The organism is Limosilactobacillus balticus, from assembly GCF_014145615.1.
Lineage (GTDB): Bacteria > Bacillota > Bacilli > Lactobacillales > Lactobacillaceae > Limosilactobacillus > Limosilactobacillus balticus.
Genome location: NZ_JACIVH010000062.1, coordinates 57,672 through 115,342 on the forward strand (window position 1 = coordinate 57,672; position 57,671 = coordinate 115,342).

At 38.7% G+C, this 57,671-nt stretch carries 56 protein-coding genes and 1 riboswitch (1 of these 57 only partly in view); of the genes, 24 read left to right on the forward strand and 32 right to left on the reverse strand.

The features are described 5' to 3' along the window. Positions 1-116 precede the first annotated feature (116 nt). A complete protein-coding gene (locus tag H5S10_RS03995) occupies positions 117-986 on the forward strand; it encodes a DMT family transporter (RefSeq protein ID WP_182588806.1) in 870 nt (289 codons plus the stop codon). 124 nt (positions 987-1,110) lie between these two features. Here H5S10_RS03995 and H5S10_RS04000 read toward each other — a convergent pair whose 3' ends face one another. The 3 genes from H5S10_RS04000 to helD all read right to left on the reverse strand — a co-directional run bounded on the left by H5S10_RS04000 (position 1,111) and on the right by helD (position 6,308). Next, complete coding sequence (locus tag H5S10_RS04000; RefSeq protein WP_182588808.1) at positions 1,111-2,469, reverse strand: FAD-dependent oxidoreductase; 1,359 nt, start codon at positions 2,467-2,469, stop codon at positions 1,111-1,113. 95 nt (positions 2,470-2,564) lie between these two features. Next, entirely contained in the window at positions 2,565-3,908 is a 1,344-nt protein-coding gene (locus H5S10_RS04005; protein ID WP_182588809.1) for an FAD-dependent oxidoreductase, read from the reverse strand. Between the two features lie 93 nt (positions 3,909-4,001). Next, a complete protein-coding gene (gene helD / locus H5S10_RS04010; protein WP_267905331.1) occupies positions 4,002-6,308 on the reverse strand; it encodes an RNA polymerase recycling motor HelD in 2,307 nt (768 codons plus the stop codon). A 218-nt stretch (positions 6,309-6,526) separates the two neighbouring features. Between helD and H5S10_RS04015 the strand changes: the two genes are divergently transcribed. The 3 genes from H5S10_RS04015 to hflX all read left to right on the forward strand — a co-directional run bounded on the left by H5S10_RS04015 (position 6,527) and on the right by hflX (position 9,210). Then, positions 6,527-7,177: a DedA family protein gene (locus H5S10_RS04015; protein ID WP_182588811.1), complete on the forward strand. Its 651-nt coding sequence runs from the start codon at positions 6,527-6,529 to the stop codon at positions 7,175-7,177. Positions 7,178-7,249: 72 nt separating this feature from the next. Then, positions 7,250-7,903, forward strand: coding sequence for a histidine phosphatase family protein (locus tag H5S10_RS04020; RefSeq protein ID WP_003664816.1), 654 nt, complete (start codon positions 7,250-7,252; stop codon positions 7,901-7,903). Between the two features lie 29 nt (positions 7,904-7,932). Further along, positions 7,933-9,210: a GTPase HflX gene (gene hflX, locus H5S10_RS04025; protein ID WP_182587032.1), complete on the forward strand. Its 1,278-nt coding sequence runs from the start codon at positions 7,933-7,935 to the stop codon at positions 9,208-9,210. Between the two features lie 46 nt (positions 9,211-9,256). On the opposite strand, the gene H5S10_RS04030 is transcribed toward hflX, so the two are convergent. The 5 genes from H5S10_RS04030 to H5S10_RS04050 all read right to left on the reverse strand — a co-directional run bounded on the left by H5S10_RS04030 (position 9,257) and on the right by H5S10_RS04050 (position 14,489). Next, entirely contained in the window at positions 9,257-9,508 is a 252-nt protein-coding gene (locus tag H5S10_RS04030) for a GlsB/YeaQ/YmgE family stress response membrane protein (protein ID WP_003664819.1), read from the reverse strand. Between the two features lie 2 nt (positions 9,509-9,510). Beyond that, on the reverse strand, positions 9,511-9,708 hold the full coding sequence (locus H5S10_RS04035; RefSeq protein ID WP_003675030.1) for a CsbD family protein: 198 nt from the start codon (positions 9,706-9,708) through the stop codon (positions 9,511-9,513). A gap of 218 nt (positions 9,709-9,926) precedes the next feature. Continuing rightward, the gene (locus H5S10_RS04040) at positions 9,927-10,919 is read right to left on the reverse strand and encodes a D-2-hydroxyacid dehydrogenase (RefSeq protein ID WP_182588812.1); all 993 of its coding nucleotides are present in this window, start codon (positions 10,917-10,919) and stop codon (positions 9,927-9,929) included. Between the two features lie 129 nt (positions 10,920-11,048). Beyond that, a complete protein-coding gene (locus tag H5S10_RS04045; protein WP_182588814.1) occupies positions 11,049-13,916 on the reverse strand; it encodes a YhgE/Pip domain-containing protein in 2,868 nt (955 codons plus the stop codon). Positions 13,917-13,952: 36 nt separating this feature from the next. Continuing rightward, on the reverse strand, positions 13,953-14,489 hold the full coding sequence (locus tag H5S10_RS04050; RefSeq protein WP_182587035.1) for a TetR/AcrR family transcriptional regulator: 537 nt from the start codon (positions 14,487-14,489) through the stop codon (positions 13,953-13,955). 317 nt (positions 14,490-14,806) lie between these two features. Between H5S10_RS04050 and H5S10_RS04055 the strand changes: the two genes are divergently transcribed. Beyond that, positions 14,807-15,058 carry a PspC domain-containing protein gene (locus H5S10_RS04055; RefSeq protein ID WP_182587036.1) on the forward strand — a complete coding sequence of 84 codons (252 nt, stop codon included), beginning with the start codon at positions 14,807-14,809 and terminating at the stop codon, positions 15,056-15,058. A 56-nt stretch (positions 15,059-15,114) separates the two neighbouring features. Here the strand turns inward: H5S10_RS04055 and H5S10_RS04060 are convergent, their stop codons facing one another. Genes H5S10_RS04060 through H5S10_RS04080 form a run of 5 tightly spaced genes read right to left on the reverse strand, consistent with a single transcriptional unit; the run spans position 15,115 to position 17,983 of the window. After that, the gene (locus tag H5S10_RS04060) at positions 15,115-15,954 is read right to left on the reverse strand and encodes a DUF6681 family protein (RefSeq protein WP_182588816.1); all 840 of its coding nucleotides are present in this window, start codon (positions 15,952-15,954) and stop codon (positions 15,115-15,117) included. Positions 15,955-15,972: 18 nt separating this feature from the next. Continuing rightward, a complete protein-coding gene (locus H5S10_RS04065; protein WP_182588818.1) occupies positions 15,973-16,455 on the reverse strand; it encodes a hypothetical protein in 483 nt (160 codons plus the stop codon). A 59-nt stretch (positions 16,456-16,514) separates the two neighbouring features. Continuing rightward, the gene (locus tag H5S10_RS04070; RefSeq protein WP_182588821.1) at positions 16,515-16,952 is read right to left on the reverse strand and encodes a Fur family transcriptional regulator; all 438 of its coding nucleotides are present in this window, start codon (positions 16,950-16,952) and stop codon (positions 16,515-16,517) included. Positions 16,953-16,993: 41 nt separating this feature from the next. Next, positions 16,994-17,566 carry a guanylate kinase gene (locus H5S10_RS04075; RefSeq protein ID WP_182587040.1) on the reverse strand — a complete coding sequence of 191 codons (573 nt, stop codon included), beginning with the start codon at positions 17,564-17,566 and terminating at the stop codon, positions 16,994-16,996. Between the two features lie 6 nt (positions 17,567-17,572). Continuing rightward, positions 17,573-17,983, reverse strand: a complete 411-nt coding sequence (locus H5S10_RS04080; protein ID WP_182588823.1) for a bis(5'-nucleosyl)-tetraphosphatase — start codon at positions 17,981-17,983, stop codon at positions 17,573-17,575. Positions 17,984-18,111: 128 nt separating this feature from the next. On the opposite strand from H5S10_RS04080, the gene H5S10_RS04085 reads away from it, so the two are divergent. Then, entirely contained in the window at positions 18,112-19,503 is a 1,392-nt protein-coding gene (locus H5S10_RS04085; protein WP_182588825.1) for an APC family permease, read from the forward strand. A 175-nt stretch (positions 19,504-19,678) separates the two neighbouring features. Beyond that, positions 19,679-20,983 (forward strand): MFS transporter, encoded by a 1,305-nt coding sequence (locus H5S10_RS04090; RefSeq protein ID WP_182587043.1) that lies wholly within the window; start codon positions 19,679-19,681, stop codon positions 20,981-20,983. A gap of 72 nt (positions 20,984-21,055) precedes the next feature. Here H5S10_RS04090 and H5S10_RS04095 read toward each other — a convergent pair whose 3' ends face one another. From H5S10_RS04095 to H5S10_RS04115, 5 genes are all read right to left on the reverse strand, one after another. Further along, the gene (locus tag H5S10_RS04095; protein ID WP_182588827.1) at positions 21,056-22,351 is read right to left on the reverse strand and encodes a hypothetical protein; all 1,296 of its coding nucleotides are present in this window, start codon (positions 22,349-22,351) and stop codon (positions 21,056-21,058) included. Between the two features lie 119 nt (positions 22,352-22,470). Then, on the reverse strand, positions 22,471-23,544 hold the full coding sequence (locus H5S10_RS04100) for an ABC transporter substrate-binding protein (RefSeq protein ID WP_182587045.1): 1,074 nt from the start codon (positions 23,542-23,544) through the stop codon (positions 22,471-22,473). Continuing rightward, a complete protein-coding gene (locus tag H5S10_RS04105; RefSeq protein ID WP_182587046.1) occupies positions 23,541-24,359 on the reverse strand; it encodes an ABC transporter permease in 819 nt (272 codons plus the stop codon). Before H5S10_RS04105 ends, H5S10_RS04100 begins: the two co-directional genes overlap by 4 nt. Then, complete coding sequence (locus H5S10_RS04110; protein WP_182588828.1) at positions 24,359-25,165, reverse strand: ABC transporter permease; 807 nt, start codon at positions 25,163-25,165, stop codon at positions 24,359-24,361. Before H5S10_RS04110 ends, H5S10_RS04105 begins: the two co-directional genes overlap by 1 nt. Beyond that, a complete protein-coding gene (locus H5S10_RS04115) occupies positions 25,165-26,256 on the reverse strand; it encodes an ABC transporter ATP-binding protein (RefSeq protein ID WP_182588829.1) in 1,092 nt (363 codons plus the stop codon). The genes H5S10_RS04110 and H5S10_RS04115 overlap by 1 nt, the downstream gene beginning before the upstream one ends. A gap of 139 nt (positions 26,257-26,395) precedes the next feature. On the opposite strand from H5S10_RS04115, the gene H5S10_RS04120 reads away from it, so the two are divergent. The 4 genes from H5S10_RS04120 (at position 26,396) to H5S10_RS04135 (ending at position 33,480) form a co-directional block, all read left to right on the forward strand. Next, positions 26,396-28,798: a Xaa-Pro dipeptidyl-peptidase gene (locus H5S10_RS04120; protein WP_182588830.1), complete on the forward strand. Its 2,403-nt coding sequence runs from the start codon at positions 26,396-26,398 to the stop codon at positions 28,796-28,798. Positions 28,799-28,898: 100 nt separating this feature from the next. Further along, positions 28,899-29,810: a proline-specific peptidase family protein gene (locus H5S10_RS04125; protein WP_182588831.1), complete on the forward strand. Its 912-nt coding sequence runs from the start codon at positions 28,899-28,901 to the stop codon at positions 29,808-29,810. Positions 29,811-30,204: 394 nt separating this feature from the next. Beyond that, positions 30,205-32,868, forward strand: a complete 2,664-nt coding sequence (locus tag H5S10_RS04130; protein ID WP_182588832.1) for an HAD-IC family P-type ATPase — start codon at positions 30,205-30,207, stop codon at positions 32,866-32,868. A gap of 144 nt (positions 32,869-33,012) precedes the next feature. Continuing rightward, the gene (locus tag H5S10_RS04135; protein ID WP_182588834.1) at positions 33,013-33,480 is read left to right on the forward strand and encodes a Dps family protein; all 468 of its coding nucleotides are present in this window, start codon (positions 33,013-33,015) and stop codon (positions 33,478-33,480) included. Positions 33,481-33,537: 57 nt separating this feature from the next. On the opposite strand, the gene H5S10_RS04140 is transcribed toward H5S10_RS04135, so the two are convergent. Continuing rightward, complete coding sequence (locus H5S10_RS04140) at positions 33,538-34,947, reverse strand: APC family permease (protein WP_182588835.1); 1,410 nt, start codon at positions 34,945-34,947, stop codon at positions 33,538-33,540. Positions 34,948-35,078: 131 nt separating this feature from the next. Between H5S10_RS04140 and H5S10_RS04145 the strand changes: the two genes are divergently transcribed. Beyond that, on the forward strand, positions 35,079-35,735 hold the full coding sequence (locus H5S10_RS04145; protein WP_182588837.1) for an HAD family hydrolase: 657 nt from the start codon (positions 35,079-35,081) through the stop codon (positions 35,733-35,735). A gap of 330 nt (positions 35,736-36,065) precedes the next feature. Here the strand turns inward: H5S10_RS04145 and H5S10_RS04150 are convergent, their stop codons facing one another. Then, the gene (locus H5S10_RS04150; protein WP_182588839.1) at positions 36,066-37,064 is read right to left on the reverse strand and encodes an NAD(P)/FAD-dependent oxidoreductase; all 999 of its coding nucleotides are present in this window, start codon (positions 37,062-37,064) and stop codon (positions 36,066-36,068) included. 164 nt (positions 37,065-37,228) lie between these two features. Between H5S10_RS04150 and H5S10_RS04155 the strand changes: the two genes are divergently transcribed. Then, complete coding sequence (locus tag H5S10_RS04155; RefSeq protein WP_003664874.1) at positions 37,229-38,191, forward strand: nucleoside hydrolase; 963 nt, start codon at positions 37,229-37,231, stop codon at positions 38,189-38,191. Positions 38,192-38,338: 147 nt separating this feature from the next. After that, positions 38,339-39,094: a glucose 1-dehydrogenase gene (locus H5S10_RS04160; RefSeq protein WP_182588840.1), complete on the forward strand. Its 756-nt coding sequence runs from the start codon at positions 38,339-38,341 to the stop codon at positions 39,092-39,094. 61 nt (positions 39,095-39,155) lie between these two features. Here the strand turns inward: H5S10_RS04160 and H5S10_RS04165 are convergent, their stop codons facing one another. Continuing rightward, on the reverse strand, positions 39,156-39,941 hold the full coding sequence (locus H5S10_RS04165; protein WP_182588842.1) for a sulfite exporter TauE/SafE family protein: 786 nt from the start codon (positions 39,939-39,941) through the stop codon (positions 39,156-39,158). 108 nt (positions 39,942-40,049) lie between these two features. Continuing rightward, positions 40,050-40,139, forward strand: a riboswitch (TPP riboswitch). Positions 40,140-40,206: 67 nt separating this feature from the next. Here H5S10_RS04165 and H5S10_RS04170 point away from each other — a divergent pair. The 5 genes from H5S10_RS04170 (at position 40,207) to H5S10_RS04190 (ending at position 45,237) form a co-directional block, all read left to right on the forward strand. Beyond that, a complete protein-coding gene (locus H5S10_RS04170; RefSeq protein WP_182588844.1) occupies positions 40,207-40,767 on the forward strand; it encodes an ECF transporter S component in 561 nt (186 codons plus the stop codon). 4 nt (positions 40,768-40,771) lie between these two features. Then, positions 40,772-42,154 carry an ATP-binding cassette domain-containing protein gene (locus tag H5S10_RS04175; protein ID WP_182588845.1) on the forward strand — a complete coding sequence of 461 codons (1,383 nt, stop codon included), beginning with the start codon at positions 40,772-40,774 and terminating at the stop codon, positions 42,152-42,154. Further along, positions 42,144-42,797, forward strand: coding sequence for an energy-coupling factor transporter transmembrane component T family protein (locus H5S10_RS04180; RefSeq protein ID WP_182588846.1), 654 nt, complete (start codon positions 42,144-42,146; stop codon positions 42,795-42,797). Before H5S10_RS04175 ends, H5S10_RS04180 begins: the two co-directional genes overlap by 11 nt. Positions 42,798-42,837: 40 nt before the next feature. Beyond that, a complete protein-coding gene (locus H5S10_RS04185) occupies positions 42,838-43,179 on the forward strand; it encodes a DUF4870 domain-containing protein (protein ID WP_182587059.1) in 342 nt (113 codons plus the stop codon). Positions 43,180-43,275: 96 nt separating this feature from the next. Next, entirely contained in the window at positions 43,276-45,237 is a 1,962-nt protein-coding gene (locus tag H5S10_RS04190) for a cation:proton antiporter (protein ID WP_182588847.1), read from the forward strand. A 37-nt stretch (positions 45,238-45,274) separates the two neighbouring features. Here the strand turns inward: H5S10_RS04190 and H5S10_RS04195 are convergent, their stop codons facing one another. Both H5S10_RS04195 and H5S10_RS04200 read right to left on the reverse strand, forming a co-directional pair. Beyond that, complete coding sequence (locus H5S10_RS04195; RefSeq protein ID WP_182588848.1) at positions 45,275-45,631, reverse strand: DUF1304 domain-containing protein; 357 nt, start codon at positions 45,629-45,631, stop codon at positions 45,275-45,277. A gap of 13 nt (positions 45,632-45,644) precedes the next feature. Beyond that, positions 45,645-46,625 (reverse strand): alpha/beta hydrolase, encoded by a 981-nt coding sequence (locus tag H5S10_RS04200; RefSeq protein ID WP_182588849.1) that lies wholly within the window; start codon positions 46,623-46,625, stop codon positions 45,645-45,647. 121 nt (positions 46,626-46,746) lie between these two features. On the opposite strand from H5S10_RS04200, the gene H5S10_RS04205 reads away from it, so the two are divergent. Both H5S10_RS04205 and H5S10_RS04210 read left to right on the forward strand, forming a co-directional pair. Then, entirely contained in the window at positions 46,747-47,160 is a 414-nt protein-coding gene (locus H5S10_RS04205; RefSeq protein WP_003664887.1) for a helix-turn-helix domain-containing protein, read from the forward strand. Positions 47,161-47,170: 10 nt separating this feature from the next. After that, positions 47,171-48,028, forward strand: a complete 858-nt coding sequence (locus H5S10_RS04210) for an SAM-dependent methyltransferase (RefSeq protein WP_182588850.1) — start codon at positions 47,171-47,173, stop codon at positions 48,026-48,028. Between the two features lie 42 nt (positions 48,029-48,070). Here the strand turns inward: H5S10_RS04210 and H5S10_RS04215 are convergent, their stop codons facing one another. The 7 genes from H5S10_RS04215 to H5S10_RS04235 all read right to left on the reverse strand — a co-directional run bounded on the left by H5S10_RS04215 (position 48,071) and on the right by H5S10_RS04235 (position 53,604). Beyond that, a complete protein-coding gene (locus H5S10_RS04215; RefSeq protein WP_182588851.1) occupies positions 48,071-49,069 on the reverse strand; it encodes an NAD(P)-dependent oxidoreductase in 999 nt (332 codons plus the stop codon). 24 nt (positions 49,070-49,093) lie between these two features. Next, positions 49,094-50,167, reverse strand: coding sequence for an AEC family transporter (locus H5S10_RS04220; protein WP_035169067.1), 1,074 nt, complete (start codon positions 50,165-50,167; stop codon positions 49,094-49,096). A gap of 274 nt (positions 50,168-50,441) precedes the next feature. After that, on the reverse strand, positions 50,442-51,071 hold the full coding sequence (locus tag H5S10_RS04225) for a GntR family transcriptional regulator (RefSeq protein WP_035169066.1): 630 nt from the start codon (positions 51,069-51,071) through the stop codon (positions 50,442-50,444). Positions 51,072-51,192: 121 nt separating this feature from the next. Further along, the gene (locus tag H5S10_RS10415) at positions 51,193-51,327 is read right to left on the reverse strand and encodes a hypothetical protein (protein WP_267905332.1); all 135 of its coding nucleotides are present in this window, start codon (positions 51,325-51,327) and stop codon (positions 51,193-51,195) included. Positions 51,328-51,357: 30 nt separating this feature from the next. Further along, entirely contained in the window at positions 51,358-51,483 is a 126-nt protein-coding gene (locus H5S10_RS10420) for a hypothetical protein (protein ID WP_267905333.1), read from the reverse strand. 170 nt (positions 51,484-51,653) lie between these two features. Further along, positions 51,654-52,148: an alcohol dehydrogenase catalytic domain-containing protein gene (locus H5S10_RS10275; protein ID WP_231795479.1), complete on the reverse strand. Its 495-nt coding sequence runs from the start codon at positions 52,146-52,148 to the stop codon at positions 51,654-51,656. Between the two features lie 43 nt (positions 52,149-52,191). Beyond that, positions 52,192-53,604: a PTS galactitol transporter subunit IIC gene (locus H5S10_RS04235; protein ID WP_182588852.1), complete on the reverse strand. Its 1,413-nt coding sequence runs from the start codon at positions 53,602-53,604 to the stop codon at positions 52,192-52,194. A 154-nt stretch (positions 53,605-53,758) separates the two neighbouring features. On the opposite strand from H5S10_RS04235, the gene H5S10_RS04240 reads away from it, so the two are divergent. From H5S10_RS04240 to H5S10_RS04250, 3 genes are all read left to right on the forward strand, one after another. After that, the gene (locus H5S10_RS04240; protein WP_182588853.1) at positions 53,759-54,928 is read left to right on the forward strand and encodes an MFS transporter; all 1,170 of its coding nucleotides are present in this window, start codon (positions 53,759-53,761) and stop codon (positions 54,926-54,928) included. 174 nt (positions 54,929-55,102) lie between these two features. After that, positions 55,103-55,984: an XRE family transcriptional regulator gene (locus H5S10_RS04245; RefSeq protein WP_182587066.1), complete on the forward strand. Its 882-nt coding sequence runs from the start codon at positions 55,103-55,105 to the stop codon at positions 55,982-55,984. Between the two features lie 10 nt (positions 55,985-55,994). Then, a complete protein-coding gene (locus H5S10_RS04250) occupies positions 55,995-56,705 on the forward strand; it encodes a lantibiotic ABC transporter permease (RefSeq protein WP_182588854.1) in 711 nt (236 codons plus the stop codon). Positions 56,706-56,938: 233 nt separating this feature from the next. On the opposite strand, the gene H5S10_RS04255 is transcribed toward H5S10_RS04250, so the two are convergent. Both H5S10_RS04255 and H5S10_RS04260 read right to left on the reverse strand, forming a co-directional pair. Further along, positions 56,939-57,397, reverse strand: a complete 459-nt coding sequence (locus H5S10_RS04255) for a hypothetical protein (protein WP_182587068.1) — start codon at positions 57,395-57,397, stop codon at positions 56,939-56,941. Further along, positions 57,394-57,671: the 3' portion of a hypothetical protein gene (locus tag H5S10_RS04260; protein WP_182588855.1), read on the reverse strand. 130 nt of this gene lie beyond the right edge of the window; only the last 278 of its 408 coding nucleotides appear in the window; its start codon lies off the right edge, out of view; its stop codon occupies positions 57,394-57,396. The genes H5S10_RS04255 and H5S10_RS04260 overlap by 4 nt, the downstream gene beginning before the upstream one ends.

Sequence of the window (57,671 nt, forward strand, 5' to 3'; positions counted from 1 at the left end):
TTCCGTCACTTTTCTGTCGTAGTTAGTCTTTTGAAAATTAATCTTAAATGTTATGATTGAGTGTCGTTAATTAACAGAAGGGACTGAGCACCATTTCAAAGAAAAAAGCGAATTTAATGTTATTGCTGGTTGCTATCCTATGGGGAAGCAGCTACGTATTTGCCAAACTAACGATTCAAGCCGGAATGCATTCTGGCGTCATCAATGCTTGCCGGGGAACAATGTGTGTAATTGCTGGTTATATTATTTTTCATAAACAGATCAACCAAATGACCTGGCAAGATTTTAAGCTAGGTGTCCTTATGGGAACAATTAATTTTCTGGGTTATTTTTTACAGACTGATGCCCTCCGTTATACCACACCAGCTAAAAATGCCTTCTTGACGACCTTATATGTCGCAATTGCCCCTTTGATCTTGTGGCTATTTTGGCATGAGCGTCCGCAACGAAAGACATATTTTGCGGTTGCCCTCGCTATTATCGGAATGGCTGTCATCACTAATGTTGCTAATACCGGTCTGCAATTAAATTTTGGCGACTTTCTTACTGTTGTTTCTGCTATTTTTTGGGCCTTACAACTAATCTTCTTTGGAAAGTACGCACCGAAAGTTTCCAGTCCCTGGGTGGTAATTTTCATGATTGGTTTATGTCAAGGTACGTTCGGTTGGATTACTACGGGACTATTTGAACGTGCCAACCTTACTCAAATTCATTGGGTCCAAGCTTTGATTCCCCTTGCCATTTTAGCTATTGTCGTAACTTTCTTAGCACAAGGGATGCAAATTACCGCTCAACAATATACCGATGCTACATCCGCTGGATTATTATTGATGCTAGAATCATTTTTTGCCAGCACCATGTCAGTTATCATGGGCTATGACCCCCTTACACCACAGCTAATTTGGGGTGGTTTGATCTTACTTTTAGCCAATGCAATTATGCAAGTTAATTTCCAAGACGTGCCATTTTTAAGAAAACAGCATTAATATAGAGAGAGTGGGAAATAACCGCCTTGTGACGACGCGAAGCTAGTTCCACGTTATCTTTCTATTGTTTATAAAAGTAGTTGAGGCTGAGAGAAAACAAAAGTTTTCTCCCAGCCTCCTATTTTTATTTATTTACTTTCTTATCTTCCTTGGCAACCGCTGCTTGAGCCAGCAAGTTGACATAGTTAAATGGTCGATCAAAGTTTGGTTGGAACAGTGTATCAACGTAAGCAAGAAAATCAATTGAATTGCGATTTTGAATACATACAGATACAAGATTAGCAGACTGAGAAACATCATGCTTACTCATAAATTGTGCCCCAAGAATCCGCCGCGTTCCTTTTTCCCATACCAGGGTCATAAAGACTGGCGTAGTAGTTGGCATAAATTCTGGACGGTAATTATCCTCGATTGTAACTGAATCAGCATCAATACCCATCTCTTTTGCTCGCCGTAATGTTAAACCAGTACATACCATTGTATTGCCAAACAAGTGGAGACCTGTTGTGGACTGTGTTCCCATGTACTTCATGGTATTACCAAAAACATTAACACCGGCAATCGTTCCTTGGCGAACAGCATTAGTAGCTAATGGAACATAACGGTCAGTATTAGTAGGATTAAAGTGGACGGAAGTTACATCCCCACCGGCATAGATATCAGGATTAGATGTTTGCATGTATTCATTGGTCTTAATTGTCCCATCAGGGTGAAGGTCAATTTTTCCCCGAACCAGGTCACTATTTGGTCGGAAGCCAACACAAAGGACAGCCATGTCAGCATCGTAAACTTTACCTTGGTTGGTAAGAACTTTAACACCGTCATTACCATCATCTTCAAATCCAGTAACCCGTTGTTGTAATTCCAGATGGGCATTATGGTCTTTGAAAATGCGACCAATTCGATCAGAATACTGTTTATCAAAATATTTAAGCAACATTTGATCTGAGCTATCGATTAATGTCACTTCGCGTCCCTGACGAAGATATGCTTCTACTAATTCAACACCGATATATCCTCCACCAACGACAACAATCTTTTTCGAGTCCTTGGCAACATTGAAAAGTTTTTTTGCATGGTAATAAGTTTTACATAAGTATAAATTCTTATTTTCCAATCCGGAAACTGGTGGAATAACTGGCCATGATCCAGTGGTAACAATCAATTTATCATAATAATCTGCAGTCAATTCACCAGTTTCCTGATTCTCGACTTCAAGGGTCTTTGTGTCAGGGTCAACGCTTAAGACATTATGCTTTGTTTTAACAGTGGCTCCCATCTCTGCTAATTGCTGAGGACTTGAGTAAAACATTGCATCTGGATCGCCAACTTCACCACTCAGGTAAACCGCAATTCCACAAGAAAGGAAGGAAATATTATCATTCCGTTCATAAATTACTACCTCAGTCTCTGGATGTGCATTTAAAATCTGGGTTGCTGCTATCGTGCCCGCGTGCGTACAGCCAACAATAACTACTTTCATATCTACACCTCATTTTATTTACTTACTATTTATAAGGGTAAGCTTTTTTACTCCCATAATCAATCTATTAATTATCTACCTATTATTTTAACAGATTATTCAGTCCCTGCTTTAGCCATTGCCGCTTGTCCCAAAATATTAACATAATTAAAGGGGCGGTCAAAGTTAGGCTGGAACATCGTATCGTACATTCCAAGAAACTCAATTGTATTTTGATTCTGAATACATAATGAAATCAAGCTTAAAGTTTCTGAAATATCATGCTTACTCATCATCTGTGCTCCCAAAATCTGTTGGGTATCCTTATCCCAAATCAATGACATCAGAACCGGAGTAGTAGTTGGCATAAATTCTGGACGATAATTATCCTCAATTGTCACTACATCAGCATTAAAGCCAGCTTCCTTAGCCCTTTCAAAGGTCAATCCTAAAGAAGCCATATATGTTCCGTCAAGATTCAAACTCATACTAAGCTGTGTTCCCGAATCTTTCATCTGTTCTCCAGTGATATTATGGGCAACAATTGCGGCTTGGCGAACAGCTTCAGTCGGCTGAGGTTTATAAATGTCCTTACCAGTTGGATTATAGTGAATCGTCGTTGACCCACCAATTGCATATATATTAGGATCAGATGTTTGAAGAAACTCATTGACATTAATTATCCCATTTTCATCCAGTTTCACTACACCCTCAAAAATAGATGTATCTGGCTTTTGATCTGCCATAACAATCGCCCGACTAACACTGTATGAACCACTATCAGTAGCAACCGTGATCCCAATCCCATTATCATCTAATTCGGTAACATGTTCATCCGTAACAACTTTAATATTAGCAGCCGTTAAAATTGTAAGGGCTCGTTTAGAATATTCTTCTTCAAAATTGTGGTGCAAAATTGGCTCACCATTCGTAAAAAGAGTTACTTCTTTCCCTTTTTGCCGATATGCATCGACTAAGCCTAAACTAAGCGGATCATTACCAATCACGGCAATTTGTTGGTCAATAGCAGACAGCAAAAGAGCAGCTTTTGCATCTTGTTGGTCCTTGATTAATGTTACATTACTGCTATCAATTCCCTTTAAAGCAGGTGCTTCATTTCTTGAGTCGGTAGCAATAATCAGCTTATCGTAATACTCTTCGGAAGTAGTATCATCTAGCATTCCCATAACTTTGATCGTTTTTTGCACCGGATCTACACCCATTACAAGGAAACCCATCTTGATATCAGCACCCTTAATTGATAATTGATCCGAGCTTAATTCAGTTCGTAGACGAGGTTGTTCCGCATCTTGGTCATCATAGTCATTGATATCATACGTTATTGAGGGAACGACAGCATTGCGGTCATAAATCGTAACCTCTGTCTCCGGATGACTTCTTAAAATTTGCGACGCGGCTGTCATCCCCGCAAAGGTACAACCGATAATAATAACCCTCATATGAACTACTCCTCATCGAACTTATTCTTCACTTTTTTATACACAATTAAATTATAAATCTAATATGATAAAGTGCAATATTACTCTTGCCATTTATTTGTCAACATTAACTTTTTCATATTCATCTGTCGGGACTTGGTCTAGCAAACTAGTTGTTTCCCCAATCGATACTAAGCTTAACTCATGCATTGCCCGGGAACAAATTGTATATAGCAATTGTCGCTCATCATTACCGTGGTATTGCTGATCATTCGCATTCCAGACAATAACAGCATCAAATTCCAATCCTTTTGCTAGATATGATGGTACAACAATTGGTCCTTTTACTAACCGTTGATTTTCTGTCCGAATAAGGGTGGTCTTAATGTTGTTCGCATTTAACTTTTGATACAATTCTTCACTATCTTTGAGGTCTTTACCAATAATCGCGACGGCATCATGATCATTTTGATACTTACCAAGAATATCAATAACTGTCGCTACCCCTTTTTGCTCATTCTTAGCTTGATAAACATGGGGCTTATTGCCTTCACGCTCAAAGGCCTCAATCGCTTCACCATCAATTAAAATGTGTTTAGTAAAGTCGGTAATTTGTTTTGTGGAACGGTAAGACTTAGTTAATTGGACAACCTTCGTCTTTTCAGGATCAAACATCGTGCCTAATTGTTTTAATAATGACCGGCTATTCTCATGAGTGAAGATTGCCTGGTTAAGGTCCCCTAACAATGTGAATTTAGCACGAGGAAAACGATATTTAAGGTAAGCTAGCTGGTAAGCATCATAATCTTGGACTTCATCAACAAAAACGTAACGGATATCACGTTGACCATGCTTTCCAGTAATTAAATCATATAGGTACAGATAAATAGTGATTCCGTTGGCACTGATATTACCCTTCTTTAGTTCTTCTTTTACTCCATCAACATAATCTTTCCACTGTTCTGCAGAAATACCATATTCAGCAATATTAACCAGTTTAGGAGTTACCCGGAGAAGGTGTAAAAATTGTCCATTGATATTAAGCCATTGGTTATGATCGATGGCCTTTTTTATTGGCATAAATGCCCGCATAACAATTTGACGTGCAAGAAACTTATATTCTTTATCTTCATCTTCAAATTCACGTGGTTGGTTATTAAATAGGTTATCGATTTCTTCTTTACTTAAGCTTTGGATTTCATCTTCAACCCATTTATTGCGCATTTCAGTACTTACACGGTGATTAAGGTATTTAATTAACTCTTCCTTGGTTCCATCTAATCTATTTCCCAGGTTATAGTTGTTATTAAATGAATAGTAAATTTCCTTAATCTTCTCTTTGCTTAAAAAGACTTTACCATTAAACATGAGGTTGCGGAAACGCATATTAGCATGACCAAGATGATTGGCATAACGCTCTGTTGCCTTGAAATATTGCAAGCTAGTTAATAGTTGTTGCGCATTCTTAGCTGTTTTATCTTGGTGACTTTCAAATCGTTGTTCTAAGTTCTGAACATGAAGCCTTGGCACTCGCCGATTAGCGAACTGGAAATAAGTCATCTGGACCATGTTATGCTCACCCAATTCCGGCAAGACTTGATCAATGTAGTCATTAAATAATTGGTTAGGTGAAAATAACACAACTTGCGAAGATGTCAAATTGCCGCGATAACGGTAAAGAAGCCAGGCCACTCGTTGAAGAACTGCCGCTGTCTTACCTGATCCAGCAGCCCCCTGAACAAACAACAACTCATTTTTCGTATCACGAATAATTTCATTTTGTTTCCGTTGAATTGTCGTTACAATGCTCTTCATCTTGGTACTGGAATGGTTACCAAGAGCATCAAGAAGCATCTGGTCACCTACTTGTTCGTCGGTATCAAAGATGGTTACAATTACTCCATCTTTAATTTGGAATTGGCGCTTAAGAGTAAGATCAACCTCTTGCTCACCTACTGGAGTCTGATATTTAACTTTCCCAAGCTTTCCTTCATAGTAAACAGACGAAATCGGTGCTCGCCAGTCATAAACCAGAAAGTGATCTGGCTTATCGGTAAAGGAAGCTAGTCCGATGTATACACTTTCAGATTCGTCAGCCCCTTTTTCACGAAAATCAATGCGGGCAAAGTAAGGTTTCTTTTCAAGTCGCTGTAAAGTCGCTAGCCGGTCTGCCGCATGTTGCCAACTATTTTGACGTTCATCTAACATCTGTTGTTGAGCACGAAAAGACATGGCCGTATCCATCATGCCTGAATAAGTAGTAGTGTTTAAGTGGATATCATCAATTTGCTTATTGATGCCCTTAATATCATGTTGAGCCGTTTTAATCTTTTTTTCTGCTTTTTGTTCGGCCTGTTTTACTTTATCGATCACATTATCAAGGTACTTTTGTTCTAATTCTTTTTCAGTTTTTGTAGACATTTCATACTCCCTACCTTTCATCTTCAGGTCGACGTATTTAATAAATTATCTTAAAATTATCCAATTATTATATCATTTTCGCTAATTAGTCTGTTAACTTTCCGCCTTCTATTTTTTAATTCTTAAATGTCGTTTAATTTTAATCCTAAGATCATCAAAACCACTAATAATAACGCTACAATATATTGAAACCATGATACAGGAGGAGGAAAACTACAATGAGCCATCTTTTTTATCTCCTAACTCATATTGCGGAAACAATCATTCCCATGTTTGAGTGGATGGGTGCTTGGAGTTACGTTCTCCTTTTTATCCTAATTTTTATGGAAACTGGATTAGTGATTTTTCCCTGGCTTCCCGGTGAATCACTCATCTTTTTAACTTGCTCTTTTATTGCCTTTAACCCGGTCTTAAAAATAGGAATCGTGATCCCTGTCTTTTTCTTTGCGGCCCTAATCGGTGATACAGTTAATTATTATATCGGTCATTCCCTTTCTCATTGGCAATGGCTCAAAAAACGAATGATCGGTCCCCGTTTTGAGAAAGCACAAGAATTTTTAACCCATCATGGGATCAAAGCTGTTGCACTAGGACGATTTGTACCACTCATCCGAACATTCGTCCCCCTAATTGCCGGAACAATGCAGTTTCCATTTCATCGCTTCACAATTGGTAATATTATTGGCGTGACATTATGGGTAGCAATTGGTGCTGGATGTGGATATTACTTTGGAACAATTCCATTTGTCCGTCAGCACTTCTCACTTATTATCTTAGCATTTGTTGCGGGCTCACTGTTAGGAGTTGGCCTGTTAGCACTTATCAAAGCGATTCGTCAACGAATTATTAAGCGAAACCGAATGCTATAATTGCTTTTTCTTCAGCAAAATCATGTTAAAATATAATAAGTATTTTATTTCGCTTAAAGGAGTGCTGTAACTATGGCAATCAACGTTTATTTTGTACGCCACGGACAAACCTATCTTAATCTCTACAATCGGATGCAAGGTTGGGCTGATGGTCCGCTAACGCCAAAGGGGGAAGAAGACGCCAAACGAGTAGGACGGGCGCTTGCTCCTATTCAATTTGATTATGTATTTTGCAGCGACCTCGCACGAACAGTTTCAACTACCCGTTTCTTGCTTGCTGAACATCCTGGCAATAATCCCAAGCCAATCCCAGAGCCAGCATTTCGTGAAGAATTCTTTGGCTACTTTGAAGGAGAAGATGGCCAACATTTCGCTGACTTTCTTGGTGGGCCAGAGGGTTATCATAGTTTTGCAGAAATGGTTGCCGGTTGGGGACCAGACAAATTAAAAGATAAGATTGCAGCAGCGGATAATTATGGTACTGCTGAAGACCACGTTGCTTTCTGGAAACGGGTTGATAAAGGCTTTGATCGCTTGCGGGCATTGCCAGATGGAGCAGAAGTACTAGTAGTTTCACATGGAGCCACTATTCGCTCAATCGTCCAACGGTATTCTGACGCTTACGATCCAGGTGATTCACCACGTAACGGCAGCATCACTAAACTCACTTTAGATAAAAATAATACTACTGTTGATTTTTACAACAAACTTGAATTACCAGAATAATATCCATAAAGGGGGAACACTATTCTTCAATGGAGACTAACATACAAACTTTAGAACCAGTAATTATTACTGGATTAAATACTGGTCAAGAAGACTTTGACTACTCAATGGTTGAACTCGCTGAACTAGCACAAGCAAATCACATGGAGGTTATCGATCGGATTGATCAAGTCATCGATCGTCCTAATCCCGCTACCTACTTTGGAAAGGGTAAAGTAGAAGAAATTCGCGATGTGGCTGATGCTAATCATGTTCCTACTATTATTACTAATGATGAGTTATCACCAAGCCAATTACGTAATCTTGAAGAAGGAACTGGATGTCGTATTCTAGACCGAACCGCTCTTATTTTAGAGATTTTTGCAACTCGTGCTCAATCTAAAGAAGCAAAACTCCAGGTGCAAATCGCTGAACTTCAATATCGCTTACCACGGTTGCAAACTAGTGCAAGTGAGCGCCTAGACCAGCAAACTGGTGGAGGAAGCGGCTTTACTAACCGGGGGGCCGGGGAAACTAAACTTGAAATGGATCGTCGAACTATCCAACATCAAATTTCCCACCTTCGTCACGAATTAGCAGCCATTGATAAATCTGAACAGACAAAGCGAAAGCAGCGAGCAAAAAGCGCCATTCCAACAGCAGCCCTCGTTGGCTATACCAATGCTGGTAAGTCAACTATCATGAATGGTCTTGTGAGAAGATACGGCGCTGCTGAAGAAAAAACCGTTTTTGAAAAGAATATGTTATTCGCGACCCTTGATACAAGTGTCCGACAACTAACGCTTCCAGATCAAAAACGCTTCTTATTAAGTGATACGGTTGGATTCGTTAGCAAGTTGCCTACTCATCTTGTTGAATCATTTAAATCCACGCTTGCAGAAGCCGCTAATGCCGACTTGTTAATCCAAGTTATTGATTATTCCGATCCACATTACAAGGAAATGATGGAAACAACTAACGAGACTTTAAAACAAATTGGAATTACTGATATCCCAATGATCAATGTGTTTAATAAAGCAGATAAAACTGAAATAGAATTTCCTATTCTCGAAGGTGACGATCAAGTTGTTATTTCAGCAAAGCAGGATGCTTCATTAGATCTTCTCGTTGACGTTATTAAGAAACATCTCTTTAAAGACTATGTTAAAACAACGCTTTTAATTCCATTTACTGATGGGCACGTCGTTTCTTACCTCAATGAACACACTAACATTTTAGATACTACTTATGAAAGTGATGGAACATTATTAACGGTTGAAATGTCAGTTCAAGATTATCATCGGTTTGGAAAGTATGAAAAGAACTAACATAAAAAGCAGCGATCAATTTTTGGCCGCTGCTTTTTATGTTAGTCTATCTCTCCGCTTTTACTCCGAAAATCAAGGAGACAATCATCACTAAGATTACTGCTCCAATAATAGATGGAATAATTGCCATTCCTGCTACTTGTGGTCCCCATGCACCTAACACTGCTTCACCGATTGACGAGCCAACCAGTCCAGCTACGATATTACTGATAACTCCCATCGATCCACCGCGACGGGTTAATGCACCAGCAGCAAGACCGATTAATCCACCAACAATTAAAACCCAAATCCAATGCATAATTATCCCTCCTTTTTATCTTCCAACGTCTCTTTAAGATCAGTTGCTTTATCCTTAGCTTTTCCTTTAGCTTTCTGCAACTTTCCCTCGGTTTCGCGGGTCTTGTCGTTGGTTATTTTACCTTCAACCTCTTTTAATTTACCCACTACTTTATCTTTAATTCCATGTTTATCGCTAGCCAATATCATCAGTCCTTTCATCTATTCTTGGCTACTAGTGGCTGACAACATTTTATTAATTTCGCTCCTTTCTATAATGACTAGTGCTTTCAACAGTTTTAAGTTTAACAGTCCTCTAATAAGAAAGCGATATCTTAATAGATTAATTACGTTTTCTTTAATAATTTTATTTATGTCTTAATTAAAAAGAAACTCTACCTTCATAAATTGGTAGAGTTTCTTTTTATTCTTGAACTTAATTACATTCTTATTTCATTTCGTGAATGCTTGCCTTCTAAAATCGTAACAGCATCATTCAAACTAATCTCGACCATATTGCGAATAGATGTTTCGGTTAGGAACGCAACGTGGGGTGTAACAAGAACATTTGGCATTGCAGCTAATTTCTTGTAATCATCTGGGATTTGATCTGACGAAACTTGCTTCCCAAAGAAAGAAGTTTCGTCAGCTAATGTATCTAGGCCAGCACCTGCAATTTCTTTATTTTCCAAGGCAGAAATTAAGTCCGCGGTATTTACCAATTTTCCACGAGCCATATTAATCAAGTAAGCACTATCCTTCATCATCTTAAATTGTGGTGCTGCAATCATGTTTTCGGTACTTGGTAATAACGGCGTATGTAAGGATAAAATATCCGCATTCTTAACAACAGTATCGAAATCGGTATATTCAACGTATGGTTCATATTCGACATTGTAAGACGGGTCATATGAAAGAACTTTTGCCCCCAGTGCCTTATAAATCTGAGCAGTGGCCCCACCAATGTTACCAAGGCCGATAATTCCCACGGTTAAATTGTAAATTTCATTACTAATTAAATCATCGCTCCACCGAAAGTCACCATGACTCATACGTTGTTCGAATTCACCAATCCGTCGTAACAAGTACATCGCCTGTGTGACACCCATTTCTGCAATTGCCCGTGGTGAATAGATAGGAACATTCGTTACAATGATGCCATTTGCTTTACATGCATCTAAATCAAAAATATCAACGCCAACCATTCGAGCAGCTAATTGCTTAATTCCCATGGCGGCTAATTGCTCATATAGTTTTTTATCCCCCAATTTTGCTGTCTGTTGAAGAGATACCCCATCATATCCTTCTGCAAGCTTAACTGTATCAGCATTTAATGGTTCAGTAACCATCTTGACGTCATTACCTGTCTTCTTCGTCCATGCCTCAACATAAGGTTTTTCAGCGTCACGAACGCTATACATAATTAATTTCATCAGTTTTCCCATTCCTTTCCTAAAAACTGCTTACATTAATAGCTTAGCACTCCTTCACTTAATCATCAGTATTTTAGCAGTCAAAAAAAGCAAAGCGAATTAATTTCACTCTGCTTCTATTGTCTTTAATTATTGTTCACCGTTATCTCCTTGGTTTGGGCGACGTTGTTGAAGGTGCATACCGTCATAATCGCCTTCTGGTCCAAGCAGTTCTTGGTTATTATCCAATTCTGAGCGACCAGCATAGTGATGATGTTGTAACCAAATCATACCGACTAATAACAATGCATAGAAGACAATTGCGATTACGATAAGAACAGTGTTACAGAACATCGTGTAATGTGCTCCCAAACCACCAGAAATTGAATCACGGAGCCCTAAGATTGAGTAAGTCATTGGTAAGTACCAGTGAATTACGTTATAGAACTTCATTGTAATTTCCATTGGGAAGGTACCACCAGATCCTCCTAATTGAAGCATCAAGAGAACCATGGCAAAGAATCGACCTGGGTTATCAAAGAGCATTGAAAGAAACATAACAATTGCCATTGAGGCTAACCCGAAGCATATCGTCGTCACAAAGAATGAAACTGGGTGAATAACTGTAAGTCCACACGCCATCATAATTGCGTCTTCTGCGATCGCCATTGCGGTTACCACAAGTGAGCCAACTGTTACCTTACTTGCCCACCAAGCGATTGGTGCCTTACCAAATTCAGCAACCCGGCGAATTGGGTAAACAAAGTTAAATACAAGTGCCCCAACATAGATTGCTAATGATAGAACATATGGGGCTAAGGCATGACCATAGTTTGGTACATAGCTGTAATCAGTGTGCTTAAGAGTAGTTGGTTCTGCAAACATCTTGGCAGTCCGTGGTGAAGTCTTAATACCATTGATTTGCTTTGCACCACCTTCAAGAGATGTGGCCAGTTGAGAAGCACCAGCATTCAACCGCGCAATTCCTGAAATAAGAGCAGGAGAATTATCTTGAAGTTGTTGAGTTCCGGCAGCTAATTGGTTTACACCAGCAACAAGCGCAGGAACTTGACCGTTTAGTTGACCAAGTGCACCAGCTAATTGAGCTGCACCAGAGTTTAAGGCCCCACTATTAGCATTAAGTTGGGCAATGCCGTTACCTAATTGACCAACACCGGCTGTATATTGACCGATTCCACTAGCCAATTGACCGGCACCGGCTCCAGCTTGGGCTACCCCAGCTGTGTATTGACCGATTCCGCTAGCTAATTGATTGGCACCGGCTCCAGCTTGCGCGACACCAGCTGTATACTGACCGATTCCTGAATTAAGCGTACCAGCACCGGCAGCAGCACTATCAACACCATTAGTGTATTGATTTACACCACTATTAAGCGTACTTGCTCCAGTAGAAATCTGGCTTGTTGCTTGTTTAAGTTGATCGACAGCACCTGGCATTGCAGCTAAGGTCCCTTTATAGCCATTTAAGGTTGCTAATAATGAGTTAGCTTGACGAATAGTTCCATCTGCATTATCTAACACAGCAGACATTTGTGAAAGCTGACCTAATTGTTGCTGCATGCCACTCAAGCTTCCTTGAAGATTACTTAATTGACCAAGAGTTCCACTTAACCCTTGAATAGTAGCAACATTAGCACCGGCTTTTTGCACAATTTGTTGAGCAGCCTGCTTGGATTGTTCACTAGCTTTATCATCGCTAAGAATTTGTTGTGCCAATCCAGCAATTTGACCATCATTAGTGGCAACGCCTTTAAGCTTATCACCAGCACCAGCAGCACCAGATAACGCTCCGGAAGCTTGTTGAAGACTAGCAGCACTACTTTGAACACCAGCAAGAGCATTCTTGGCAGTTGCCAAACCGGTCTGGAGTTGACCTAATCCTTGCTGAAGATTTTGTGCTTGATCCATGGCCCCCATAATACCGTTAAAGTTAATGTTTCCTAACTGACTGTTAACAGTTGAATTCAACTGATTAGCGCCCGATGCTAATTGACCTGAACCATCCCTTAAGTGAGCTGAATTACCACTTAACGTATTCAAACCATCACTTAATTTGTTAGCACCGGAATTCAAGGTACCAGAGTTAGCCATTAAAGTATTTAACCCAGCATTCAACTGACTAGCCCCTGAATTTAACGCACCAGAGTTAGCCATCAAAGTACTTAATCCACTGCTCAACTGGTTAGCTCCGGAATTAAGTGCACCGGAATTAGCCATTAATTGACCAACACCATTGCCGAGGAGACTAACACCACCGGTATATTGCATGATCCCATTTGCTAGGGTTTGGCTCCCGGTAGCAAGTTGTTGTGCTCCTGAAGCTAATGGTGCAACGCTAACACGCAAGGTTTGAACCCCGTTATTTACTTGGGAAACCCCTGCAACATAACGATTTACACCATCACTTAAGGTCACCATCCCAGTACCAATTTGTTGGGCACCATCAGCGGCCTTGTTCATCCCCTTGCCTACAACATGTAATTGCTTAAACATTACCGTTGCATAAGCATTAGTAACCTGGGCACGAATTTTTTCATTTAGCCGTGTCATCCCAGTTTGGGCAATTACCTGTCCAATGTAGTTTAAGGAACCATTAGTTTGGTAATGTAACTTCATTGTCTTAGGATGCTTTTGTAAAACAGTCGTTGCATTTTCAGAGAAATCCTTAGGAATCGTGACAACCGCATAGTACTTACGATGGCTCATCCCATACTTTGCTTCTTTAGCTGATACGAATTCCCATTTTAATTGATGATTTTTCTTCAATTCATTAACGGTCTGTTTCCCGACATCCATTTTCCGGCCTTGGTATTCAACCGGAATATCCTTATTTACCACCGCAACCGGTAAGTTTCGTGTACTTCCATACGGGTCCCATACTGATTTTAAGAAGAAAATACTATATAGGAAAGGTATGAAGCAAATAACCGTTACTGATAAAAGCAGTAAACGGTTATGAATAATATGACGAAATTCGCCTTTAATCATGCTCCACATTTAATACTTCACCTCAAAATTTATCCTTTCATAATTTTAGTTTGTTAATGATTTGGTAGCTGCTCTTGCAAACTTAATAACGTCCTCAGTTGGCACATCATAATTATTGCCTTGCCACCAGTAAAAAGTCCCAATAATTGCGCCACTCAAAACATAGGCAAGCATCTCAGGATTATCAGACTTTTGTAGCGCCGTTACAATTGGATCATTAGTCTCAAGGTTACGCCGCTCTAAAAGGACCTGACTTAAAATATTTAGAATTTCAGTGTATAAAGAGCTTCGTGCACTATTAGGTGCTAAATGACGGATAACATCCTTATTTTTATCAATATATGATAATAATTGCTTAATAATGTCATCTTCAGAATCTGTATTCTCCGTCAATTTATTAATTTGTGCATTTAACGTTTGCTCTAAGAGATCATACTTATCACTAAAATAGCGATAAAAACTACTCCGGTGCAGTAACGCTTCTTTACAAATTTGATCAACAGTCAAACTTTCAAAAGAATTTTTCTCTAACAACGTTATCAATGCATTTTCAAAGTCACGAATAGTTCTCGTAACACGCATAACTCTTCCCTCCCCAAATAATACAAATTTAACATGATTATTCTAACTTGTTGCAATTCAGTACAACAGGGGTAATTAAAGATAACCATCTTAAAATGCGACAAAAATGATTATTTATTCGCAAAAAGACTTTTGTTTGTATCTTAATCGAACGAAAACTATAATATGCTCCTAAATTTAAATGGTCAAGAACATCGGTAACAAGTTTTTCGCTTTTGGGGACGTAAAACGTATTAAATAATTATTAACTTTCTAAATCTATTTTCTAAAATACGATATAATGAAGATATAAAAGCTATGCGATTGGAGGCTTCATAATGGCAAAAAATAAAAAGCATTTAACTAAATCAAAAGATCAAGTATTTCTTGGTGTCTTTGGGGGTATTGCTGATTACTTTGGTCTTGATGAAACCCTTGTTCGAGTAATCGGTATTCTTATTTTCGTCTTTACCGGCTTTTTCCCGCTAGGAGTCTTCTACCTCTTAGCTGCCCTCGTAATGCCTGAATACAATGGTAATAAGACTAATAATGATGATAATATCGTCGATGGTGAATTTAGAGAAAAATAATATTGATTACAACAAAAAAAGCTGAGGTTGGAAAATTTCCAATCTCAGCTTCTTCATTAAACATTATTTCGTTGTTTATAAGCTACTTGAACCTGTAGTCCATAATCTTCTTCCGTTAAAATTGTTGAGCCACTTCGCCCAGCAATCTTATTGGGACCCCCAGTAACAACTACTGTCGCAAGATATAATTGATACTTATCATGTGCAGTATGAACATCCGTTAAGCCAATTTGGGTAATATGACCAACAGGGCGTCGTTCCATTTGGTTCATCCCGATGTAGATCTCAAGACGGTGTTGCAACTCATCATGAACCAATTCAAAGTATGGCGGAACAGATTGTGAATTCAAAGCAGTAACTGGCTTTTCAGTTGCCTGATATTGTTCAACAATTTCTTTTTCACTCAAACCATCATAGCCGTTAACAAACACACCATCCATTAATAATTGGTCAACAACACGTTGTAAATTATGTTGTTCATGTTCATCAATTGCTACTGCTGCTGGAATCATATCGGCATTAGCAAACAAGCCATTTGACCGGTTTGCCAACTCTGCTGCTAGCCGTTGTTGTGCATCAAGCGGCGTCTTTACCTTACCATCTTCAAATTTTTGACCAGTAATCTTTGCAACCCGAGGTGAAATAAAATCAAATTGCGAAGTCTTTTCGAGAAAGTAAAAGACAAAATTAAGATAGATAAAATATGTTAACCCAATGACTGCTAAACAATATAGCAATCCCCGTAGCCAAACATGATTCATAAAGAGTCGGGAAGTAACATAAATTAAATAAATATCACCTAATGAAGCAATAATAATATATATACGACTCTTTAACTTTACATCAAGGTTAAAGTAACTCAATGACGAGTTAATCATATCAAGAAAACTAAACATTAATAACCCGCCTCCTTATTATTCAGTCGTAGTTGCACCGGTAGAATTACCACCAGTCGTATTTTGTGTCGTTGTATTATTGTTAGTTGTTGTACCAGTTGATTGTGAAGTACTATTGCGATTAGCACTCGTACTTTCATTTGTACTTGCTGATCGATTTGTCGATGTATCTGTGTCAGTGTTTCCTGCTGACCGTGTAGTTTGATTAGTATCCCCAGTATCATTATCTGTTGTATCGTTGTTATTACTCGTCCGGGTAGTTGAAGAGCTACTTGCGCTCTCATCATTATCATCATCACGATCGCTTTGTGAAGTCCGACTTGATTGACTGCTTTCGTCATCACCCGATTGCTGAAATTGGCGACTTGTTGATACTGATGTTACTTTTGCACCTTCAGAAGTATGCGTTGCTTTATTAACCACAACATTGGTGGCACCCAACGCCAGTACCAATGATACAAGTGCAAATGGGGTTACTAATGGCGGTATCTTTGCTCCCATGTCTCATTCTCCTTTTCCAGAGTATATAATACACGAAAACTTGCCCAATAAATATGAATTTATTGTAAAGATTTTTTTTGACATTGGGCACATATTCCGTGTAATTCAAAGCGATGCCCAGTGATTTTAACTCCTGGTAGCTGTTCTTCAAAGAATTTCTTATCAATTGGTGGCATCTGAATCTCTTGAACCCGCCCACAAATATCACAAATAAAATGATGGTGATGGGTAAAATCACATGAATATTTAACCTGCATCTGATCACGATGTTGATGCAATTCAACAATGCCTAATTTCTCAAATTCTTTAAAATTTCGATAAATAGTATCGTGACTTAATCCAGGGAATTGTTTTCGAAGATATTGGTCAATTTCAACAATATTAAAGTAACGATCAGGATGTCGTGCAACTGATTCAATCATCATTTTACGTTGCTTAGTCCACCGTAAATGATGATCTTTAATAATGGTCTGTGCTTGATCAATTAAATTCTCCAATCTTTTTTCCCTCCCGATTAAAGATGATATTGTATCATATTTTAATTCTTTTTGGATAATATCTGCCTAACAATTATATCTATTTGTTGTTTAGTATTTTTCCACTGATCATTAACAACAACATGAGCGATTCCTTTTAAAGCAGATGGCAGTGCAAGATCACGGTGGTACTCTTTGCTATGTAAACGGGAACGAATTGCACTCAATTTATCACCCCGTAGCGTCATTCGTTTAGCTAAAGAAGCCATGTGAGTAACGGTTAAGAAGATGATTACGGCTTGAGTACCGAGTTGTTGATGGTAAGTAATTGCCCCTGCTGTGTCAAGAACAATCACGTCATTTTTCCCTTGTTTCCATCCTTCTTCTAAGCCTTCTAATGAAGAACCATATTGAAACTGATCATAAGTTACTTGTTCAAGTAAATGAAGTTTTTTCATAGAATTTGGTGTTTCGAAATGATAGTCTACTCCATCTTGTTCTCCAGGACGTGGTAACCGCGTCGTATGGGTGATTACCCGGTGCATACCATAATGATCTTGAAGGTAGTTAGCAACCGTGGTTTTTCCTGATCCAGCTGCTCCTGTCACAATAAACACATACTTATTATTTTTCATAATTGCTTATTTTAAATGATCGTTAACTTGATCTAATAATTCTTTTAAATTCTCGTAAGTTAATCGTTCACGGGCATCCTGGTAATTGAACCATCCATAATTCTTAATCTCTTCTGCTTGCAGGTGAATGTCTTCCTTATTATCTAACTCGGCCGTATAAAGGGTCATTTGCTTATGATTGCCATTTGGTAAGTTGTATTCGGTATACACCTTAAAACTTGTATCAATCGGTAATTCTAATTGTGTTTCTTCCTTTATTTCGCGAATCGCCGTTTCCTCTAATGATTCATTGCCTTCAACGTGACCTTTAGGAAAGCCCCAGAAATGTCCCTTATTTTGACTTTCTAATAGTAAATACTCAATTCCATTTTCACCTTGACGATATACAACTGCTCCACTAGTAACTTCAATTGCCATTTTTATCCCTCTTTTGTAATTAAATTTTTCTAATTTACTTTTAATATTAACTACGGTATCATTATTAATTATAAACGTGGCGAGCCATTTCGGCACGTACAATTTATTATAGCAAAGGTGGGTTAAAGATGAGCTTAAACATTATGCGAAAAGAAAGTCTTGATCGATATCTTGGTGAAGACAAGCTTTTCGTTAAATCAATGAATGCTCGTGATCTCATGGCAATTGGGATCGGTACTGTTATTGGTACCGGAATTTTCATTCTCCCTGGAACAATTGCCGCAAATTCAGCTGGACCAGGAGTGTCATTGTCATTTCTGTTTTCAGCGATTGTCTGTGCACTAGCTGCAATGTGTTATGCCGAGTTTGCTTCTGCATTACCAGTTGCTGGGAGTGCATACTCGTACGGAAATGTAGTGTTTGGTGAATTCCTTGGCTGGTTGCTGGGCTGGGCATTGGTTCTTGAATACATGTTAGCTGTTGCGTCTGTTTCAACAGGTTGGGCAGCCTACTTCAATACATTGCTTGAAGGAGTTGGTATTCACCTTCCCAAGGCACTATCCGGTCCATTTGATCCAGCTCATGGTACCTACATAAATATCGTGGCGGTTGTAATTGTTCTTTTAATTACAGTAATGCTTGCACGGGGGATGCAATCCTCACTGCGTATCAATAATATTGCTGTTTTCCTTAAAATTGCAATTATCTTGATCTTTATTATTGTCGGTGTCTTCTTCATTAAGCCCCAAAATTACCATCCCTTCCTTCCATACCACATGAAGGGTGTTATTCACGGGGCAACAATCGGTTTCTTTGCTTACCTTGGTTTCGACTGTGTTTCCAGTTCGGCTGCCGAAGTTAAGAATCCTAAACGAAATATGCCTCTGGGAATTATCGGAACACTTGCTGTTGCAACAATCTTATATACTGGTGTTGCCGTAGTCCTAACTGGAATGGTTAAGTACACCAAGCTTGATGTTGCTAATCCAGTGGCGTTTGCCTTACAGATGGTTCATCAAGACTGGTTGGCAGAATTATTATCAATTGGGGCTTTGATCGGAATGTTCACAATGATGGTTTCGATGATCTATTCTAGTTCTCGTTTGATCTATGCAATTGGTCGTGATGGTCTGCTTCCTTCATTCTTAGGCAAGCTTGATGAAAAAAGTCACTCGCCACAAGTAGCATTATGGATTGTGGCAATTATTATCGCCGTCATGGGAGGACTTGTTTCCCTTGATCAACTTACAAGTTTAGTTAACATTGGAACCTTGTTTGCCTTCATGCTTGTTTCATTTGGGATTATTCCTCTTCGCAAGCGCAAGGATATTGGTAATCGCGGTGGCTTTAAGGTCCCTCTTTATCCAGTCCTTCCAATTCTTTCTGGTCTTGCCTGCCTTGGCATGATGACCCAACTGCAAAAAGAAACATACATCGGAGCAACGATTTGGTTTGGAATCGGAATTATCATCTACTTCACTTACGGCTACTGGCACAGTAAGTTAGCAGATAAGAATTAATAACAAAAAGTTAAGCAGAGAGTGAGATTGATTTTTTCTTACTCTCTTTTTTATTTGAAACAGCGATTTGCATTAGATACCATTTTTTTGATAAGGTAGTATTACTTACTTTTTTCATTCACAAGGAGGAATCAATTAGTTAGGCTAAAATTTGCTCACATACGCCTAATTTTTTATGGAATATACAAAGAAGAATTACAAAAAAGCACCTTTATCATCAATTCACTTTCGAATATATTTTGCCCTGGCTCTTGGACAAATTGCTTGTGGTTTCGCTCTTGGAATTAGCGGAACTGCACTTTCCCAAGCCACTGATTATATCAATATTCCCGATTTTTGGGTTGGCCTAATCGGTGCTGGGAGTTTAATTGGACTTGCTGGGAGTGCTTTAATGGGTAAAATCGCTGACCAATTTGGCCGGCGAAAAATGTTGATGCTCGATATGTATCTTTTTTCTATATTTTCTCTTTTACAATTAGCAACAATGAATCTCGTTATCCTGTTTATCTTACGGATTTTAATCGGTTTAATGATTGCTATTGACTATACTGTCGGGAATGCTCTATTGGTAGAATGGTTACCAGCAAAAGAAAGCGGACGCCTCCAAAGCCAACTAATCGTTTATTGGACAATCGGCTTTATTACTTCATATATTGCCGGAATTTTAATAACAGGATTTGGCGCACATAATTGGCAAGTTATTCTTGCATCAAGTGTCGTTCCAGGGCTGATTGCAGCAATTTATCGGTCATTTTTCCGTATTCCTGCATCCCCAAGCTGGTTAGCCAGTCAAGGTAAAAATAAGACAGCCCAAAAACTAATTCAAAAACATCTTGGAAAAAAATGGGGATTATCATTAAAACAAATTCGTAGCAAAAAGCCAAAAGACGTCTCGCTTAAAACTCTCTTCAATCCCCCTTATCGCCGAAAAACCATTGTTGGTGGTTTATTCTATGCTTGTCAGGCATTTTCATTTTTCGGTATCAGTATTTTCTTGCCAATTCTCTTAAAAAGTATGAATCTTGGTAATAACAACCTTTCTGGGATTATCTACAACAGTTGCGTCTTTATCGGCGTCTTTATCGGTAGCTCGATCTTCAAGGTTCTTAGTAGACGGATGTTTCTGGTAGGTACATTTTTCCTTTCAGCTGCAGCACTTATTCTATTAATGATTGGCAATAACTTTTCGCCTTTCTTCCAAATTAGTGTTTTTGCTATTTTTGCGATAGTCTTATCGTCTGGACTTGTTCTCGATTATCCATACCCGACCGAACTATTTGATATTAAGGTTCGCGCTAGTGGAGTTGGTACTTGTATCACCATCAGTCGTTTTGGGGCTGCTAGTGGAACATTCTTATTACCAATCTTAACTCATCTTGGCGGTCCAATTTTAGCAATGCTGGTTTGTACCCTTGTTTTAATCATAGGTGGTACTATCTGCCTTTTATGGGCGCCTGAAACTTCACCAAAATACATTTAACATTAATAGAATGGCCGGGAAAAATCAAATTTTTTCACCGACCATTTTAGTTTTAAACATCGATATAATAGACTAATCATTTTTACCAAATAAATACTTACGATCATGATAGATCACAAAAACACCAGTAATAACGAATAAAGTAATCATACTAACCCGCAAGTAAAACATCTCACGGCTATACTGCAACTCCTGTTGGTGATCGATATATGGAATAAGGAGCGCACTCTTATTATCAAGCTTAAAATATGAAATTAATTCCAAAGCACCAAACAAAATAATTTGATTACAAAGAGAACCAAATACAGACAGTTTTTGATCAATACTGCTATATTTATCAGGAACTTGTTCTCGTGCCCACTTTCCTAATAAGATAGCACCAAAGACTGTTACCGCTGTTCCAATCAAATATAGGTAATCGGTATACGTTAAGAATAAGCCAAGAGTAAGACAGATCAAGGTAACTTTATAGCGAGTAGTTAGTGGGATCTTTTGCAATTTAGCACTTAACGCACCAACTAACATTCCCGAAAGCATCAATTCAATAAAAACAATAAAAATCCAATAAGCTTTATTCTGTTGAAAAGCAAATAGTAAAGTATAGATAATGACATAATTCTTAATTGCCCCGAGCCAAATACGAAATAGCTTAAAGGGTTGTCCAAGAATATTTCGCAGTTCAAGAATAATCCCAATAATCGCTAGCACAATTAGGACCCAACTAAAATCAGAGATCCGTCCCGTCTTCTTAAAGAAACTAATAATAAAAACAACTGTAAGCACAGCGATGGCAGGAAAAGCAGTTCTCAAATTAAAAGAGAATTTTAAATCCAGCGGTGTCTTATCACGCTTAACAACAACGTAAGCATAAATGACTTCAAGTCCTAGGAAAAAAGTGTAGAAAACAAAACCGACAACTAACGGCAACTTCATCAGCAAAATTCCAAGGGCAATCAGTCCGATAATTACACTAAAACCCGCGATAACATTTACTCGCTTCAAATCAATCCCGGAAATATTCTTATTAGGATCACCTAGCAATTTCAAACCCGTAACGCCAAAACCGATCAAGATCGCTGCCAAGCTAGCAAGCCACTCAAAGCGAATATAAATTCCAATAGAAGCAAGAACTCCCCCAATAAAGGCAACAATCGAACAAAACTTAGTAATACCTGACCAAGAAGCTAAATTTAAGCGTCCATCGAGAATAAAGGGCATTACTTTTTCAACAGTGTAAACAAAAATGAACGGCCAAACAAATGTGATTATATTGGCATGGGCAATGATAGAAAATGCAAATAGCAACGTTGGAAATAGAATATAGCTTCGAGCTACAAATTCATGGTTAATTGCTAAAATTTTCTTCATAAGCAGCCTCCAATCACTTTACCTTTTATTTTAAGTAAAACACACTCTCTCATAAAATAAAAAGAATAGGACTCCTAACACTATTTTTAATGCTAGAAGTCCTATTATCTTTTTTATAGCTATTTTGCAAACATCTTAAATTCTAAAAATAAATCATTGTATTCACCTAAAACGCGTAATGGCAAATCACGATATACTTGCAAATGCTTCATCGTTGTTTCAGGAGGGTAGAAAGCTTTATCATTGGTAATTTTCTTGGGTAATTCTTTTTTAGCCGCTTTATTTGGTGTCGCGTATCCAACATATTGAGCATTTTGAGCTGCGTTCTGGGGGGCTAACATAAAGTTAATAAATTCATAAGCCGCCTTTTTATTACGCGCTGCTTTAGGAATCACCATGTTATCAAACCATATATTACTTCCTTCGCTTGGCACAACATAGTGAAGGTGCGGATTAATATTCATCATTTCGCGTGCATCACCAGAATAGGTTACCCCCACTGCTGCTTCATTTTGCTCCATATACATCTTCATTTCATCAGCAATAATCGCTTTTACATTGGGCGTCAACTGCTTTAAATGGGCCTGCGCAAGCTTTAATTGATGGTAGTTAGTTGTATTAACAGAATGATGCTGGGTAATAAGGGCAACCGCAAACACATCCCGCGCACTATCAATCAGCATGACATTATTCTTTAAGCGCGGATTCCAAAGTTGTTCCCAATGTTGAACGTCTTTGCCATTTACTTTTTGATCATTGTAGATAATACCTAACGTTCCCCAAAAGTACGGAACAGAATAACGATTATCAGGATCAAAAGAACGATTTAAAAATTGCGGATCAATATACTTAAGGTTAGGCAATTTTCGATGGTTAAGAGGTGCAATTAAATGTTCCTTTTTCATCCGTTGAACAGTGTATTCACTTGGCACAACGACATCATAATTAGTTCCACCTTGCCGAATCTTAGTTAGCATTGATTCATTGCTATCAAAAGTTTCATAATCAACATGGTAGCCGGTTTGATGTTCAAATTTCGTTATCAATGCTGGATCAATATAGTCTCCCCAATTGTAAATTGTCAGTGTTTGTTTACCACCACCAGTTTTTTGCTGGTTAAACGCAACGTCCCCAAGCGCTAACAAGATACAAATAACGACAATTGCAAGGAATGCAGTAAATATCTTTTTCATTGAGCATCCCCCTCTTTAACAGCCACAATCCGTGTCCGTCGACCGCCACGTTTACTAATAAGGTAATAGCCAATAACTAACAGAAGCGAAACAATAAACATCAATGTAGACAAGGCGTTGATTTCAAGGTTGATTCCTTGCCGTGCCCGAGAATATATTTCTACTGATAATGTTGAGAAGCCATTTCCAGTAACGAAGAAGGTTACTGCAAAGTCATCAAGTGAATAAGTAAACGCCATAAAATAGCCCGCAAAAATACCCGGCGCAATTGACGGAAGTATTACTCGGGAAAGGACTTGCCAGCGACTGGCTCCTAAATCATAGGCAGCATCTACTAATGTTGGTGACATTTCATTTAATTTTGGTAAAACCATTAAAACGACAATTGGGATACAAAATGCAATATGGCTTAAGAGGACTGATACAAAACCTAGTCTTACCCCCAACATGGTGAAAAAGATTAAAAAACTTGCCCCAATAATTACATCGGGCGAAACCATTAAAACATTATTCAAAGATAACAAACTATTCTTCCACGGGCGCCGTGCATCCTTAATTGCTAAGGCTCCTAATGTACCGATAATTGTTGCTAATAGTGACGCCAAAAATGCTACTAACAAGGTATTGATAACAATGGTAATCATTCGCGTATCCGCAAGCAAATCCGCATAGTGTTGCCAAGAAAAGCCATGGTATTTTTCCATTGTTTGGCCACTGCTAAAGGAAAAAACAACTAAATACAAAATTGGCGCATATAAGATCACAAAAACTAACGCGAGGTATGTTTTTCCCCATGACCATCGCTGCTTTTTCATTAATGGCGTCCTCCTTTCTGTTTCTTATCACCAGTCATAAACATAATAATAAACATTGCGATAATCAGAACGACCCCAATCGTTGAACCCATCCCCCAATTTTGCGTTGTGAGGAAATGTTCTTCAATTGCAGTCCCTAAAGTAATTACGCGATTTCCACCAATCAAGCGGGTAATCATAAAGAGTGAAAGTGATGGAATGAAAACTGCCTGAATTCCAGCTTTTACTCCTGGCATAGAAAGAGGCCAAATCACACGGCAAAAGGTTTGCCAATGAGTAGCACCTAAGTCATAGCTGGCATTTATTAGGGACGGGTTAATTTCGGCCAGGTTATTAAAAATGGGCAAAACCATAAACGGAATTTCAATATAAGCAGCCACAAACATAAAACTGGCATCCGTGAACAAAAGCTGATGGCTTCCAAGACCCATAAACTGGAGGAACCCATTAATTGTCCCGGTTCGACTAAACAAACCAATAAACGCATAAGTTTTCAATAGTAAGTTGATCCATGTTGGTAAAATCACCAACAGCAACCAAAACTGCTTGTTAGGCAATCGATTTAAAACATAAGCTGTCGGATAACTAATTACTAATGTCACAAGCGTAATCAAAAAGGCATACCAAACAGAATTAAGCGTCATCTTAAGATAAACACCCGATGTCAGGTATTCAGCATAGTTATTAAGGGTCAGTTGACCATTGATATTAAAAAATGATTGATAAAGGATCAATACCAATGGGGCAATTACAAATAGAATAATCCACAATGCATATGGAACGATAAACATCGCTTTTTGCCGCATTAGTCCCCCTCCTCATAGCTATCAAGGCGCGCATCAAAATCTTCTTCACTTTCGTTATAACGCATAACGTGAATATCTTCAGGGTCAAATGTAATCCCTACTTTAACCCCGACCTTTGTTTTATGAATGGAATTGATCTTCCACTTATGGTTACGTTGATCAATCACCGTAATTTGATAATCAACACCACGAAAAAGCTGTGTCTCAACAGTGCCGACTAATTTTCCCTTTTCAACCGTTGTAATGTCAAGGTCTTCTGGCCGAATGACAACTTCAACCTTTTCGTTTGGTTTCATCCCTGCGTCAACACAATCAAAATCTTGACCATTAATTGAAACTACATAGTCTTTTTTCATAATGCCCGGAACAATATTGCTTTCGCCAATAAAATCAGCTACAAAATGGTTAAGCGGTTCATCGTAAATATCAACGGGAGTCCCACTCTGCTGAATTTTACCGTCGTTAATAATCATAATCTGGTCACTCATGGCTAGTGCTTCTTCTTGGTCATGGGTAACAAAGATAAAAGTAATTCCCAGCCGCCGTTGCAATTGCCGCAATTCGGTCTGCATTTGAACTCGTAACTTATGATCCAACGCAGACAATGCTTCATCCAACAGTAGTACTTTCGGCTTATTAACTATTGCCCGGGCAATGGCAACTCGTTGTCTTTGCCCACCAGACATTGCGGTAATTTCACGATCATCATAACCATCTAATTGAACCAGGTGCAAAGCTTCTTTTACGCGTTGTTTAATTTCTGCTTTTTTGACACCCTTAATTTGTAATCCAAAGGCAACGTTTTCTGCCACATTCATATGAGGGAAAAGGGCATAATCTTGAAAGACGGTATTGACTTGCCGTTGATTGGCTGGAATATCATTGATTTGCTTTCCATCAAAATAAATTTTTCCACTACTAGGATGATCAAAGCCAGCAATCAAGCGTAAAATTGTTGTTTTTCCTGATCCCGATGGTCCTAATAAGGTATAGAATTTACCGGCCTCAATTTCAAAGCTTATATCACGCAACACAACGTTATCATCATACTGTTTACTTACATGCTGAAATTCCATTATGTTTTTTACCATCAGCGTTTCCCCAATCATCATTTTTTAAACTAAGTCTTAGTATAAAGTATACGCCTTAAATCGCAACACTGTTTATCCTAAGCAAATTATTATAAAAGTGCGATAATTAATATATCAAATTTTATACGAGGTGTTCCAGATGAAAATCAATCAATTTAGTATTACTTCAACTACACCACAAGCACGGCGCCAAGAATTAATGCAAATTCACTTGCTTCGGAAAAATGAAGAACAAACTTTGCCACCGAACGCAATGTTTGAAACTTTCTTAGCACGGATTCATATGGCAAGTGCCCAGCCGATCGTCACTAAGCAGTGGTTTCATGACCTCTTAGCTACTCCTGACCTTGCTCTTGATGATTGGTTTGACCAGAATCAAACATTAACCGATGAAGTATTTTACCTTGTCGCCCTCCAATTACTTAATTTTGAGGCCGCGGTTGATTTTGATATTACAGATCCTCTTACTACGGTTAAGAAAATTGGTTTGCCAGTCAAATCACACCAAAAATGGACAACCGCAAACGTTATCGATGCTTTTTACCTTCTTTTAAATACTCACAACAAAAATGGTCAATCGCTTATTGATCATTTAACGGCAGAGGGCTTTATGGCTTGGAGTTACCAGCTTCCAGCCGAACAAAAGCCCCTCTTTTTCAACGGCAAACCACTGGCTAGTTTTGATCCTGCTAAATTCATTCGTGAGGTTGTTTACATTGAGACCGATATGGATACGGATTTTGATGGTAAAGCAGATTTAGTTAAGACAGAAATCATGCGGCCAATTGAGTCGGACCATGGCTTAAAAGTTCCTGTTGTCTTTACTGCCAGCCCTTATAATCAAGGAACAAACGATGAATGGGGCGAAAAAGCAACGCATAACGTCAACATTCCTTTGCAGCATAAGGATCCTGATCATCAGGCCCCAACTGAAGAAACATTCCCGACTAATTTTTCCCGACAAAAGGTTACTGGTGAAAGCCAACATGCAACAGAAACATTTAGCACCACGCCAGCATATACATTAAATAATTACCTTGCGGCTCGTGGCTATGGAGTTGTTTATTCAGCTGGAATTGGCACTAAAGATTCGGATGGCCTGCAAACATGCGGCTCGCCAGAACAGACTGATGCCATGAAGGCGGTTGTCGAGTGGCTGCACGGTGATCGGCAAGCCTTTACTGACCGTCATAGCGGCACGGTAATAAAAGCCTGGTGGTGTAATGGTAAAGTCGCAATGACAGGGCGTTCATATCTCGGCACGTTAGCCACTGCTGTCGCAACCATTGGTGTACCAGGCCTCGAAGCAATTATTAGTGAAGCCGCCATTTCTAGTTGGTATGACTATTACCGGGAAAATGGCCTTGTGCGTGCACCGGGTGGCTTTCAAGGAGAAGACGCCGATGTTTTAGCTGACGAAACATTTAGTCGAACTAAACGCCCCGCAGACTATCGCCGAATTGAAAAAGTTAACGATCAATATATTGCTAAAATGCAAGGAGCAATGGATCGGACGACTGGTAATTATAATCAATTCTGGGACCACCGCAATTACCGGCATGATCTCGAAAACATCAAAGCTGCCGTGATGATGGTGCATGGACTTAATGATACCAATGTCCGTCCTAGCAACGTTAAGGCACTTTATGATGGTATTCAAAATCTTCCTATTACTAGTAAACTTATCCTTCACCAGGGACAACATATTTATATCAATGCCTTTCGTTCATTAGATTTCTCTGACATGGTTAATCTCTGGCTTGCCAATAAACTCTGGGGGCAAGCAAATCATGCCGATGATACCCTGCCAAGTGTCCTTGTGCAAGACAATAGCACCCCTGAAACTTGGACCGCATATGATCAATGGACTGCAGGTGAACAGAAACAGTACCAATTTAACGACCGGCGCTTAACAAACTTGCCCGGACTAGGAACCCAAAGCTTTAATGACCAGCAACCAGAAGAAAAATACTTACAATGGTGCAAGCACCCACATGAATGGGTAAGGGCACTCATTAATGATAACGGTCAATTTAGTCGCCGCTTTGTAACGGCCATGTTTAACGATGATACGCTTCTCCGCGGAACCCCGACTGTCACATTAAAAGTAGCTTCTTCTAAAAATTACGGAATGATTAGCGCCCGGCTTGTCGACCTTGGCAGCAGTAAACGCTTGACAATGTCACCGGTTCTTTTTACTCGCGACGGCCTTGAGCTAGGTTATCATTGGAAGACCGATGATCTTCGTGAATTTAAATTAGCAAAAGAAGCAACTAATTATAAGGTAATCGCAAGTGGACATATTAATTTGCAAAATCGAAACAATCCAGCACAAGTTGAAGAATTAGCCGCTAATCAATTTGTCACTGTTAAGTTTGATCTTCAACCAATTTTCCACCGAATTGTAGCTGGTCATCAATTAGGGATCATCATTTATAGTACTGATTACGAATACACACTTCGTGGCAACGAACGGATTGAGTATCAATTAGCGCTGAGCGGCTGTCATCTTAGTATTCCAGGTGTTACTATTTTGAACTAAATGCTCACTAAAAAGATAGCGGATTAAAACTAGTTTTAGCAGAATTCAGCTAATTGCGGTAAAATAGTTAGTATTACCAATAAAAAGGAGAGATTCGAGAATGAAACAAGGCACTAAAATTATTACCCTTGATAACGGCTATCATCTATGGACGAATACCCAAGGTGAAGGTGATATTCATTTATTGGCTTTGCATGGGGGTCCTGGTGGCAATCATGAATACTGGGAAGACGCTGCTGAACAATTAAAGAAGCAAGGTCTTAACGTTCAAGTAACAATGTATGATCAATTAGGTTCACTCTATTCTGATCAACCAGATTTTTCTGACCCTGAGATTGCTAAGAAGTACCTTACTTACGAATATTTCCTTGATGAAGTTGATGAAGTACGCGAAAAGCTTGGCTTAGACAATTTCTATCTTATCGGTCAAAGCTGGGGTGGCCTTTTAGTTCAAGAATACGCTGTTAAGTATGGTCAACATCTTAAGGGTGCAATTATTTCTTCAATGGTTGACGAGATTGACGAATATGTCGACCGGGTTAATGAATTACGGGAAAAGACTCTTTCTCCTGAAGCGGTTGCCTTTATGAAAGAATGCGAAACCAAGAATGATTACAGTAATCCTAAGTATCAAGAATACGTTCAAGTAATGAATGAACAATACGTTGACCGGAAGCAACCATCCAAGCTTTACCATCTTAAAGACCTTGGCGGCACAGCAGTTTACAATGTCTTTCAAGGCGATAACGAATTTGTGATTACCGGTAAGCTTAAAGACTGGCATTTCCGTGACCAATTGAAGAACATTAAGGTGCCAACTTTAATTACATTTGGTGAACACGAAACGATGCCAATCGAAACTGCTAAGACAATGAATAATCTCATTCCAAATTCACAGTTAGTTACTACTCCAAACGGTGGTCACCACCACATGGTAGATAACCCCGATGTTTATTACAAACACCTTGCTGACTTCATTCGGAATGTTGAAAATAACACGTTTAATAATTAATTTAGAAGAGGCTGAGAGAAAACTTTGTTTTCTCTCAGCCTCTTCTACTTTTATGAATAATAGTACGATAACGTGGAAAATAATCACAAGGCTCGAGGCTAAGTCCGAACGCTAATCAGCCCGTGCCGTGCTAATTACCGTCCTATCCTTAGCCCACCGCCTTGTCGAAAAGATTATTTCCCACTCCCTGTTTATTAATTATTCATGAATCATGTTTTAAAAATATCTTAACTAGAACTAAAATATTAGATGGATATGGTACGATATTTATACGATAAATACGAAGGAATGATTAAAGAAAAAACTTAATATGGCTTCACTGATGTTGTTTGCTTAGGGTGTGGGACCTTTAAGCATTAGTTACTTTACTCAAGTTATATATTCAAGGGGAAAAATGAAAGAAAATTATCAACTAACAACTGACGAAATAAAGAAAGAATACCAATTAACTGATTTTACTCAAGGTTTATCAACCCAAGCTGTCGAAAAACGGCTTGCTGACGAAGGGCGTAATATCATTGAAGTAAAACCAACGCCCAAGTGGAAACTCTTCCTGCGCCAGTTTAACAATATTGTTATTTATATCTTATTAGCTGCTACTTTACTGACCATTTTAATCGGTCACTATACTGATGCGATTGTTATCGGGGCGGTTGTCATTCTAAACGCGCTTATTGGTTATTTCCAAGAATCAAGCGCCGCGAATGCCCTCGCCAAAATCAAAGAGATGATGGCGCAACATGCCACCGTCTACCGGAATGGTAAACGACAAGATATTGATGCCGCGGATCTTGTCCGTGGGGATGTTGTTTTCCTTGAGGCCGGTGATAATGTACCAGCTGACTTACGGATCGTCTCAGCTGATAACTTACGAATTGAAGAATCGGCTTTAACCGGTGAAACCAATTCGGTTATCAAAACTGATGAAGTAATTACTGACCAAGACGTTCCCCTCGCTGATCGTGTTGATATGGCATATGCTTCGACTTCAGTTACAAGCGGAAGCGGACTAGGAGTTGTAGTTGCAACTGGTGAACACACCGAAATTGGTAAGATCTCACAAGAAGTTGCGCAAATTAAACCAAAGAAGACACCATTAACTAAAGAAATTGACCATGTTGGAAAGGTCGTTTCTTACATCACAATTACTGCCTCAGTGATTGTTTTCGTTGTCGGCTTCTTCCTTGAAATCTACTCCTTGCCTGCCCTTGCACTAGCGGTCGTGGCAATGTTGGTTGGTGCGATTCCAGAAGGGTTGCCCGCAATTACTTCTGTTATCTTAGCCTTTGGTATTAGTAAAATGGCAAAAGAGCATCAGACGATTATCAAATCAATGCCTGCCGTTGAAACATTAGGCTCGGTCGATGTTATTGCTACTGATAAGACAGGGACTCTTACTAAAAATGAAATGACCGCCATTGAGTTATGGGTCGGGGATAAGCATTACACGGTTACTGGAACCGGTTATGCTCCTAATGGTGAGATTCTCTTAAATGACAAACCAGCTCAACTGACAGATCAACTCAAACTTTTCTTAGAGGCTGGATACCAAGCAAATGATACGGTTTTAACTGATGAAGATGGCACTTGGCATATTAATGGTGAACCAACTGATGGAGCTTTCTTAACTCTTTACCACAAAGCGTTTGGTGCTAAATATCAATCACCATATAAAGCAGTTGATCTTCTTCCATTTGACTCTGATTACCGTTATATCGCTGAATTAACTCGTGATCCAGAAGACAAGCAACAAGTAATCTTTGTTAAGGGATCGCCAGATAAGCTCTTTGAAATGGCCGCAAAAGAAGATCCACAATTTGATACTACTAAGTGGCAACAACGGGTAAATGACTGGTCCAAAGCCGGAAAACGAGTTATTGCCGTCGGTTACCAACTGGTTAATGGCGAAAACCTAATGGAAGTCGAACATGACCACCTCTACAAAGGAATTCACTTACTCGGTTTAGCTGCTCTTCAAGATGCCCCACGTGAAGAAGTGATCGTTGCATTAAAGCAAATGAACCGTGCTGGTGTTTCCGTTAAGATGATTACGGGGGATGACCCGCAAACCGCCCGTGCAATCGGTAAACAACTAGGGTTATCAACGGGCCCAATCAATGCAATCACAGGTGCAGAATGGGATAAACTTTCTGCCAGTGAACAAGAAGAGGCCGCTTTAAATAACCAAGTCTTTGCACGAACGACTCCACAAAACAAGCTTGAAATTATTGAAGCTCTCCAAAATCGGCAAAAGATCACCGCGATGGTTGGGGATGGCGTTAACGATGCGCCTGCCTTAAAGAAAGCCGATATTGGGATTTCAATGGGAATCAAGGGAACGGACGTCGCCAAAGATGCTGCTGACATGATATTAGGAAATGATAACTTTGCGGTAATGGCTGCTGTTATCAAAGAAGGTCGGCGAATTTACGACAATATCAAAAAGAGTATCTTATTCTTATTACCAACCTCCTTTGCTGAAGGATTGGTGGTTGCCTTCTCTATTCTTACTGGTCAGCAAGTTCCCCTCCAACCTGCTCAGTTATTGTGGATTAACTTAATCGCCGCAATCACTATCCAATTCGCATTCGTCTTTGAAAAAGCAGAAAAGGGCATCATGGATCGCAATCCACGCCCAGTGACCCAACGTTTGATGAATCGTCATGATTTAATCCAGATGGGTTATGTCTCAGCTTTAATGGCACTGTTCGCCTTAATTGGTTACGAATGGTTCATCAGTGCCGGGGCAGACGTTGTCAACGCTACAACAATGATGGTCAATACAATTGTTATTAGTAAGGCCTTCTACTTCTTCAGCATTCGAACTGAACGATATGGACTAAAAGAAGTTAGAAATATTGGCAAGAAAGCCTGGGGCGTTATTGGATTAATGATTCTCTTCCAATTGATCTTTACCTACGTTCCATTTATGCAGGCCGCTTTCCATGTGACTGGAATAAGCTTGCTAGAATGGCTAGCAGTAGTTGTCTTCTCTTGCTTAATCTTCTTATGTACCGAATCCGATAAAATGATTCGTTTCCGTCTAAATCGACGCTAAAATTAACGACACTGAATGAGAGATTTCTTCTTCAGTGTCGTTTTTCTATTTCGTAAGCTTTCATAATGTTTTGATCAAACCTATGTAAGCGTATTCTATAATTTGATATGATACACCTAACATATAGAAAAGGAGTCTCACATTATGAAATATCAAGAAACCAAAGAAACGCTTAATCAATTAGTTGCTGATCTGAGTCAAATGGCAATGATAATTCATCAAACTCACTGGTATATGCGTGGCACTAACTTTCTAAAGCTTCACCCCTTAATGGACCAATTTATGGATGAAATCAACGATCAACTTGATATAATATCTGAACGATTATTGACTTTAGATGGTGAACCTTATTCTACCCTTCAAGAAGTCGCAACCCATACGAAAATTAAAGACTGGCCAGGAAACTTTGATAAAACCACTCCCGAACGACTTGCCCATTTAGTCGCCGGTTATCGTTATCTTGAGGACCTTTATCAGCATGGGATTGAAGTGACTGATATTGAAAAAGATTATTCTACCCAGGATATCTTTATTGGTTTCAAGACGGCAATCGAAAAGAAAATCTGGATGTTGCAAGCTGAATTAGGGCAAGCACCAGAAATTGATAATTAATACTAGGAGGCCAAGAGAAAACTTTTATTTTCTCTCAGCCTCCCATATTTTTTCATACTACTTATTAAGTTGCTCTTCTTTCTTATTCCTATTTCTTAAATCCTCAAGCCATTTTACATGCTGTTCTTCATAGCTACGATCTTTCTTGATAAAGAAATATGCCGCCGCGGCAAGAATGGCGATGACAGTTCCCACAAGTAAGGTTTTAGCTGTAAAATTGGTAACCATGTAACAAGAAACTAATAATGCAAAACTGGGGATAAGATATTTCCCAGGTAATTTGAAACCATGTGTTGGATATTCATTACTATGTTCAAATTTAATGACGGCAAGAATCGAAGGAACATATTGAATGAATGAGGCTAAGACTGTACAGCTAACCAAGAAAAGGTAACTCTGGGTAGCAAATAAAGCAGAAAGGATGGATGTTAATAAGATTCCGACCCATGGTGCGTCATGCTTATTCTTCTTCCCAATAAATTTTGGTAACATGCCGTGTTCATTGGCCATTGAAGCAATTAACGATGGCGTGTTAAACGAAGCTGAAAAGGCAACCCCAAAGATACTTACAAGCATCCCGAAAATAATAAAGGCATATCCCCACTTACCAATAGTGGTTCCGAGTCCCCTTGCAAGGGCGCTCCCCAAAGCATTAGCTAATGGTGTCGAGTACCCGCCTAATTTAGTCCCGGAAAGTCCAACGGCAACGGTCATCATCAACGCATCCAAAATAGTTACACTAACCATGACGGCAATTAACACCCGGGGAATATTCTTTTCTGGATTCTTCATTTGCTTAGCAGCAATTGGTAAGAATGAAAAACCTGTAAAAAGATAAAAGATCGGGGTAAATGCTTCACCAAAATGATGAATAAATGGCATTGGTCCCTTTAAAGCTGCTTGAGGAATCACTGGTGAGAAGTTAGCTTTATGGATAAAGAAGACCCCAACGACAATAAAGATGATCAGCGTAAGGATCTTCGCTGCCGCTGATACATTATTAACCAGTTTAACAAGGCCACGGCCGAAGAAATTAATAACCGCAAAGAGCACAATTAAGCCAAAAGCAGCCACCCCATAGATAAGTGGCCGATTAAAGATTGGCAAAAAGCTCTTGAGGGTAGTTAATAAGGCAACAATTTCCGCTGAAAGGGTACAGCAGCCTAAGAACCAGGTAAAAATCCCTAACTCATAACCGGTAAATCGTCCAAATGCATGATAAGAATAAAGCCATGCTGCCCCTGAGCCAGTAAAACGGCTAGAAAGATCGGCATAACATAGGGCGATCAATGAAACAGTTATTGCTGTACATAACAAAACTGCTACAGCCGATAAGTTCATGTACCGATAGATAACAGATGGCAGTAAGAATGTTCCCGAGCCAATTACTCCATTAATCCCTAAAAAGTAAATTGAAATGAAAGATAACTTTTTAGGTACTGATTTTTGATTACTGATAATGACCACCCCACATAAATTTTATAATTCCATTTATATTGTAGTCTTTTTCAAATAAAAAGGTAAATTATCAGCTATTCTAATCTCAATCTTTTCCGAAATTGTTATACAATTAAGAACGTACTTATATTTTATAAAGGATGAATAAAATGGCACAGAAGATTGAGAATTTTATTTTTGATATTGACGGCACTTTAATTGATACTATTGATATGTATATGCCAGCAATGATTGATACGTTGGCTCAACACGGTCACCCAGTTGCGCCCGACAAAGTAGAACAAACTAAGCATGACTTATTTGGTATTACTGGTCGAGATGCTCTTCGCCTCGCTGGAATTAGTGAGGAAGAAATTCCTGAAATGTTAAAAGACTGGTTTGACCTTGCTTACCAACGTGCTGATCGGGCAAAAGTAATTGAAGGAATTCCTGAAATGCTTAATACCCTTGCCAATCGTAAAGATGCAAAGATCGCCATCGCCACTTCAAAACTCGCTGACGAATACCAAGAATACTTCGTTAACAAATATGACTTTGCGAAGTTATTTAAGGTTGCCGTTACGTCTGCGGATACTAAAAAGCATAAACCAGCTCCAGATCCTATTTTAGCGGCAATGGATAAAATGGGAGCAGATCCGGCAACAACTGTTTACGTTGGGGATACCATTAACGACATGAAAGCCGCCCATGCAGCCGGTGCCAAGTTTGCAGGCGCCCTTTACTCCTCCGCAAATCCCGATAGTATTAAAGATGCGGACTTCCCATTAATGAAGCCGGCTGATTTGTTAGCAATTTAAACTAATAAAGTAAGTGGAAAACAATCTTCTCGATAGGCGGGCGGTTGGCTAAACTAGCTGGTTATCATTGGTACTTAGACTCGAACATTGTAATTATTTTCTACGTTATCTTGCTATTGTTTATGAAAAGAGGGGTGAGAAAAAGCCGGAACTTTTTCTCACCCCTCTTTTCATATTTTCTTATTTGTTACTTAACGCTATGATGATTACTTTAGCTTAACTTCGTATGACATACGGAACATTCTCGTAACCCTAATGCATTAACTTCTCCATAATTCTTACAGACTTCGGAATTGTCTAAATTTAATGTATTACAGTAGGGACATTTTTTCATTTAGTAATCCCCATTGAAGAGCTGTGCATTGCCATTCGTTTATCGGGATAGAGTTTCTTAGCTAGGGCGGTTACTGCAGTCGGTGCTTCCCCAAAGCTGGCCGCAATCAATGCGACTTTCCCAGGGTAGGTCACACCATCCCCGATCGCGTATACCCCTTCAATACTGGTCTCCATCATTGAATCAACTTTGATCAAGTTGCGTTCCGCTGCTAAGTCAAGTGACCACTGATTCAAAGCGGCATTGTTAGAGGTAAAGCCATAGTTAACCACAATCTTATCCACATTCAACTGTGCTTCGTCTTCACTACGCATCTTCTTAAGATCGAGCGTTACCGTTTCATCGTCTTCTACCGTTAATGTGCGTGGTAAGAATGGGGTATCAAGTTGCACAGATGACTGTTTAAGCTGAGTTACGGTATGCTCCAGGCCGCGGAACTGGTCCCGCCGATGAACAAGGTGCACTTCCTTAGCAACAGGTTCAAGCATCAAGGCAATATCAATCGCGGAGTCTCCCCCACCAAGAATGGCAACCCGCTTGTCCGCATAATCAGCTTTATGATTAACAAAGTAGGAAAGTTGTTTACCTTCAATCTCAGTTGCCCCTTCTAAAGCGAGCTTACGGGGAGTAAACGCTCCGTTACCAAGAGCAATAATTACTGCTCGTGACCGAGATTCCCGCTTTGCTGATTTGATGGTAAAGGTTCCATCATCTTCTTTGATAACGTCCTCAACAGTCTCACCAAGGAATTGGTCAATCGGTGCCACTGCCATTTGTTCTTTCAACTTAGCGATCAGGTCATGGCCAGTTACGCCTGGCATTCCTGCCACATCCCAAACTTGTTTTTCTGGATAGAGCGCCCCTACTTGACCCCCAAGTTGTGGAAGGCTTTCAATTAACTGGGCATCTAATTCATGAAGGCCACAATAAAATGAAGCAAACATTCCGGCCGGACCTCCACCAATAATTGTCACATCATAAATTTTCTCTGCCATTTCTCTTATAATCCTTTCATTTTCATCTCTAGAAGTATTATATCATCTTTATTTTTTGTAAAATTTCGTAAGCGGTCTCAAATTTTAATTGTAATTATTCCAAATTTAAATTAACATATTATATACAGAGATTGATTTTGCTTAAAATTGGAGGAATAAATACTATGGCAAAACGTAAAATGATTCTTGATTTAGATACTGGTGTTGATGACGCTTTAGCTATTGCCTATGCGCTCGCTGACCCAGAAGTTGATCTAATCGGAATTGTAAGTTCATATGGTAACAACCTATTAGATGTTTGTGCCGAAAACAGCCTTAAGTTATTGGAATTATTAGGTCACACTGATATTCCAGTATTTAAGGGTCTTCCACATTCATGCACTACTGACCACTTTGATGTAATGCAAGTTTCAAAGGATATCCACGGTGATAACGGTATCGGTGATGTTGAATTACCTGCTCCAAGTCGGGCTCTTGAAGAACAATCCGGTGTTGATTTCTACATCGAAGCTGCTCACAAGTACGGCAAGGACCTAATCATCATCCCTACTGGTCCAATGACAAACTTAGCTGCTGCCTTGAAGAAGGATCCTGAAATTGCGGACTTGATTGGTAATGTCACATTCATGGGTGGTGCCTTAACTGTTGAAGGTAATGTTACTCCTGTCGCAGAAGCTAACATTAACCAAGATCCAAAGGCTGCCGATGAAGTAATGAAGTCCAACTTGCCACTTACGATGGTTGGTCTTGATGTTACTCTTCGGACTCTCCTTACTAAGAACGAAACAAAGCAATGGCGTGAATTAGGCACTGCTTCTGGTAAGGCTTTTGCTGATATTACCGACTTCTACATCGACGCTTACTACAACCTTGATATTGATAAGCGTGGTTGTGCCCTCCATGATCCATTAGCTGTTGGTGTTGGTATTGACCCATCATTTGTTTCAACTATTAGCTTATTCATGAAGGTTGTTTACCAAGAAGGACCTTACTATGGTCGGACAATCGGTGACAACGCTAAGTTAAACGATCCTAACCCTAATGTTAAGGTTGCTGTTAACGTTGACAAAGAACGTTACCTCAAGGCCTTCATGGACCGCTTAAACAAGCTTTTCAAAGAAAATTAATTTATAGGCGCGTGAGACGTAACTATCCAGTTATTTCTCCCCGCCTTTTTATTTTACAAGGCGTTATTCTCCTGTTTTTTTGCGATAGTTGTTATAATAAAATTTGTAAAGGATTGTTTTTGATTTTACTAAGGAAGTGTCTTATCAATGGGTCGTTTAGACAATAAAGTTGCAATTATTACTGGTGGCTCTAAAGGAATTGGAGCTGCTGTCGCAAAAAAGTTTATTGAAGAAGGCGCAAAGGTTATTTTAACCGCTCGAAAGATGGATGAAGGACAAAAAGTCGCTGACAAACTAGGTGACAATGCGATCTTTATCCAACAAGACGTTGCTCGTAAAGGAGACTGGGACCGGGTAATTCGCCAAACTGTCCAAGTCTTTGGAAAGCTTAATATTGTGGTTAATAACGCAGGAATTGCCGAATACGCCGATGTTGAAAAGACGGACGCTGAAATTTGGGATAAAACGATTGCCGTTAACCTCACTGGTACGATGTGGGGAACTAAGCTCGGTATTGAAGCAATGAAAAACAACGGAGAAAAGAATTCGATCATCAATATGTCATCCATTGAAGGATTAATTGGTGATCCTGACCTCTTCGCATACAATGCTTCTAAGGGTGGTGTCCGCCTCTTAACTAAGTCCGCTGCGCTTGATTGTGCCCGGAAAGGCTATGACATCCGTGTAAATACAATTCATCCTGGTTATATCTCAACTCCACTAGTTGATAATTTAGTCAAGGATGATCCAAAAGCAGAAGGACACCTAGAAAGCCTTCATCCCCTTGGCCGTCTTGGAAATCCAGAAGAGATTGCTAATCTTGCTTTGTACCTCGCTTCAGATGAATCAAGCTTTAGTACTGGTTCAGAATTTGTCGCTGATGGTGGCTACACGGCTCAATAATATTCACAAAGAACAAGACAAAAGGATCATTGCCAAACTAGATGACAGTGATCCTTTTGTCTTACATTAAATTCCGAATTACCAATGAAACTGCCAAAATCAATGATCCGATCCCGACAATTATTTGCATAAGACGGCCAGGCAGGTGGCGAACAATAATCGGTCCTAAGTAGCCCCCGATTACATTTCCAACCATCAATGGAATAACATAGTTCCAATAAATTGTCGTCTCAAGTGCGAACACTATCCAGGATGTTGTATTGGTAACAGTCATCGCAACGTTTTTTAGCGCGTTATTAACTGCAAAGCTCTTTTGCCGATTAATCACTGTCAGCAAGGTTAGCATTAACACTCCGGCGCCGGCATTAAAGAAACCCGAATAAACCCCGACAATAAAAATACCAATGATTGATAAAAATTGGCCGATCCGTGATTTACCAAATAATTTACTGTTTCCTGCCATCGTCCCCGCACTTTGCTTCGGATGATGAGGAAACAGCAGGATAATGCCGGCTAACGCAATGCATAATGGTACCAGTTCCGCAAACCATTTACTCGGGACAGCAAATAGCAAAAAAGCTCCAATAATGGAACCAGCAAATACCAATGGCAAAATAATCCATAATTGCCGTCGATTATGCTCTAATTCCTTAAACGATGAAAAGACCGAACTATAATTACCCGTAATTGTCGAAAAAGCACTCGTTACGTTTGCCATCACTGGTGGTAATCCTAGTGCAAGCAGTGATGGGTACGAGACTAGTGATGCTAAACCAGCGGCTGCACTAATAATCCCCGAAAGAATCCCAATTCCTAGCAATAATAAAACAAAAACTACTCCACTCATTTTTTAAACCATCCCTTTAAATGCTAGTACTAATTGTAAACCACTTTTCTAAGATAAGTAACCTAATTAACGATTTGCATTCCGTTATAATATTAGCTATGATAATGGAAAACAAATCTGGGGTGCCAAACGGCTGAGATAATACCCATTGAACCTGCTCTGGTTAATACCAGCGAAGGGAGATTCAGTGATATTAACTTAATGATTAACTCCATGATTTTTTGTCATGGAGTTTTTTTGCCCTTATATCTTAAGGAGTTTTATTATGACTAAACGTTCACTACATTTACGTGACATTATTTTGCTTGCCCTGATTGGAATTATTTTTGGTGTAATTTATTTTGCGGCTGGTTTTGTCTATAACGGCTTAACTGTTCTGCTGACACCAATTGGTTATGGTCCAATGGCTAACGATTTAACAATGGGAATCTGGTGTATGGCTGGACCACTTGCCGGCTTTTTACTCCGGACACCAGGAGCAGCTTTCCTTGGTGAGTTTTTGGGAGCGGCCGTTGAAATGCTTCTCGGCGATCAGTGGGGAGCAGCCAACCTAATTTCTGGGGCAGTTCAAGGTATCGGGTCTGAGTTAGGTTTTACTTTTACGTTCTATAAAATGTATAACTGGTTGACCCTCCTCATCTCATCCCTCACCCTTACATTTGTTACCTTTGGCTGGGATTGGTTCCGCAATGGCTATAACCACTTCAGCGGGCAAATGCTAATCATTATGCTCATCGCCCGCTTTATTTCAATGTTTGTCTTCTCTGGAATTCTGGTTAAATTGATTACTAACCTTCTCCAACGAGCCCACTTAATCAAGCACTAAGACTATGAAAAATATACAATTTAATGATCTTTCATTTAATTTTGATCAGCAACCGATTCTTAAAAATATCACCGCCAAATTCACTGTTGGAAAGATTCACTTACTTACCGGAGTCTCTGGGAGTGGTAAATCCACCATTCTCAAGTTAATCGCTGGTCTCCTGCCTAAATATGGTGGTGAAATAGTTGCTGGAGCAGTCGATGTACCAACAGATGCCCATATCGGGATGGTATTCCAAGATCCGTTAATGCAGTTTGCTCTTGATACGCCACGCCACGAATTAGAATTCACTCTGGAAAATTGCCAAGTCCCAACTGACAAAATTCCAGAACGCGTTAAAGAAGCTTTACAATTCGGTAAAGTTGACGACCTTGCTAACCGGTTAATCACCACGCTTTCCGGTGGACAACAACAGCGCGTGGCTTTAGCAGCGGCTACGGCAATGCAACCGAACGTGCTTTTATTAGACGAACCCTTTGCCAATATTGACGAAGAAAACCGGCAACTTATCCTTAAACAATTAGTCCGCCTCAACAGTGACTATCACACAACAATTATCATTACTGACCATGATTTGCATGGCTACGAGCAACTTCATCCCCTGGTTTGGCAATTAACTAAGGGGTATCTTGCCCAGCTTTCCAACAAAGATAGGAGCCAGCTTTTGACAAGGAGTGCTAACCCTCAAATTACCACTGCTCTTCCCCCGTCAACCTTGCCAACAGTTATCAAATTTAATGAATTATCAATAAAACGGGATAATCACCCCTTACTTTTACCAACCAATTTAGGCATTGTTAAAAATAAAATAACTTTATTAACCGGACCAAATGGGATTGGTAAATCTACCCTTCTAAAGGCAATTGCCCGGCTTTTGAAATATGAAGGAAAGATTGACTATGAGGGAGAAAACATTCAAAAAATATCACCCGGGAAATATTACAAACATCTAGGATTGATTTTTCAACATGCCAACGACCAATTTCTAAATGTAACCGTTGGCGAAGAACTGGCATTAGGATTTAAAACTTGCCAGAACTCCTATTTTAATCAACAACAAGTCAACAAAGTCTTAACAGCTCTTGGTCTGAACGGAAGAGAAGATCAAGTTGTTTACTCGCTAAGTGGTGGACAAAAGAAAAAACTGCAAATCTTGCTAATGTTAATGCGCGGACAGGAAACATTATTGCTTGACGAACCATTTACGGGCTTAGATCCAGCCTCTTTAAAAACTGTCCTGCAACTAATCAAAGCATCCCAAAAAGAAAAACCACAAACTTTACTGATCGTTAGTCATCAATTAAGCGGCCTTGATGGTTTTGTTGATTACCACCTTACAATGAATCATCAACGCCTTAATTATGTTGGAGGCCGTCATGAATCCTAGTTTAAAATTATTACTTGTTATTTTGCTTTCACTTGAGCTGACTTTTGTGACTAAGCTGTGGATTAACCTGATTGTTATTATGGCATGTTTGTTAATCCTTATCCATCAGCGTCTTCACTGGCAACAATTTTGCTGGTTGACTTTTGTCCCTCTTTTTCCGGCACTAGCTATTTTTATTACAATTGTCTTCTTTAGTCCTAGTCATAGTCTCTTTGATGGCGCTGTTCTTTTCAGTCGACTCTATGTTTATGTCTGTCTTGGAACAGTCTTTACGTTCACAACCGATACTTTGACGCTTGCTCGCTCATTAGAACAAAATTGTCACCTTCCCAGCAAATATGCTTATGGGGTGCTCGCTGCGCTTAATCTGATTCCGAAAATGAAACAAGCTGTTACTACTATTTATACGGCCGGGCAAATGCGCGGGGTTAATTTACATTGGTGGTCACCGACGCTTTACTTCAAAGCGATCCTAGTTGCGATTCAATGGTCAGATCAATTAGCACAAGCCATGGAATCACACGGTTTTGTGGAAGGACAAGCACGAACAGCTACTGTAGATATCCCCATCACCAGCCGCGATTGGCTTTATTTTTTAAGTATTATTTGCCTTGTACAGATAATTGTAATTGCACTCCCTTGAGTTTTCATGCGATAATAAAATAAAAGAAAGGACTGATATAGTGAAGGACAATAATTTAACTGATCGGATTGTAAATACTTTGTCATATTTGAGTATTATTTTCTTGCCAGTTATATTTCCCTTAATTGTTTGGATTATCGCTAAGAATAGTGACCGACCAACTATTGCTAAAAACGCACGGAATGCCTTTTGGAGTCAAATTTTTCCGTTGTTATATGTAATTGCAGCTATTCTCGTCTTTAGCGTTTTCTCTTTAAATCCTGCTAATTTCCATGGAGGTGCACTGTTCGGTATCCTGCTAACATTTGCTCTTCTATTAGCCCTTTTATTGTTCATTTACAATATTGCAATGGCAATTAAGATGCTTATTGGACGTGAATAAGCTTAAGTATCTATTAGCAAAAGAGTGCAGGCTGGGAAAAATTCGGTTTTTCTCAGTCTTTCTTTTTACACAAATTCTAAGTGAGGTGATTAATCGATGGAAATGATTTTAGGCATTATTCTTCTATTGACTGCTGTTGTTGCAGCTAATGTTGTTCATCTTATTTACCCTAAGATTCCACTATCCATCTATCAAATTATTGCAGGAATTCTTTTAGCATCTCTGCCTACTGAGGCCACGAACTTTACCATGCATCCAGAATTATTCATGATGGTGGTCATTGCTCCTTTAATGTTTAATGACGGACAAAATCAATCATTCCGTTATCTTTCGAGCAATATCAAATCGATCCTATCAATGACTGTTGGATTAGCACTTGTCACGGTCTTGATTACTGGGAGCTTTTTGCATCTGCTTCAACCAGAAACTTTCTCCTTAGCACTCGCCTTTATGTTGGCCGCGATTGTTACTCCAACTGATGCGGTCGCTGTAAAGTCAATTACTACTAACATGAAAGTCCCCAAAAACGTTAATGGTGCTCTGGAATACGAATCCCTCTTCAATGATGCATCGGGAATTGTTCTTTTGGATTTGGCACTTGAAACATATACGTCTGGGAATTTTTCTTTAGGGCATGGGATCTGGATCTTTGTGTATGTTTTCTTCGGCGGAATTATTTTCGGGGCAGTATTAGGAAGTCTATTAATCAGTCTCCGTACTAGTTTGATGCGGAAACACGTTGATATTGGCTCCATTGTTATTCCAATCAACGTAATGACTCCCATCGTTGTTTACTGGCTGGCTGAAGAACTGCATCTTTCGGGAATCTTAGCCGTCGTTGCAGCAGGAGTCGTTCATAGTATCCTCTATGATCGAATGCGGCTTACGTCGACTAAAGTCCAAATGTCTACTACCACTATTTGGAATATCATTAGCGATGCCTTAAACGGATTAGTATTTGTCCTTTTAGGGGTGATGCTTCCACAGGTACTTGGACGAACTTCTTGGCAAAATCTGGGGGCAATCGTTGCCTTAGCTTTTGCTATCTACATTATTACAACCCTCTTAAGATTCTTATGGGTCCGATTCAAGCTCGTCAACATTCAATCGACTAACCTTAATCGGGATAGCCTCTTGATGGCGTTAGGAGGAATTCACGGAACCATCACTCTGGCATTAGCTTTCTCGTTGCCAGTTCTAATTAACAACCATCAATTTGCTTTCCGTAATTCAATGATCTTGATTGCCGCGATTGTTATTTTGATTAGTATTGCTGTCGGCGCAATTGGGTATCCAATTATTTTACCGCCTAAATCTAAGAGTTATTCAAAGAGTGAATTCCAAAAAGAACTTATTAAAACCGTTCAATATGCCATTAATGAGCTACGGAACTCAGAAAAATATTCACCGGAAAAAGCCGTTGTTATTGACCAACTAAGTAGTCAAATGACCCAATATCATGAATTTAATCGTAATGTTTATAGTCAATTAATGGGGAAAGCTCATCAAATTGAATTGGCTACCTTAGATCAGCTTAACGAAGAAGGGCGAATTTCAGACAAGGAGGCTAAATTCCTCGTTAATTTTGTTACACGGTCGATTTTCCGGGTAAATAAACACAGCTTTCTTGAATTATGGGTAATCTTATGGCACCGACTAAAATGGCGTTTTATTCGCTACCGCCATCTCAAAAAAGGCTCCCGCTACAATGTGGGACCAAAATATCAATTAACCAAGGAACAGCGCGCTGAAACAGCGGAGATCCTAGAAATAATTAATCGTGAAATCGATAAGTATCTTCATTCGATTGAAACTCCACAAAACGCGAATGAAGTTGCTATGGTACGGCGGACGTACTTCCACCGAAAACGATTCTTCTTGCACGATATTTCGATGGATACTGACCTCATTACTTCTTTATTTATTGAGGCATTTCAGCTTGAACACAGTTATGTTCAAATGCAACTTGCTGATGACCAATTTTCACAAGAATTGGCAAACGCATTAAACGAACAGATCTCGACTGATGAATTGGTTTTCACCCAATCGCTGGACTAAAAAAGGAAATTGCTTTGCAGCAATTTCCTTTTTTATCTTAAATAAATGTCAGCAAAAATGCGATTAACGCTGGTAAGAATTGAATTAGGATAATCTTTTTGGTAGCAGTGAGGGCACCAAATAACGCAACAACCATTACAAAAACCAAGAGCATTTGCCATACTAATACTAAGGTTGCCCCACTAAATAACCAGTAACTGGCGATGATGGCTGCTCCTAAGCCTCCATTATAGATACCCTGGTTAGCGAATGAAACCCGTGCTTCATGCTGTTGCGTAAACTTAAGCGGTAAGTCAAACGCCTTGGCTTGCTGTGCCGGGTTACCAAAGATTTCTAAGGCCATAATACCTAAATGTTCGATTGCAACAAACATCGTAACAATAATTGCAAACATCTTTTTCCTCCAACTATTTAATATATTGATCTAAAAATCTTGTCAAATGGCGGCGATATTCGCTGGGATGGGTCGCATAGGACTTCGCATGGGCTGCTCCAGGCACTACCCACAATTCTTTACTTCCCTCTGTTGCACGGTAATTGCGATAAACCATTTCAGTTGGAACAAAATTATCTTTTGCACCATGGATAAATAGCATTGGGCGATGATTATGATGCAACATATTTAAGGAGCTGGCTTCATGAATGTAAAAGCCATTCTTCACCCGGTTAATTAAACTCATCGTGCTTATTAATGGTACCCGTAAAAATTTCGGAATCCCATATAAATTACCAGCTTCATAATTTAATTCATCATTAAGGCTCGTATATCCACAATCTTCAACAAATGCTTTTACTTGTGGTGGAAGGTTAATGCCACTAGTCATCATCGTTGTTGCGCCACCCATGCTGACTCCAAACAAGACTACCTGGCTATCTTCCCCATTATGCTGAATAAGTTTATTAATCCATTTGCGAATATCATAACGCTCTGGCCACCCATAACCAATGTATTTCCCTTGGCTTTGACCATGAGCACGCGCATCTGGCATTAAAACATTATACCCCATCTGATGAAAAAGCGTGGCATATTCGCCCATCTTCTCTTTGTCACCCATAAATCCGTGGGCAATTACTACATTTTTAGTTGTCGCTTTAGCAGCAGGGATATAATCAGCGACTAGTTTATAATTTCCACTGGCCGATTTCATTGTCCATTTTTCCTTCTTTGCATGCTTAAACCACATTTTCTGCTCATACAATGGATCATTTCGTGAGATTTTAGTTGAATTATTAATAAAATCCTTATGCCCCGGTACCATTGCCACGGAGAAAAAATAGCTACTAGCCGCAAAAATGGCCACTGCGATTACTACTACAATTCCAATGAGCCATCGCCAAGGATGCCACTGTTTCTTTTTTGTCTTTGTTTTCAAAATAATTAACCCCATGTCGTATTATTTAATCAATGCGCCTAGTTTAGCACACTTTCTGTTATTTTGCATATTCTTTTCATTCAAAATTGTTATGCTAATGTTAAAATAGATAATGATATATTAAGGGAGTGAAATAATGTTTCCAGAACGCCTACGAGCACTTCGCAAAGGACAAAAGATAACCTTAAAGGAGCTTGCTACCCATCTCAATGAAAACCTTGGCCCCAATGAAAAGCCAAACACTGCTTCGCAAATCGGTAACTGGGAACGCGGTATTCGGACCCCGTCATACGTTGAAGCACGAAAACTAGCCGAATTTTTTGATGTCAGTCTGGACTATCTTACCGGAAAAACTGATCGTGATGACTTTGATTTAGCAAAATTATTCTTCTCAAGTAAGAACCTGTCGTTTAATCAAACTGTACTTTCAAGTGATGATCGATATGAAATTTTTCAGCTAATTGATGGTTACTTAAAGGGACGGCATAATCGTCGGGATACAGACACCTTCTATGGTAAGCAAGAACAACTAGATTTAAAACTTAAATAAGGAGTTTCTGATGAATCCTAAAAAATTAAAACAGCTAAAAAAGCGTGTAAAAAAAGCTCACCAAATTGTTAATGAGCCTTCATATATTCAAGAATTAAATACTTACCGTGACCTATTCGATGACTTTCCTCCTGTAAAATACCTCATTAATAATGTTTTAGAAAGTGATCGACTGCTAAAGAATGGCTTATTGCCACAACCGCTACCAAAATTATTATTACCAGATAACATTCAAGATACCATTTTCAAAAGGGTTAATGAACATTTTCTCCAAGGTGATCCACGCGGTGATAAACTTTGGAACAAATATAGTGAAGCTTTGCCAAAATTAGATAAGGCGTTGCGCAACTATCGTGATTATCTCGAAGAAACATATGGAATGTGGTCATACGTCAATGCCCCTTTTGCCAAAGCACTTTCTGATTATTTAAGCGGGGCATCAACCCTGGAGATTATGGCCGGTAATGGTTATATTTCTAAGGGATTACGCAATAACAATGCGACCCAAAAGATTTATACTACCGATAATCAGGCATGGGTAAAAGAAAACGAAACGGGCAAACACCCTGTTACTAAGATTGAGAAGTTGGATGCTCTAGCAGCAATCAAAAAATATGGTGACGAGGTCGAATATGTCATTATGTCATGGGCTCCCGACAAGGGTGAAATTGATTGGGATGTCTTGCAACTTCTTCGTTCAGCGTATCCCGAAGCCAAATTGTTAGTTATTGGCGAAAAAGATGGTGCAACTAACTCTAAGAAATTTTGGCAAGAAGCACAATTGAGTCAAGACGATGAGTTACAGAAAGTTAATGCTAACTTGCACTCGTTTGATTTGATTGATGAACAGATTTATCTAGCGAAATAAAAGAAGGACACATGGCTCATAAAAGCTAGTGTCCTTTTCATTTTATCCTTTAATAATATTCTTATTGCTTCCAGTTTTTAATGTTTCTTCAAAGTTTTCAAAACTAATTGAAATCATATCTTCTAATGCTGGTTCAGTGAAAGAACCTATATGTGGTGTAAGCAAAACTCTTGGGTATAACTTTGCTAAAGTTCTTACTTCAGTATTAGGAAGATCGTCTATAGATGCAAATACATGATTCATAATGTCCTTTTCATCAATAAAAACATCCGCCGCATAACCCTTAATTTCATTATTTTGAAGCGCTTCAATCACATCGCTAGTATTAACGAGTTCTCCTCGAGCTGTATTCACAAATACAGCAGAAGATTTCATCTTTTTAAAAGTCTCTTTATTAATCATATTCTCATTACTTCCTGGGAAGTAAGGAACATGAATAGAAACAATATCACTTTGCTCTAAAAGAGTATCTAAATCGACACATTCGGCAACTTCTTGAGCTTCATTTGAAGGATGTCTATCATAAGCTAAAACTTTAGTCCCCATGCCTTTATACAACTTAGCTTCAGCAAGTCCAATTTTACCTATCCCAATAATTCCAACGGTTGAATTATGAATTTCTTTACTAAATAAAGTTGGCAAAACTTTAAAGTTACCATTTTTACTATTATCAACTGCGATACTTGTATTTCTGAATAACTGCATACCCAAAGTCATTGCAAGTTCTGCAACTGCATATGGAGAATAATTAGGAACTCGAGCTACTTGGATTCCAAGTCGCTTTGCTACTTCTAAATCTATATGATTATAGCCTACTGTTCTGGTAAAAACGTATTTAATACCATAACTAGCAAATAATTCTAGATTTTTAGCATTTGCTAAACAATTACCTCGTACTAATACCGCATCACAATCTTGTGCTTCAATACCATTTTTTTTATCCAAAAATTCAGGAATTAATTTCAAAGTATAATTATACTTATTTAGTTTGCGAAAATATGGTTCTTCAATCGGCCGCACACCATAACATGCAATTTTCATTTTAATTACCCCTTTATACTTCTATTAATGAAAAATACCAGCTGAACTTAAGATTCCCAAAATAGCAATCCAAATTGGCATCATAACAACTGCAGAAACCGTAGATAGCAGAGAAGCGTTTGAAGTCAGGAGAGCTTCTCGATCATAGCTAATCGCATAAGCCGCAGCAACCGTTGCAGTTGGCGTTGCCATCATAATAACAACCGTTGCAATTGCTACATAATTCATTGGCATAATGTGTGTAACATCTAAAATTAATAATAAAACTAAGTTCAATAGTGGCACTAAGATAACTTTATTAAATGAGTAGTACCATGCCAATTTATTTGAAATTGCATCTTTTAGTGAAATTGATCCTAAAGTACATCCAATTGCTAACCATGCTAATGGAGAAGCAAGTGAAGCTAAATAATTTAATGGTTTCCATAACCAGATAGCTGTTTGGTCAATTCGATAAAATGCAACTGTTGTCATACCACCGGCTGCAACTCCGTTTTTCATTAATGGCACAGTTACTTGTGGCATTACTCCTTGAATTAGCCATAACACAAAACCAACCAAGGTAGCAATAACTATGGGATTAAGAAACATCTTTTTGATATTTTCTTTTTCCATTTTTAAACCAGACATTTTAATGTAAGCATAGGAGTACAAAAAGATACGATAGCCGATATTAAAAATAGAACTATATAAAACACCCTTAGCACCATAAATAGCTCCAACAATAGGAATACCAAAGAAAGTAGTAGAACCGAATGTTGTTAAAATTCCCATAACTTCCCGCTTGTCCATATTCTTACGACTATAAAGCAAAGGAGCAACAAAGATTAAAATAATATAAATAATAAATCCCCATAAAAGAATCCCTAATCCTTGATGCATTGACTCATCATCAATTGGTTGCATAAATGAATTGAATGATAATGCTGCAATAGCAACAGCTAATACAACCTTAGTTAAAACTTTTCCAAAATCTGGACCAAATGTACCTTTTTTTCGTAAGTAGAATCCTAAAAGAATAATAAAAATAGTCGAAGTAATAGCACTCACAATCCCTTGATTAGTGAATGTACTTACAATAGCATTGCCGATATTCATAGCCAATCCCCTTCTTGTTCAAAAAATAATTAAGTATAATAAATCGCAACATTTAAATAAAATAATTGTTTTTATTGATATATCAACTTGTATACAAATAGTATATTACTAGCATACAATCAAAAAGCAAGCATTTTTGACGATTAATTATTTTTTTCACAATGAATTTAAGGCGTTAAGCAATGTAATAATATTCACATTTAAAATTTCACAAAATAAAATATCCTTAAAGTCAAAATTACTCTAAGGATACTTAATTCAAATCTATATAATTTTACTCATTCAAATAATTTAAATAGGCTTTTACTGAATCATATACTTTTTGCAGATGGTAAGCCAGTGCCTTTTCAGCTTCATCTAAGTTTCGTTCTCGAATCCACTTAATAATTTCCTGATGTTCTTCAATAGACCTATCCATTCGGTAAGGGTTGTATGAACTAACATGCCTTGTACGAGCCGTTTGAGCTTTTAATATTTTTAAAAATTGCTTTAACCGTTCATAGCCAGCTATATGAGTAATTAACTCATGAAATTCTGTATCTACTCTTAAATATATATCCCAGTCTCTAGCTTGGTAAGCAGTTCGAAATTTATTATCAATCTCATCTAATTTAAACTCTGGTATTAAATTAATTGTCTTTTTAAGTGCAAAAGTTTCTAATAAACTCCGAAGTTCATAAACCTCTTGAACATCACTAGCGGTTAATGCTGTTACAACATTTTCTCTTCCGCGCATTTCAACTAACCCATCAGCCACCAATTGTTTTATAGCTTCTCTTACTGGTGTTCTACTCATATTTAATTGATCAGTAATTTGATTTTCAGAAATTACTTCGTTAGGGTGTAATTCATTTTGCACAATTTTATTTTTGATAAAATCATACGCTTCTTCTTTTCGTGTCAAACGTGATCAATCCTTCCAAGAATTACAGTCTAATTTAATTATAATCCTTTTTCTAACCACTCTAAATTTTTATTTTACAAATTAATTAACTTTTATTCTTAGATTATCAAAAATTATGAAATTAACTTATTTTAGCCACTAATTTTCCGACTGCTTCATGATTTTTAATCGCGGTTAAGCTATCAATAATTTGATCAAACGAAATCACTTTCTCAATCAAAGGCTTTACATCCCCATTAGCTATTAATTTTAACATTTCCGCATTCATTCGGCCTAAATCAGCCTACTAATATGGGGTACCACTGAGATGCGCTCCACCAAGATCAACGACATCCACCCCCAGACCGCGATCAAACATTATCAGGGGGAAGGGACGCCAACAATCGTTACCAAGCGTCCATTGTATAACCATCGAAAATCAAGTTCCGCTTCTTTCTTGCCTACCGTATCAATGATCAAATCAACGCTAAGCTCATCTGTGAGATCAGATAACTTATTATCCAAATCTTCATTTTGATAGTTGATGCTTGCATCTGGAGCAAGTTACTTTACATAGTCATAAATACCCTGCAACTATGAAGTTTAGCATTGAATAGCGATACTACCAACGCCACCCGCAGCATCATGAACTAATACGGTATTAACATTTGCAAAATTAGCTTTACGTTCTATTGCTTCGTAAGCTGTCAAAGTCCCACATAAATCCCTGGTAGCGATTTCACAGGAAACACAGAAGCTGGAATTTTTTACTAATTCATAAGGCGGTGCAATCACATATTCAGCGAAGCAACCATTTTTCGTTAAATCACCATGTCCAGATACCCAGTCAGCAACATGCCAAGTTGTAACTTTCTTCCCGACACTAACAATCTCCCCAGCGACGTCTAACCCAAGGACATGTGGATACGGCCAAGCACTAACTACGCCTTCAATAATTTTATAGTCGACCGGACTAAACCCATCAGCATGCACTTTGATTAAGCCTTCGTGTTCAGCTGATGTAGGAACTAAGACTTCCACAAAATTTAAATCTTGTAGTGAACGATCTGCTGCTTTTTCAATCACTAATGCTTTCATTTTCAGTGTTCCTTAACTTATAACGATTATTATAACACTTGCATTAGGCGTTCTTCATGGCCATCTTATTAAGGTAGTGCCAAATTTGCGAACGATATTTTCGTAATCCAAATAACATCACTAGATAAATAATAATTGCTAGTGAAATCCAAAGAGGACTTTCTGATATAAAGGCAGCAAAAACTAACGCATTCAATGGTCGTGCCACTAAATTAAAGCTTGTTACTAAGACCACCCCAGTTGGAATTGCAACGCCATAGTGGGCCACTGCGGCAGTATAGACAGGACTGAGCCAACTGGCCGCGTATAAGCCCAAGCTAAACCACACAATTCCCGTCGAAATCACTTTTAAGATATTTCCGCGAGTGACCGCAACAATTGATTCAATCATGTAAGGAATCGCAATTAAATCAACTATCGGTAGGGTCTTATTACCAGGAAGAATAAAAGCAATTAAAACCATAATCGGGATTAAAAGGATTCCTGAAATTAAAGTTGCTGATTCTCCATAACCAACACCATCATCAACTGCCAAAAACCACCGCCTTTTATCATAACGACTATTTTTATTTTCACCATGTCGCTTCTTCTGCTGTTCATCAATTTCAGTCGCAATGGGAATAAATGCCTTTGCGAACACATTTGTAACAAGAGGGAAGATTGCCATAACGGCAGCTAATTGAATCGCAAATTTAGTAATTTGTCCCCACGCGCTTATTTTCCCTAGTGAAGATAAATTCCCCAAGATCCCAATTATTAATCCTAGGATAATTCCCATTGTAATTGGTTCACCAAAGACACCTAATTTTTTCTGAAAATCTTTAGGGGTCATTTTCACTTTGTTAAATCCCAGTAAATTCCATAAAGGATCTAAAATAATTGCTGGAATCACTTGCTCGATATTATGTAAGGAGTCGACGGTGGTATTCTCAATTCCATAATAGTCGGCCCACCGATCTGCTTGAATCTCAGCTAAAACTAATGAGTATAGGAGCATAAAAAATTCCAACCCTAATGATAGCCAATAATTATGAGTTACATAAAATGCTAGCGTACCCCAAATCATATATCCAAAATTATTCCAAATATTAGAAGGCAAAAATACTTTGGTAACATCAAGCGCAAATAAAATTAATTCAACTAGTAACCCAAAAACAAAAAACGATAAACCAACCGTTGATCCAAATGCTGCTAATGACCCTGCTTGCCAGCCAATATCAACCACTGGCAGTTTAATCCCCGTATTATCAACCATTTGGCGGACAATCTTAGTCACCACTGGCGTAAATTCTGTGATAATCCAGGTAAAACCAGTTAAACCGACACCAGCATAGAAGGCACTCATCATTGCGGTCTTAGGCTGCACCCGTAGTAATAAAGCAATGATGAAAATTATTAGTGGAACAACTACACTTGCGCCAAAGGTTTGAAAAATAGCATTAACTTCTTGAAGCATGTTTTACCCCCTCCATCGAATAAACTGTTACCTATATTTTCCCTAAGACCAGTCTTTTTAGCAAGGCAAAAGGTTTATCTGCGTTTGCTGTAGAAATCCATTCAGAAATTTGCTACAGTATGATGAGCTTAATCTATTAGGGAGGGTACATTTTATGAAATATCGTTTACAAGCTATTATTTTTGTCTTCGTTGCCTTTATGCTTGGGTGTAACGAATATATGATTGTCGGCGTTTTACCTGATATTGCCCATGAATACCATGATTCGCTTGGTAAGTTAGGCTTGCTTGTAACTGTGTTTGCCTTGGTTTATGCCGTTTTCACTCCGATTATTACTTCAATGGCAAACCGGTGGCGACGACATCATGTTTTATTAGTTCTCATGGTGATCTTCTTTATTGGCAATACCTGGACAGCGATGGCACCAAACTTTATTTCAATGTTACTTTCGCGGATCTTAACTGCTAGTGTTACCGGCGCGATTATTTCAATGGTCCTCGTAATGGCGAGCTATGTTGCACCACGCGAAAAAAGAGCAAGTCTTGTTTCATGGGTTTTTGCCGGGTTTAGTATTGCTTCAGTTATCGGTATTCCAATCGGGACCGTTATCAGCACCAAGCTTACTTGGCATGACAGTTTTTGGATGATTTCTGGAATTACGATCATTGTTTTTATCGCCTTGATTTGGCTCGTCCCACGTGATACACCTCAATTTAAGAGCACCCTTAGTAAGCAGTTCGTGTTATTTAAGGATTCACGAATCATTCTCGGTGTTAGTTTCATTGTTGCTATTTGTGCGGCTGACTACACAATCTATACCTATATTCGTCCGTTAATCACTAACGAAATGGGTTTTGATAATACCTGGTTGAATTGGCTCTTATTCGGAATGGGAATCTTCTTTATTATTGGTAATAAATTTGGTGGATACCTAGCTGACCGTGGCGGAATTCATCGTCTCAGCGGAATCTACGCGGCAATGACAGTCTTATTTCTCATCTTTGGCCCCATCTTACCATTCAAGTGGGGTGCCATTATTATTGTGGCTGTCTTATGTGTTGCCTTTTCATGCTATGGTTCTTCCACCCAACTAATGTTTCTTGATATTGCCGAAAAACAATATCCCCAATCACTTGACTTAGCTTCATCCTTAAACTCGATTTTTGCTAATATTGGTATTTCATTGGGCTCTTTTACTGCCTCTCAAGCTGTCACCTTCACTGCCATGAAAAACCTCGGTTACGTTGGCGCAGTCTATGGGCTTCTTGCAACAATACTAGTCATAGTCCTGAGCAAAAAATATACGGGAATGCGCAATTATTAATCTTAACTTTGAGTACAGATGGATTTTTCTATCTGTACTTTTTTATTTCCTGGGAAATTAATATGCAACTAATAGTAGCAGGGTGAGCAATTGTTGTTATCTAAGGATTCTATTGACCTTTTAGGCAGATCCAATTAAATTCTAAATATAGATTTTGAAAAGGAGCTTTTTGCTATGCCGTACTCTTTCCCGCATCAACTGCTCAAATTGCGGACTGAAAAACAATTATCACAAGCTGAACTGGCTACGCGCCTATTTGTTTCCCGACAGGCCGTCTCTAAATGGGAAAATGGGGATGCTGAACCAAGTATCGACAAGCTAATTTTGCTTGCCAAAGTTTTTAATGTTTCATTAGACCGCCTCATTCTGGGAACAAACGACTTTAATCAACCACTGGTAAAACTTAATAATATTGTTAAAACTTTTAACACACCAGTTCTCAACAACCTTGATTTAACTATTTATAATAATGAACGCATTGCCCTCCTTGGAAGTAACGGCGCTGGTAAAACAACTTTAGTAAAGATAATTGAAGGTGCCTTGAAACCCAACGAAGGTACTGTTAAATGGTATTTTAATAAAAATAATTCTTTAAATATCATGTCCCAAGAAAATGTTTTAATTCCGACCCTAAAAGTTAAAGAGCAGATTATCTTGACAGCCGCCATAACTAAGGTTGATTCAAAACAACGAATCAATTATCTTCTTGATCAATTTAAATTATCATCCCAGCAAAATACAATTATTGCGAAATTATCAGGTGGACAAAAACGTCGCCTTTCGCTTTTGCTTAGTGTCCTCCGTCAGTCCAAGCTTTTGATCCTAGACGAACCGACTGTTGGGATGGATTTAGAATCAATTGACTATTTTTGGCATTTTATTGAAAAGGTTTCGGGAAGTATTTTAGTTATTACTCATGATTTCAATCAAATTGATAAATTCTTTTCCCGTGTTCTGCTCCTTAAAGATGGCCAAATCTCTCAAGACATCCCTGTTAAGGAAATCCACCAACATAATCAGACAATAGAACAATGGTATCGCCAACATAATCGTTAGGAGTTTTCTTATGAGTATCATAGCAATTCAACTAAAACAAGTTTTACGCAATCGTCGTTTCTTTCTTTTTACTATTCTCCTACCAGGTATTTGGTATGTGTTTATGATTCAAGTTGCTAGTACATCCCTCCCCGCTACAGGCAACTTCCGGCTCGCTTTACTCTTGCTTGCTCTCCTGATGGGAATACTCGGCAATTCAATCGTTACTTTCAGCAAACGGATTTGTAGTAATAAGGACTTCTATATCCTTCAATCGCACATTAGCCACTATTCTCTGTGGAACTATTTATTTTCGCAATTAATTACCCAAGTCATCATCAATTTGTTCATCACCATCGTAATTATGATTCTTGCTATTTTTCTTCATACTATCGAATTCAACTTCATTACTATCACTAGTATTTTGTTAACCAATATCATCGGAATATATCTAAGCGTGATCGGGTTTGCAATTGGGCTTTCCTTTGACGCACCAACTGTCGATGCCGCTGGAACCCCGATCCTATTTATAATCGCAACTTTTATTATTCCGTGGAAACACCTCTTACCAGCTAATTCTTTTATTGATTTTTTTACTAATGTTCAAAAACTATTTCCAACTTATTATCTTTACGCCGACCTTGATCATCTATCGGTTAGTCATCTTGGACTACTATTTGTAACTGCGATTATTACTCTGCTACCTTGGCTTGGCTTTATCTATCGAAAATTAATCAACTAAAAAAACCGGAATACCTAGTACTAAGCATACTAAGTATTCCGATTTTTCGTGTATTGATACTATCTCAAGTCAATCAACACTGTCCACATGGCCGATTAACTGGACACCTCACAATCCGGTGAGTTAATGTGTCCCACTTGTCAAAATGTCAATGGTAGCTCTTAGGGTCGCTACCAGACCTCTCGACTCATCGCAAACTATAATCTAACATATTTGACCCATTGATGCAACTCTTATGCTCTTGCTTCCATTACATCTGCAAGGTGTTCGGCTACCCATTCTTGAGCTTTAGTAACCAAATCAGTTGTCTTTCCGCCTTGATCGGTTTCATTTGCTAATTCATCGATCCGCAGTCCCGTTTTATTGATATCTTCACTCTCCATTACTAAATAAAGATTAACAGGATACTCAATCTCTTTATCCAATAATTTAACATCTAATCGCTCTGCCTCATCCATCGGTATGTTGATTAGGTTGGTTTCTAAGCGAAAGCTAACCGGGTCACCTTTTTTCATTTTAATATTCATCTTATATTGACCAAGGTGTCCCGTATCAAGCTGTTCAATTATAAAATTAATCGCAGTTGTTAATACTGTTTTTTGCTGTGCTTGGGCAGCAGTTTTTTCAACTTCTTCTGTCACAACCTGATCGCTCGTCAACTGTGACAAATAATCAGCTACTGACATCTTCATTTTTTCATTTGCTCCTTCATTTTTTCAATTTTAGCTTTTGTATAGTCTGCACGCTGTTTTGCACCATAATAAACACCAGCAGCTCCTACTAAAATTCCAACAATACTTAGTGCTTGAATAAATAATCCATATGCACTTTCTCGTGGACTTACCATTTGAAATGCGGCTAAACTAGCGATTGCAAAATAAAGATTTACTAAAATCGTTGCATATCCACAAAAGCGCATCTTTAAAAACGATAATCCGTTAATAATGATTGCTAAAACGATAAAGA

Bases quoted from the DNA above. Each gene is read 5' to 3' on its own strand.
- H5S10_RS03995 (WP_182588806.1), top strand. From the start codon at position 117: ATGTTATTGCTGGTTGCTATCCTATGGGGAAGCAGCTACGTATTTGCC.
- H5S10_RS04135 (WP_182588834.1), top strand. From the start codon at position 33,013: ATGAAATATCAAGAAACCAAAGAAACGCTTAATCAATTAGTTGCTGAT.
- H5S10_RS04195 (WP_182588848.1), bottom strand. From the start codon at position 45,631: ATGTTTGCAATTATTGTTACGATGTTTGTTGCAATCGAACATTTAGGT.
- H5S10_RS04175 (WP_182588845.1), top strand. From the start codon at position 40,772: ATGAAAAATATACAATTTAATGATCTTTCATTTAATTTTGATCAGCAA.
- H5S10_RS04155 (WP_003664874.1), top strand. From the start codon at position 37,229: ATGGCAAAACGTAAAATGATTCTTGATTTAGATACTGGTGTTGATGAC.
- H5S10_RS04255 (WP_182587068.1), bottom strand. From the start codon at position 57,397: ATGAAGATGTCAGTAGCTGATTATTTGTCACAGTTGACGAGCGATCAG.
- H5S10_RS04165 (WP_182588842.1), bottom strand. From the start codon at position 39,941: ATGAGTGGAGTAGTTTTTGTTTTATTATTGCTAGGAATTGGGATTCTT.
- H5S10_RS04115 (WP_182588829.1), bottom strand. From the start codon at position 26,256: ATGGTAAAAAACATAATGGAATTTCAGCATGTAAGTAAACAGTATGAT.
- H5S10_RS04055 (WP_182587036.1), top strand. From the start codon at position 14,807: ATGGCAAAAAATAAAAAGCATTTAACTAAATCAAAAGATCAAGTATTT.
- H5S10_RS04005 (WP_182588809.1), bottom strand. From the start codon at position 3,908: ATGAGGGTTATTATTATCGGTTGTACCTTTGCGGGGATGACAGCCGCG.
- H5S10_RS04060 (WP_182588816.1), bottom strand. From the start codon at position 15,954: ATGTTTAGTTTTCTTGATATGATTAACTCGTCATTGAGTTACTTTAAC.
- H5S10_RS04050 (WP_182587035.1), bottom strand. From the start codon at position 14,489: ATGCGTGTTACGAGAACTATTCGTGACTTTGAAAATGCATTGATAACG.
- H5S10_RS04200 (WP_182588849.1), bottom strand. From the start codon at position 46,625: ATGGGGTTAATTATTTTGAAAACAAAGACAAAAAAGAAACAGTGGCAT.
- H5S10_RS04235 (WP_182588852.1), bottom strand. From the start codon at position 53,604: ATGCTTCAAGAAGTTAATGCTATTTTTCAAACCTTTGGCGCAAGTGTA.
- H5S10_RS04210 (WP_182588850.1), top strand. From the start codon at position 47,171: ATGAATCCTAAAAAATTAAAACAGCTAAAAAAGCGTGTAAAAAAAGCT.
- H5S10_RS10415 (WP_267905332.1), bottom strand. From the start codon at position 51,327: ATGTTAAAATTAATAGCTAATGGGGATGTAAAGCCTTTGATTGAGAAA.
- H5S10_RS04245 (WP_182587066.1), top strand. From the start codon at position 55,103: ATGCCGTACTCTTTCCCGCATCAACTGCTCAAATTGCGGACTGAAAAA.
- H5S10_RS04095 (WP_182588827.1), bottom strand. From the start codon at position 22,351: ATGAAGAAAATTTTAGCAATTAACCATGAATTTGTAGCTCGAAGCTAT.
- H5S10_RS04075 (WP_182587040.1), bottom strand. From the start codon at position 17,566: ATGAAAAATAATAAGTATGTGTTTATTGTGACAGGAGCAGCTGGATCA.
- H5S10_RS04190 (WP_182588847.1), top strand. From the start codon at position 43,276: ATGGAAATGATTTTAGGCATTATTCTTCTATTGACTGCTGTTGTTGCA.
- H5S10_RS04205 (WP_003664887.1), top strand. From the start codon at position 46,747: ATGTTTCCAGAACGCCTACGAGCACTTCGCAAAGGACAAAAGATAACC.
- H5S10_RS10420 (WP_267905333.1), bottom strand. From the start codon at position 51,483: ATGGTTATACAATGGACGCTTGGTAACGATTGTTGGCGTCCCTTCCCC.
- H5S10_RS04215 (WP_182588851.1), bottom strand. From the start codon at position 49,069: ATGAAAATTGCATGTTATGGTGTGCGGCCGATTGAAGAACCATATTTT.
- H5S10_RS04085 (WP_182588825.1), top strand. From the start codon at position 18,112: ATGAGCTTAAACATTATGCGAAAAGAAAGTCTTGATCGATATCTTGGT.
- H5S10_RS04240 (WP_182588853.1), top strand. From the start codon at position 53,759: ATGAAATATCGTTTACAAGCTATTATTTTTGTCTTCGTTGCCTTTATG.
- H5S10_RS04035 (WP_003675030.1), bottom strand. From the start codon at position 9,708: ATGAAAGGACTGATGATATTGGCTAGCGATAAACATGGAATTAAAGAT.
- hflX (WP_182587032.1), top strand. From the start codon at position 7,933: ATGGAGACTAACATACAAACTTTAGAACCAGTAATTATTACTGGATTA.
- H5S10_RS04045 (WP_182588814.1), bottom strand. From the start codon at position 13,916: ATGTGGAGCATGATTAAAGGCGAATTTCGTCATATTATTCATAACCGT.
- H5S10_RS04110 (WP_182588828.1), bottom strand. From the start codon at position 25,165: ATGCGGCAAAAAGCGATGTTTATCGTTCCATATGCATTGTGGATTATT.
- H5S10_RS04080 (WP_182588823.1), bottom strand. From the start codon at position 17,983: ATGGCAATTGAAGTTACTAGTGGAGCAGTTGTATATCGTCAAGGTGAA.
- H5S10_RS04100 (WP_182587045.1), bottom strand. From the start codon at position 23,544: ATGAAAAAGATATTTACTGCATTCCTTGCAATTGTCGTTATTTGTATC.
- H5S10_RS04145 (WP_182588837.1), top strand. From the start codon at position 35,079: ATGAATAAAATGGCACAGAAGATTGAGAATTTTATTTTTGATATTGAC.
- H5S10_RS04065 (WP_182588818.1), bottom strand. From the start codon at position 16,455: ATGGGAGCAAAGATACCGCCATTAGTAACCCCATTTGCACTTGTATCA.
- H5S10_RS04150 (WP_182588839.1), bottom strand. From the start codon at position 37,064: ATGGCAGAGAAAATTTATGATGTGACAATTATTGGTGGAGGTCCGGCC.
- H5S10_RS04125 (WP_182588831.1), top strand. From the start codon at position 28,899: ATGAAACAAGGCACTAAAATTATTACCCTTGATAACGGCTATCATCTA.
- H5S10_RS04170 (WP_182588844.1), top strand. From the start codon at position 40,207: ATGACTAAACGTTCACTACATTTACGTGACATTATTTTGCTTGCCCTG.
- H5S10_RS04180 (WP_182588846.1), top strand. From the start codon at position 42,144: ATGAATCCTAGTTTAAAATTATTACTTGTTATTTTGCTTTCACTTGAG.
- H5S10_RS04030 (WP_003664819.1), bottom strand. From the start codon at position 9,508: ATGCATTGGATTTGGGTTTTAATTGTTGGTGGATTAATCGGTCTTGCT.
- helD (WP_267905331.1), bottom strand. From the start codon at position 6,308: ATGTCTACAAAAACTGAAAAAGAATTAGAACAAAAGTACCTTGATAAT.
- H5S10_RS04220 (WP_035169067.1), bottom strand. From the start codon at position 50,167: ATGAATATCGGCAATGCTATTGTAAGTACATTCACTAATCAAGGGATT.
- H5S10_RS04000 (WP_182588808.1), bottom strand. From the start codon at position 2,469: ATGAAAGTAGTTATTGTTGGCTGTACGCACGCGGGCACGATAGCAGCA.
- H5S10_RS04250 (WP_182588854.1), top strand. From the start codon at position 55,995: ATGAGTATCATAGCAATTCAACTAAAACAAGTTTTACGCAATCGTCGT.
- H5S10_RS04120 (WP_182588830.1), top strand. From the start codon at position 26,396: ATGAAAATCAATCAATTTAGTATTACTTCAACTACACCACAAGCACGG.
- H5S10_RS04130 (WP_182588832.1), top strand. From the start codon at position 30,205: ATGAAAGAAAATTATCAACTAACAACTGACGAAATAAAGAAAGAATAC.
- H5S10_RS10275 (WP_231795479.1), bottom strand. From the start codon at position 52,148: ATGAAAGCATTAGTGATTGAAAAAGCAGCAGATCGTTCACTACAAGAT.
- H5S10_RS04105 (WP_182587046.1), bottom strand. From the start codon at position 24,359: ATGAAAAAGCAGCGATGGTCATGGGGAAAAACATACCTCGCGTTAGTT.
- H5S10_RS04090 (WP_182587043.1), top strand. From the start codon at position 19,679: ATGGAATATACAAAGAAGAATTACAAAAAAGCACCTTTATCATCAATT.
- H5S10_RS04160 (WP_182588840.1), top strand. From the start codon at position 38,339: ATGGGTCGTTTAGACAATAAAGTTGCAATTATTACTGGTGGCTCTAAA.
- H5S10_RS04020 (WP_003664816.1), top strand. From the start codon at position 7,250: ATGGCAATCAACGTTTATTTTGTACGCCACGGACAAACCTATCTTAAT.
- H5S10_RS04040 (WP_182588812.1), bottom strand. From the start codon at position 10,919: ATGAAATTAATTATGTATAGCGTTCGTGACGCTGAAAAACCTTATGTT.
- H5S10_RS04015 (WP_182588811.1), top strand. From the start codon at position 6,527: ATGAGCCATCTTTTTTATCTCCTAACTCATATTGCGGAAACAATCATT.